Here is a 57,671-nt window from a genome sequence, read left to right as displayed (position 1 = left end):
CCCATGGTGAGTCCTGAGGGTAGGAATCTTGGGGGTCTGCGGGGCAGCGGGTACGGAATCGACGTGGCTCATGGTTCCATTCAATCGGACAACTACGCGAATGCGCCCATGGCTTCGCCCAACGCGGACAACATCATGTGGCGCGGGGCCGCGTCTGGGCTCCCAACGCAGCAAGGCGGCCCTCCGGAGTATTTCGGAGAGACCGCCGTGCTGAGCTGGGGTGTGCGGGTAATACCTGGGAGGGGAGCTTAGCGCTGCGGGGTCAGCGTCTTGGTGTACTGCTCGGCTCCATTGGCGTTGATCAGCTTCACGGTGAACTCCGATCCATCCCCGGCAACATCAACATGACCAAAGTACTGGTGATCACCGGAGCGCGGGGAACCCAGCGGGGGACCTGCCTGCTGGAACTCGACCCTGGGGCCGAATGTGCCATCCAGCGTATTAGGGCCGAAGGAACCTGCATTGATGGGACCTGCAACAAATTCCCAGAACGGATTGAAGTCCGTGAAGGCTGCCCGCTCCGGGGAGTAGTGATGGGCAGCGCAGTAGTGCACGTCTCCGGTCAGGAAGACCACGTTCTTGATCCCGTACTTCTTGATCGCAGCGAGCAATCGAGCCAGTTCCAGCTCCCTACCCAGCGGGGCACCGTTCTCCGCGTTGGAGATCGACTCTTGTGCCTGCCCATCGGGGACAATCAGCCCTAGTGGCAGGTCATTACCGATGACCTTCCACGTGGCATCCGAGGTGCGCAGCGAGGAAATGAGCCAGTCCAACTGTTCCTCACCGAGCAGCGCCGTCTCCGTGGCCTCCAATCCTGCGGTGTTCTTCCCCTTGTATGAGCGCATGTCCAAGGCAAAAACGTCCAGATGCGGGCCGCGCTTGATCTGACGGTAGATGCGTGCGGCTTCAAAGCCCGTGCCCGGGCGCAGGGCACGCGCATCGGCAATGGGCATATATTCCTGCCAGGCCTGCCGACCGCGGGCAGCAAGCGTATCCACCTCACGCACTGTATAACGGGGGTCCTCAATAATTTCCCCGGGGTACCAGTTATTCACCGTCTCGTGGTCATCCCATTGCGCAATGACCGGTACCTGCGCATACATGGCACGCAAATTAACATCCATCATGTTGTAGCGATGGCGCCCACGGTATTCGTTGAGCGTTTCTGCCACCTTGGAGACTTCCTCGGTCATCACGTTGTGCCAGATATTGCCATCGGGCTCGCGCATTTCCGCCGACATGGGCCCATCGGCGTAGATGGTGTCACCCGAATGGATGAAGAAGTCGGGCTTGGTGGCTGCCATAGCGGCGGTAACCGCGCATCCCACCGATTTCCTCATTAATACCGTACCCCTGGCCCGCGGTATCGGCGGTCCAGACAAAACTCTGTGCCGCTGACTCTTGTTTCCGTCCCTTGCCCTGCGCTGGGGCGGTGATGAAGGAACCCAGGCCACTTTCCCCACGACGACCGGATTCGTCCTCAAAGAACAGCTCCATCTCAAAGCGAGTTCCCGCAGGCAAACCGCGCGCGTTGATCTTGGCGGTGAAGTCGGTTCCTGCGTGTGCTTGGGAACCCGAGAGCTTCACCGTGCGGGCAAATCGGCCTTTGAGCGGATTGCCCTGTTGATCGGCTGCACGCAGGATGGCGTGCAGGCGGCCCTGACCAGAGGCCCGAGACCACAGCACGGCGGAGTTAGTGGAAACATCCCCGGTGGAGATGCCCGAGGGCAACGTCAGGCGCCGGGAAATCAGTGAGCCGGCGCCCGATTGCGGAGCGGCGAATGCTGCGGGCACCGAGAATGAGGTGGCGGCGAGGGCAGAGAAAGCTGCAGCACCCTTGAGCAGGGTCCGGCGTGAGGTGGGAGTATCCATAATCCGAGCAAACCCCATCTCGGCGACCAGAAATCAACGGCCCGGTGAACACCAGCCCCCGCGATCCTTGCCCCAGCACCAATTGATCTCCGCGCCTAGGCGATGCTGCCCACCGATTAGTTCACCGCGCTCGAGCTACCCCTCCATGACTGGGCAGCCGGGATAGGCACGGGATAACCACGGCTCGCGCTCGCCGGATGTGCAGACACGCTACCGGTGAATAGGGCAAACGCCGGTGAGGATCCAAGGTCTTTGAAGTGCCGCGGTCCGCGCTCCGGCAACCCCGAGATCTTCGGTCGGTTGGTGTTGTGTGGGGCAGCCATTAGGGGGCTTCTCAGCCCCTGTTGGGGTCATGGATCGGGTGTACCAAGCGCTGTGAGCTATCAGGAGGTTGGAGGTGGATTCAGCCCTGCGATAAGGTCTCTAAGCGATAGCGCATGATCTGCCATGTCAGATGCTATCGCCGCCACGCCTGAGCCTCTAGGCTATGAAGCGTTGTAACACCGCCACAGGACGTGGGCGGATCCCACACTAAGGAGATGAACGACCCTTGACAGAGTCCAGAAAGACACGGGCCCCAAGGGCCTTGCTTCGGGCGGTGATTGCCGGGCTGGCTGGTGTGTTTGTGCTGCTCGGCGGCGCGGGCGCCGCAATGGCCCAGCCCTCAGACAGTAACGTCGAAGGCAAAAACTTCGTCATCGGCACAGATACCACCTTCGCTCCCTTCGAGTTCAGGGCTAACGGCGAGCTCGTTGGTATTGATATGGATCTGCTGCAGGCCATCGCCAAGGACCAAGGCTTCAGCGTTGATATCAAGTCTCTGGGGTTCAGCGCGGCACTGGCTGCCCTGAGCTCTAATCAGGTTGACGGTGTCATCGCTGGCATGTCGATCACCGATGATCGCAAAGCCATCTACGATTTCTCCGAACCGTACTTTGAGTCGGGTGTCCAGATGGCCATCGCCAAGACGGATGACTCCATCAAGGGTTATGAGGACCTAGCGGGCAAGACCGTGGTTGCCAAGACCGGCTCGGAAGGTGAAACCTACGCCAAATCGATTGCCGCCAAATACGGCTTCACGGTCAAGTCCCTTGACCAGTCGGCCACCATGGCCGAATCTGTGAAGTCGGGTTCCGCCGTAGCGGTATTCGATGACTACCCGGTGCTCGCCTACGGAGTTTCGCAAAACAACGGGCTGACCACGGTGACCGAGAAGGTTCCGGGCGGTTCATATGGATTCGCCGTGAACAAGGGCCAGAATCCTGCCCTGCTGGCGGCGTTTAATGACGGTCTGGCCAAGCTGAAGGCCAACGGCGAATACGACAAGATTTTAGATAAGTACCTTGCCGATCCGGCTTCTGCTGTCCCGAGCAACTTCTGGGAACGACTGGGCAATTCGATCCCCGCGTTGATGAACGGTCTGGGACACACGATCCTGGTGACGGCAATTTCCTTCGCTGTGGCGATGGTTCTGGGTCTGCTGGCAGGGTTCATGAAACTCTCCAATAACATCGTGGTGCGCGGAATTTCCACCACGTTTGTGAACATCTTCCGTGGCACACCGCTGCTGCTCTGGGCCTTCCTGTTCTACTTCGGTGTTCCGCAGTTGACGGGTCTGCCGATGAGCATCTGGGTAGCTGGCGTGTTGACGCTGTCGCTGAACTCCGGTGCCTATGTAGCGGAGATCGTTCGTGGAGCGATTCAGTCGGTGGATCCCGGACAGCTGGAAGCCTCGCGCTCCCTGGGCCTGGGTTACGGCAAATCCATGCAGAAGGTTGTTGTCCCGCAGGCCTTTAAGATGATGACTCCTTCGCTGATCAACCAGCTGATCATCATGCTCAAGGATTCCTCCTTGCTGCTGGCTATCGGATTCACTGAGCTGCTTTACCAGGGCCAGCAGATCTACGCCGCAAACTTCCGTATCACCGAGACCCTGCTCATCGTGGGCGTCATTTACTTCGTTGCCATCATGGCCTTGACCAAGCTGGCAAACTACGTCGACAGGAGGTTCAACAAGTGAGCGCATCACCAGTTGAAACGAAAAAGCCAGCAAAGATCACCGTCAAGGGGCTGCGCAAGTCCTTCGGAACCAACGAGGTTCTCAAGGGCATTGACGTTGAGATCAGTGAAGGCGAAGTTGTCTGTGTGATCGGTCCCTCGGGTTCCGGCAAGTCCACGCTGCTACGCTGCCTGAACAAGCTCGAGGAAATCTCCGCTGGCCACGTGGTCGTCGACGGCTTTGACGTGACCGATCCGAAGGTTGACATCAACGAAGTTCGTCGCCACGTGGGTATGGTCTTCCAGCACTTCAACCTCTTCCCGCACATGTCGGTGGCGGAGAACATCATGCTGGCTCCCGTCGAGCTGAAGAAGGCTACCAAGGCCGAGGCCCGGGAACAGGCGCTGACGCTCCTTGAGCGCGTCGGTTTGAAGGAGAAGGCCGACGCCCGTCCGGCGTCGCTCTCCGGCGGTCAGAAGCAGCGTGTGGCTATTGCCCGGGCGCTAGCCATGAACCCGGGCATCATGCTCTTTGACGAGGCCACCAGCGCCCTTGACCCGGAAATGGTTGGCGAGGTGCTTCAGGTTATTCGTGACCTGGCGGCCTCGGGCATGACCATGGTTTTGGTGACGCACGAAATGGGCTTCGCCAAGGAAATCGGTGACCGGGTGATCTTCATGGATGGCGGTGTGGTCTGCGAATCCGGCCCGCCGGCCGAGCTGTTTGGCAACCCGCAGCAGGAGCGCACCCAGGAGTTCCTCTCCAAGGTTCTCTAGCGCCACCAGTTATGGCCGCAGCATTGCCGAAGAGAAGGTTTCTTCGGTGATGTTGTGGCCATTTCTCATTGTGCGTGGTGGAGGTGAGGTGGCCATGAAGACAGCGAAGCTATCAACGCTCTTAGGTGAGGTGGAGTGTGGCGCAGGCACTGGTGGTATTAGTTGCCGCTGCGGCGCAATGTCAGACTGAGCAGATGACCGTTAAGCTCATCCCCATTAGTTCCCAACAATTTCCTGTATGGCTCAAACGAAGCTGCCAGGAGTACGAAGCCGATCTTGTGGCTACTGGCGAAACCCCATTTGAAGCGCACCGCCGTGCGCACGAGAGTCTCGAAGCAGCGTTTCCCGAGGACGCACCGACTATGGATAACGCCGTGTTTGATGTCGTAGACGAGGGAGCTAGCGTCGGTTATCTCTGGGTCGGAACCGACAGCTCCGAAGACCCGCGTTCATGGTGGGTCTGGGACATCGTCATAGATGCGCAGCACCGAGGCAAGGGATGGGGCCGGGCAACCATGGATCTAGCGGAGGCCTATGCGCGTTCCCAAGGTGCGAGCACTCTTGGCCTCAGTGTCTTTGGATTTAATCACGCGGCCAAGGGACTCTATGAATCCATGGGCTATGAGACCGTGACGACAAAGATGAAAAAATCTCTCTGACGCAGCACCGGTGTGCAATAGGTGTTTCCACTGTGCGCCGTCGTACTGATTTGAATTGGTGCTCAATCATCGGAGCTGGAAAAGATCTCATAATACGCACGATTGGCTTGTCCCTTACTGCAACTTTTGCTGCGAGTCGGGGTGCTGGCCGGTTCCGTAAGCGACGCCAGATGTGGGATCGCCAATAAGTTGGCTGACGGTGACGAAGTGATATCCCTGGGCGGCTAGGTCGGCCAGAATCTTCGGCATGGCGTCGACGGTTGACTTGTGGATGTCGTGCATCAAGACGATCGAGCCAGGGGTGATTGATTCTGCGGCCTTGATCGTCTTTTTGGTGTTGCGAGTCTTCCAATCCATGGTGTCGACGCTCCACAGTGCCATCGGAGTCTTGAGCGATTCCTTCAGGCTTTCCGGAATCTCACCATACGGTGGGCGAATCAACGTGGGGTTCTCACCCGTGGCCTCCTTGATTGCCGCATCCGCTTTTTGCAGTTCGGTTTCTGCTCTGGACGTGGAAACTTGGCTCAAGCTTTGGTGAGACCAGGTGTGGTTGCCGATTTCATGTCCCTCGGTCAGTTCTTCCTTAGCTATGTGAGGAAACTTTATGACGCTTTTCCCGATGAGGAAAAAGGTGACTTTGGCGTTGTACCGATCAAGTATCGACAGCAGCGATTCGGTGTAAGTGCCCGGTCCATCATCAAAGGTCAGGGCAACGCATTTGACCTGACTGCAGTCGGGGATGGGGTCTTTCTGCTCCGTCGGCGACGCGATGGCTTGATCTGTTACGTTGTCAGGCGAGGCACCTAATGGGTATCCCTGCCACCTTTCGCTCAAGGGGGCAGCGCATCCCGAAACTAGGACAAGGCAGAAGAGCGCGGCAAAAAGGCGAAGCGGTGTGGAGCGGGAAGACATGTCGACAATAGTGCCTGCTTAACCAGCGAAGTTCCTCCATCGAGGTCCTCTTCGACGAAGATGAGGCCGAGTTCTCATTGCCAAAAGATGGCTCGCATGAAGAGCATCGACGAGCACTAAGGAGCAACATCACTTCCTTCGCTTGAAGTTTCAACAAAATATGTGGCATGGTTATTAGGAACCAGCGGACGGGATGATTCCCCGCCGCCGTGCCAGAGCCATTCCCCGGAATCTGGTTGCGACGACATAGCTCTTAAGGAATTCTCATGGACACTGCAGCAAAAAACGCCTCATTACTCACCGCCGCCCAGACAATCCTGCGCGTAGTCATCGGTTTCCTCTTTGCCGCCCACGGCTGGCAGAAGTACTTCCAGTTCACCCTCGACGGCACCGTGGCCGCCTTCGGCCAGATGGGTGTTCCGGCGGCCTCTCTGGTGGCACCGGTAGTGGCAACACTCGAAATCGTTGGTGGTATCGCCCTAATCCTCGGTGTTCTCACCCGCATCTTTGCCGTCCTGCTCACCGCAAACATGCTTGGCGCGCTCTTCCTGGTCCATGCCTCGGCCGGTGTCTTCGTTGAGGTCGGCGGCTTTGAGCTGGTATTGGCTCTGGCCGCCGGTGCTGCAGTTGTTGCACTGCTCGGTGCCGGTCGCCTCTCTGTGGACCGCTTCATTCCGGGCCGCATCGCCGCCTAGTCGCCACAGCGAAACACACAGAACCCCCGTGGTCGCCGGTTGAATCCGGTGACCACGGGGGTTCTGTTAAGTGCCGCGAAGTCCTACTTGGCGTCGATGGGAATCAGTAAATCCTTGACGGCCGGGTCGGTGCGCAGGAATTCCTGAACCGCCGGATCTTGGAAGGCCTTAACAAGGTTCTTCACATTCTCGGTGTCCTGGAATTCGCTGCCGATGGTCAGCTGGCCGGCAAACTCGTCCGGTGCTGCCGGTGCATAAATCTGCTGTTCCAGCGGAACCTTGGCTGCCACGTAGTACTCGGTGTAGCCAACCGTGGCATCCAAGTCAGGAAGGGAGCGGGACTGGGCAGCGAAGTCGAGCAGCTTGAACTTGATGTTCTTCGGGTTTTCGGCGATATCCTTCTGAGTCGACTTCCACTTATCCACGCCGTCGGCCAGCTTGATCAGACCAGCGCGCTCGAGCAACCACAAACCTTGTGCCTCGTTCGCCGGATCCGAGTACAGCGAAATGGTGGCCCCGTTCGGAATTTCCTCAACGGTCTTGTACTTCTCGCTCCAGATGCCAAAGCCCCAGCGGAAGACGGGAACAGCGGCTGTGAGTTTGAAGTCCGGATTGGCCTCGAGAACCTGAGAGAGCCACAATTTGTGCTGGTAAATGGTTCCTGCGACCTCGCCGGTGGATACGGCGCGGTTCAAGGTGGTCGAGTCGGCCAGACCCTTGAAGGCAACCTTGATGCCATATTTCGGGGCGACTTCCTCGGCGACAAAGTTCACCAAGGCCTGCTCGGCGTGGTTGCCTTCGGCAGTGACCACGGTCAGCGTTGCGCCGGCAACATTGTTCGGCGATTTTGTCCCGGAGCCGGCGTTGATGGCCACCGTAGCGATGATGGCAGCCGTCACGGCAACGGCTCCCACGGCCCATGGCCATTTCTTTTTCTTACTGATGGTGAAGCCGTGGTCATCGGGGCTGGGGGCAGTCTTCGTATCGGTGGTGCTCATGAGGGTATGGACCTTTCGAGTGAACGGGTGCGAGTGTCGGTGGTGCGTGGTGCTGGTGAGGTGCGTGGTGAGATGGTGCTGGGATTATTTGCGGCGGCTGAGATGCGGGGTGGCTGCCCGCACCAAGGCATCTCCGGTGAGCTGAACGATCGTGACCATGAGAATCAGCAGGATGACGGTGGCCAGCATGACGGTGTTGTCAAAGCGCTGGTAACCGTAGGTGACGGCGACGTAGCCGATGCCACCGGCGCCGATGGTTCCAGCGATGGCCGAGTACTCGATCATCGCGATGGTATTGATGGTCAGCCCGCCCAGAATCGCTGGAACTGCCTCACCAAGCTGGGCCGTGCGAATGATTTGCAGGGGCGAACCGCCCGAGGCACGCGCCGCGGCGGTGACCGAGAGCGGGACATCGCGCAAACAGTTCTCCACCAACCGAGCGAAGAAGGGGATGCCAGCCAATGACATGGGAACGACTGCTGCCGCAATGCCAATGTTGGTGCCGGTGATGAAGCGGGTGAACGGGACAATCGCCGCCATCAGAACCAGGAACGGCAGTGAGCGGCCGATGTTCACGATCCAGCTGAGCACCGAATAAGTGCCTTGGCGTTCGAAGAGTCCGCCCGGAGCCATATTGTGCAACGCCACGGCGATCGGGGTTCCCACCACGATGACAATGAGCATCACGATGCCGACCATCGCAAGTGTCTCGCCGAGCGCCGGAACCAGAAGTGACGGCAACTCGGCCAGCGCGGTATCGGACAGCGCGTGAACCTGGACTGCCGAGGAAATGTTTATGCCCATTGGAGATCCTCAGTGGCTCGGGTATCGGACGAGTGATCAAGCGCGGCGTTCGCGATTGCGAGTTCCCCCGGGATCGCCCGCAGCCCATGGCGGGCGAAGGCGGCGGTGGCCAGGTGCGCAGGGGCACGGAGTCCGACCGTGGCGTTGCCGGTGCTGGTCCCGTCAATGCTCTGGATGGTGGCGGCCAGCAGGGCTACCGGTTCTCCCAACTCGGCCGAGACCAGCTGGAGCCAATCGCTGGGTACTTTTCGCGAGTCGTAGGTGACATGCCAGAGGCTTGAGCCTGCTTCGGGTTCGGCCGGCGAGAGGTGAGGTTGCAGGGCGCGTCCCAGAGCCGAGTCGTGGTCGGTAAGCAGGTCCACCAACGATCCTTGTTCGGTGATCCGACCGTTTTCCAAACGCGCGGCGGAGTCGGCAACGTGCAGCACCGTATCCATTTCGTGAGTAATGAACACCACCGCCAGATCCAGATCGTCACGTAGCTGGCGCAGTAGCGAGACGACGGATCGGGTGGTTTCGGGGTCGAGGCCCGATGTGGCTTCATCGGAGAGCAAGACTGCCGGTCGCAGGGCTAGTGCCCGGGCAATGCCCACCCGCTGCAGCTGCCCACCGGAGAGCTCAAAGGGGTAATGGTTTGCGCGGTGCGAGAGCCCCACGCGTTCAAGCAGTTCGCCGACCCGCGCCTTGGTTTCTGCCGGGGTGACGCCCAGATACTGCAGCGGTAGGGCGATGTTCTCGGCGGCTGTGCGGCGGGAGAGCAAACTCGCCGACTGAAACACCGTGCCGATGCGGCGTCGGGCTACACGCAATTTGCGTTCGGGTAACTGCGCTAGGTCCTCACCGTTGACGATCACCTGACCCGAGGTCGGGCGTTCCAAGAGGTTGATGCACTGGGCGAGCGTTGATTTGCCCGCGCCCGAGGGGCCGACGATGGCAAGAATTTCGCCGTTTGCGACGTCGACGTCCAAGTTGTCCAAGACGGTGAGGGACTGTTCTCCATGTCCGTAGACCTTGGTGAGGTTCTTCAGGCTGATCATGCGGTCGGCTCTCATGCTGGCGTGGTGCCGTTTGGCACCTTTCGTGTGGCGGCTCCGTGTGGCTCGGAATTCCGGGGGACTTCAATAGTTTGCGGTCGGGGGATAGGGCGCCGCTACGGTGAAGTCACGCCGTGGCATGTGAGGAAATATGACGACATGTTGACCGGTCAATCCATCGTGATCTATTGCGTTTCATGTCGGTTGGGCTGAGACCATCGACATGTTTCTTCATTCTTGATTCGCGGCAGGACAGCACGTGTTACTGCGATCAGGGGAGGGAGCAGCCAAAACCGGAGAGCGAGTGGTTACCGGCCCGCCGGTTACTGTGCACTATCGGTTACGGGCGCTTCCTCGATTCGCCGTGTCCCGTCACGTTGTCGTTGGCTCAAAAATTTTTCCCGCTCGCAAGTCGTAGCGGGCCAATCTCATAGATGGCCACAGGATTGGGTGTTACATAGATGGGGGAACGCCAACAGCCACTTCTTCTGTGTGCGCACTGCATCCGAGCTGGTCGGATTTACCGCCTTGTTCTCGGGAATGGTGTCTGCCTAGACTGTCGCTGTGAGGCAAATCTTGGATGAAGGACCGTTTTTTCACGGCACAAAAGCCGATCTCCGGGAAGGGGAGCTCCTTGAAGCGGGCTTTCGCTCGAATTATCGTCCGGAGATCGTGATGAACCATATCTATTTCACCGCGCTTCCGAACGGTGCTGGACTCGCCGCAGAACTCGCGCAGGGTGACGGCGCCCCTCGGGTCTACGTGGTTGAGCCGACCGGCACGTTCGAGAATGACCCGAACGTGACCGACAAGAAGTTTCCTGGCAACCCCACCCGCTCTTACCGCAGCAGAACCCCGCTCAGGATTGTTGGCGAGGTTACTGATTGGCCACGACAGACGACCGAGGCGCTGCAGGCCTGGAAAGAGCGCCTGGCGGAGCTCCGCGCCGACGAGCGCGGTGAAATCATCAACTGACGATGATAGTTCTGGCGCCCGGCTCGGCTGGCTGTTCGGTTGGAGCGCACGAGTGACTCCTTATGCGAATCGGGTACAAAGACAATACGTGGGGGGCAACGTCCATCAGTCGGTGACTTGTAGGGTGGGGATATGAGTATTAGTAGAACGTCGCAGGTGGCCTTGATATTGTCCATTGCTCTGGTCGTTTCCGGTGCTCTTGTCGTCACGTTCTCGGATTTGGGGATCCTGGGATGGGTCTTGATTGTGTTGGGCATTGTCGCGGAAATAATCGCCGTTACACGTAAAAGAACAGTGCTTCAGTGACTGGGAAATTTCCGGCGAATATAACATTGTCAGCCTCGGGGAATTCAGTGATCCGCCCTGATGGATCAACTTCATCTGCCCTAGCTGATCGCGAATTGGAAAGCTGGATTGCCGAGGTGCGGGAAAATCCAGGCCCCGCGTGCGCTGAGGTTGGCGTGTATGTCCTTCGTGCTGACTCCGCGGCACGCGCCAAATCGCGCATTTCTGGGCCCGAAGTGCCTATCGTCAAAGACCTTGGTGCTGATACAGGGTTGAGATTGCGTCTGTATCGGGCAAGTCTTGAAGAAACTTCTGTGGTGATCTAACTCCATGGAGGCGGGTTCGTCGTCGGAGAATTGAGCTCTCATTGTGGAATTTTCCGGAGACCGGCACTAATGGCAGACGTAGTAGTTCTGGCCGTGGACTACAGGCGCGCACCTGAGAATTCCAGCGCCGCTGCTGTGGACGACGCGGTAAGCGCTTATACCTGGGCATTGGAACAATTATCCGAGCTAGGTGGCTCGGCACAGAATGGCGTCGCTTTGGCTGATAACAGTGCAGGAGGCGCGATTGCCTTGTTAGCTGCAACAAAGCTCGTTGAAGACTCGATGTCACCTTCGCGCTACTCCTCAGATACCCAATCGCTGATATGACCATCGGGCAACAATGTACCACCGAGAAGGGCAACGGGCGGAGTCTCAACTCAGCCTGCCTTTCAGGGTTTATATAGGTGTCAGAAGTCGGCTGCACTCCCACAGAATCCCGCGGGATTGCAGCCGAGTGTTGTTGACACCGGCATGTCAGAATTGCTGCACGGAAACTGCATTCTTCTCCATCGTCCACTTCACCAGTTGTCAGTTTCCGAAGTCGTCAGCACTTATGTCGGCAGTCCTCGGCACTGCACCGGCCGCAGAGGAAACGTTGAATGCACCATCGGTGAGCGACGATTCATGCTCAAATTATTGGGTGGCAGGGAGAAATGATAGTTCTCGATTGCCCGGCGCGAATGACTACCAAGTACACCCACAGGCAGCATGTCGCCCAGTGGACTCATAAGTCTCAGGCCGGACGTATCCGTTGTGAAGACTCCGTGTCGGGCGACTTGGAAGGTGACTGGCCTTGGCGTCAGGGAAAGGATGAAAAGACTTCTTTCCGAACCAATCCTTGGAATATCTACCCACAGGAATTTGCTGATAGGAACCACTGACCAGTAATGATTGATTCCTGTCATGCCTCTTAAGTCACGGTTGTGAGTCTCAAAAGTGATTTTATTTTACTTGTGTTTGATGCATTTTAGAATCATTCCTTGCACAAAAGAGGCTTCCTTTTCCCACTGAAAGAGATTTAAGGAAGCCCCATTTTTATAATCAATGGTTATTATTTAGTTCTTCGTTGTCTCAGGGTCAGTAATGATCGCGAATCAGAATACGCTGCCTTACCCCGGAGACCACCACGAAAACCACAAGCGAGATCAATGACCACAACCACGTCACAGGAAGAAACTCAAAGGGGTCATCCAGCCCCCGCGATATTAGAGGCTCTGTCGAAGAGCACTCCTATCGGTGCCGAAAGCGCTCAACCGATCATCGTCCCAAGGACAGCAGCGCGGGTCGGCCAACTGATTTGAACGTGCGCAAACAATGGGGCAGAAAGGAAAGCGACTACGAACACGTTGAAGGAGGTGATCGTGAAGAACATCGCATGCACCACGTATCGCGCGAACAGCATTCCGGCGGAAACCAATAGCGTGAAGCCCGTCGAGAGGCCAAGCGTAACCGTGGGCCTGTCCTTGATCGCCTGTGAGCTGGATGCCACCAATTGGTCACCCTTGCTTGTTCTTGTGAGGATCGTTCTAAGCTCCTGATGCAGCGCCGTGTTCTAGTTAGGCGTCGTTGTTTATCCTATCTAGGCGAAAGCTCGAATTTTGGCGGCAAAACCACTCCAGTTGGTATACGCGCCATTTTTGTACACAGATCTTGGAACGCCCCCAGGCTTGTCATTTTTGATGTAAGCATCTACCCACAGGCGGTTCTCTCCGGGATTTCCTGAAAGTATGGCCGTCTCCACGATGGAGAATTTGATAGTAGAGCCGATTCCGTCCACATGTCCCTTGGCGGCAGCGAACTGATATCCCCAATTCCTGCCGCTACGACCATCGCTCCAAAATTCTTTCTGGAAGGTACAGGCAAAGTTCATTCCTGCGACTTTAAGTGGAAGCTTTTGGTTCTTCGTCGGGAAGTTTTTTGGGGCTCCCGATACTGGGAAGATGGCGCTAAACTTTCCTGGCTTCTTCATCAAAGCGCGGACCTTGTAGGGGTTCTTTTTGTAGAGATTGTAGCTGTAGGCGTATTTCCAGGCGGGGTCTGCCACAACGGGGTATGAAGCGTTCTTTGGCACTTCGACGTTCTGAATGATCGCGTTATCCGAGAATTCGAGAGTTGTCGCAAGTGTTCGCCCTTGCCCATCACGCGCCCAAGGTTCTTGGACTGCTATAGATGTTCCGTCAACGAAGCGCACCCCTACTTCGCCGTTGCCGAGATCGGTGGTGTCTTCAATGTTCTTGTCGAATTCCAGTTTGAAGTCTTGGAGTCCGGTCTTGGAGTTTGCCGCGAATATAACCTGGCCTCCGTCATTAGACGCTCTCACCATGGTTGTTGAGTCGTCTTCGTCGTCATGGAAGACGGCAAATCCGTCTTTGCTGCCATCAAAACTACTGCCATTGTCGATGGTGAGACTTGTGGACTGCTCGAGTGCGGGAGTTTCGAGCTGCACCTTGTGCGTTAACTCCGATACCTCTTCCTTGACGTCGACGCTTGAAGCTGGATCGGCATCGACAATGTCGTGCGCTGGGACTTCTGCCAAGACTGAGCTCGGTGTCGTCATCTCCGTGGAATTGTCGGGAATTGCATTTGCCGGTCCGGCGGTACCTAGCATACTGACCGCAAGAGCCAAGGAGATTACCCCAGCCCTAACCTGATTGGATTTCATCGAATTCCTTCTTCTAAGAACGGCGAGATTCGCAAAGTTCAGGGATTACTTCATCAGAATTATGTAAATAAATCAAGGTCTAACTAGTGTTTTTAGGCGAAAACTTGTCAAATTGATGTATTGGATGACTATGTTGTGCCAAGCTGATGGAGATTTTATTCGATTTTGTGTTTCCGCGATACCGTTCGACGGTTCCAGATCAACGAAATCTCCCTAAGTCGATCGTTTTTGACCAGTTAATTAGGAAATGGAAAGCCCCGGCTGTGGTTTTCAACGCTAGATGTGGCATTTTTTCGGAGCTAGATGTCCCAACGCCAAACCCACTGACTCTTGGTTCGCACTATTTCGAATGGGAACCATGATCGGATATTGTCATTTTCTCTAGTGGTATTGGCCGGCTCGGGGCTAGCTGGCAGACTGGGGCTACCCCGGCCGGGTCTGACTCGCTCATTTTCTGACCTGCCAAAGCAATGTCCTACTTCTGACCTGTCCGCCAGATCGGGGCTGCACCTTTCTGGCCCGCTCCGATGGCCTGACAGAAGGTTGTCCGGTCCGCCAATTTGTTTGGGCCGTGACTCGATAGAGAACTGCCTCGGCGTGATTCTTCCCGAATCAACGCTATAAATGCAGGTCCAAAGTGAGTACCTGAGATGACCATCTTGGCCAACAAATGCACCCATGCAGTAGGCGTGGACACCTTTGCCGAAAAACCCACACCTACGCCATCCTTGCCTCGCCAACTGGACAAGTCCTCGACACTGTAACGTTTTCGACAAGCCCGCCGGGCATCAGCCGGGCCACCAACTGGATGAACAAGCGGTCCGGAGCCGGACAGGTCTTGATTTCCGTGGGGGCCGAGTTCCTATGGTGCCGGTTTGACACGGACGCTCCGGGATGCCGGGATCAGGGTTTGTGACGTGCGGCCCCCACGCAGGACGTCCCGTCGGGCAGGGGAAGTCCGACGCAATTGATGTGGTGGCAGCAGTACAGAGTCCGCTCTTGGCATCGAGGCTGCGTCCCTGCTCGAGTCTCGAGCCGACGGTGACCGTAACGCCTTGCGGATCCTGTTGGATGCCCGCAGGATGTTGGATCGCCAACGGTCAGCCATCTGCTTTGCGCTGGCCGCGATTGTCCGAACCGCCGCACTGGGTGCTTATGCCCGTGAGCCCTGAGCGACGCCCAAATCCGCAACATTCCTGCCTAGCGGGCAAGGTCCTAGGACAGTCGGGCTGACCGGGTCGCGCGATGAGGCACGTCGTCTGGCCCGTCCCGTCAGTGCGTTCAACCCCGAAATAGAAGCCAACAGGACCCAGCCGTCCGACGTTGTCGAGGACATGGCGCCCGGGTTGATGGATTTACAAGGTCTGGGCCCGGTGACCTCGGCCGTCGTGCTTGTCATTTATTCCCACCACGGAAGGCTCCGTTCCGAGGCACCCTTTGCGGGCATCGCCGGTGTCAATTCGTCCCCGGCATCTTAGGGCAACACCGTCCGGCATCGGCTCAACCGCAGAGATTACCGGCAACTGAACAAGGCACTGCGCACGATTGCCCGGACGCGGATGCAGTACGACGCCGAAACGAAGCAATATGTGGAGCGGCGGACCGCGAAGGATAAAACCCGGAAGGAGATCCGCCGGTGCCTTGAACGCGTTATCGGCTGGCAACTCTCAAGAAAACTTCAAACGCTTATTGCTTGACTCGAAGCATAGAAGAGTTGGAAGGTGATTGCCCGACTAGCAGTACTCCGGACCGCGATTTCGCGTCCAGAACACCGGAAGCCCATCTTTCCAGCTATTATCGCCCCTCGATCGGCGCACCGTTTCGGACGCCAATCGAAAAATGGGGTAGGCAGGTGTACGCCCGTTAGGATTCATTAGTGGCAAAAATTGTTGTCCAGGCCTTTACGTTCTCGCCGAGTTCGAGATGCACTTCTCTAGCGTTCAGCTCCCTTTGCAGTATGGACACGCTAGCGATTCCGCCTGCGTCAGCTCCGCAGTCACTAGCGCCAATCGTTACTCCACTGCTAAGAACGATGTCCCACGATGATGAATCTTCGCATGAAACCATGAATCCGACTGAATCGAATCCAGTAGGCACGTCACCGATTGGCAACTCAATTGACCCAATACTCTCTACCTCGCCGATTACTTGGCTTGACTTGGCGAGACGCTGGACAGAATCCGAATGCATCTTATAGATATCAGTTGCCGTCGATTCGGCAGAGTCGGGTGAAACCGGGGAACTGCCTGTCATTTCGGCAGGGGCAGTAGCTGCTGGCGTAGAGACGCCAGTACAGGAGACCAAGAGCAGCGAAATTAGTGTTAGTCCTGAAATCGCCCCATAGATACGTTGTGTCATGAGGAAGATTGTCCATTACTAATACATAATCAAGCTTGCGTGTCGCACATATATCACCGATTAATTTTTATCCGGGCGATTTTACTCCAAAATTCAAGTACTTGAACTGTCCTTTTGGAATCTTATGGCGGGAGGGGAAGCTGCCTATTCTCGTTGCAAAAGTAGATTTATTCGAAGAAGTCTGACGGAAAATCGGCTGGCTTAGTACCTTCCTTGCCAGTTGGGGAGTGTCGAAATCGGACCACAGAAGACTTCCGCGATCGAGCTGAAGTGCAGGAATTGATCCTGCACGCCTACTGCCGACGATGCGGCGGCCTTATTGGTTCGACAAATCTGCGAATGACCAGCCCCCGCTGAGGAGGTTCTGGTTGCGGCGCTCGGTCCAAGTGGCATTCAGTGGCCGTGGACGCACAAATGCCTGTCAGCCCTCGCTGTGAAATCTCCATCGCGAAGAAGGTAAGCCAGCGCGTTGCCTCGGGTGAAGTGAATTTGCCGTGCTTGTAATGGAGTAAAACGGCTCGGGCGGCGGGATCTGATTGACGAAAAGGTGATCGTCCGCATATCCTGAACGAACGGTCAGTAAATAATTCTTTGTCACAGTGAGGTGAGCTCTATGGCTACGCAGCAAGAAGGCGGCGGAAGGCTATCCGCAGTACTTTCTCCTGAGGAGCAAGCAGGGCAGGATCGGTTTAATCAGATCATTGCCGAAGATTCGCGCATTGAGCCGCGCGACTGGATGCCCGAGGCTTACCGCAAGACCTTAACGCGGCAGATGTCGCAGCACGCTCACTCCGAGATCATCGGCATGCAGCCCGAAGCCAACTGGATTACCAGGGCACCGTCCCTGAAGCGCAAGGCCATCTTGATGGCCAAGGTCCAGGACGAAGCGGGTCATGGGCTCTACCTCTACTCGGGAACCGAAACGTTGGGCACCCCTCGAGATGAACTAAACGACCAGCTGATGACCGGCAAGGCCAAGTACTCCTCGATCTTCAACTACCCGGCACGATCATGGGCGGACATGGGCGCCATCGGTTGGTTGGTCGACGGTGCAGCCATCGCCAACCAGGTTCCGCTGTGCCGTGCCTCGTACGGACCCTACGGCCGAGCCATGGTGCGCATTTGCAAGGAAGAGTCCTTCCACCAGCGTCAAGGCTTTGAGATCCTTTTGGAACTCTCCAACGGCACCCCGGCGCAGAAGAAGATGGCACAAGATGCGGTTAACCGCTTCTACGCCCCCTCGCTGATGATGTTCGGACCTCCGGATTCCGATTCCCCGAACTCCGGGCAGTCCACGGCCTGGAAGATCAAGCGTTTCTCCAACGATGAATTACGCCAACGCTTTGTGGGCATGATCGTTGAACAGATCAAAATTTTGGGCCTGACTCTGCCCGACCCCGATCTCCGCTTCGATGCGGAGACCGGAACCTGGCTCCACATGGATCTGGACTGGGTTGAGTTCAAGGCAGTGATCGCCGGCAACGGACCGTGCAATGCACAACGCCTGCAGCGCCGACGCGATGCACACAATGAAGGCGCCTGGGTGCGCGAAGCAGCAGCCGCATATGCGGCAAAGATGGCTCGAAAGACTGAGGTTGCATAGGTTATGACGGATACAAACGGTACCTGGCCGCTCTGGGAAGTATTTGTTCGCTCCTCCCGCGGACTCTCTCACGTCCATGCCGGATCGTTGCATGCACCGGATGCGGAAATGGCACTGAAGAACGCGCGCGACCTCTATACCCGACGCAACGAGGGCATCTCGCTGTGGGTTGTGGCCAGCACGGACATCATTGCCTCGGACCCGGATGCCAAGGGCATGTACTTTGAATCGCCGCAGGGCAAGGACTACCGCCACGCCACCTACTACACCAAGAGCGAAGGCGTGAAGCACCTGTGAGCACACACGATATTGACCACTCGCTCGATAGCTTCGGCGACTCCACCGCCTCGGCCACCCGAGTCACCCCGGGCAACGCCCTGCGCCCCGAAGACATTGCCATCGCGCAGGCTAAACCCAGCGAACAGGTGGCCGAATACGCCCTGCGGCTGGGAGACGACGCACTGATTCTGGCCCAGCGGCTCTCGCACTGGATCTCCCGCGGTCCGGAGATTGAGGAAGACATCGCCCTGGGCAACATTGCCCTGGACCAGTTGGGTCACGCCCGTTCCTTCCTTTCCTACGCCGCGAAGGTCTGGGATAAGACCGAGGACGATCTGGCCTACTGGCGCGAGGAGGAGGACTTCCGTTCCCTGCACATCGTCGAGCAGCCCAACGGCGACTTTGGTGTGACCATCGCACGCCAGCTGATCATCTCCATCTACCAGCACCTGCTGTACACGGCATTGCTGGAATCCAGCGATCCGACGATTGCCGCCATTAGCGCCAAAGCCGTCAAGGAGGTCGACTACCACCGCGACCACGCCATCGCCTGGACCCTGCGCCTCGGCTTGGGCACCGAAGAATCGGCTCGCCGCATGCGCCACGCCTTAGATGTGTTGTGGCCCTATGTGGGGGAGATGTTCGAGGACGAGGAATTGCACGCAACCCTGGGTGACGTAGCCGTGGCACCCTCAACCCTGCGCGCGGCCTGGGATCAGGAATTCTCCGCCGTACTGGCCGATGCCGAACTGGCGCTGCCCACCATTCCCTTCGCGATGGCCCGCGGCCGCCGCGGCGAACACTCCGAACACCTGGGCTTCATTCTGGCCGAAATGCAGGTACTGGCGCGTAAGCACCCCGGCGCCAGCTGGTAAGCAAAGGACACGAAAAATGATTGCCACCGTCACCGAGCTGCGCGAGATCGCCGCACGGGTTACCGACCCCGAGATCCCGGTGCTCACCATCGCGGATCTCGGGATCCTGCGCAACGTGGAGCTAGAGGACGACACCGTAGTTGTCACCATCACCCCCACCTATTCAGGATGCCCGGCGATGGACGCGATCACCGAGGACCTTGGCACCGTTTTCAAGGCCTCCGGGTTTGGGAAGGTCCGCGTCAACTTGGTCCTTTCTCCGGCCTGGAGTACCGATTGGATGAGTGATTCGGGCAAGGCCAAGCTCGAGGCCTACGGCATCGCCCCGCCCACCGGAACTGGCCACCGTGGGCCTGTAACTCTGGGACTGGGCGTGAAATGCCCGCAATGCCACTCACTGAATACTAAAGAACTTTCCCGTTTTGGTTCCACCTCCTGCAAGTCCATGTACCAATGCAAGGATTGCCTGGAACCCTTCGACTACTTCAAGGTGCTCTCATGACAGACACGACACCCGCCCTGACCGCGACCGAGACCACAGATCCGCAGCTGCCGGGCCGACGCCGCACCACCTTCCATACCCTGAGCGTCGCCGAGGTTCGCCGGCTCACCGCCGATGCCATCGAGGTCACCTTCGAGGTCCCCGCGGACCTCGCCGGCCAGTATGACTACCTGCCGGGCCAGTACGTGGCTCTGCGCAAGGAACTCGAAGACGCCGACGGAAACCTCGTGGAGCTACGCCGTAGCTACTCCATCTGCGCAGTGCCCACCCCCGGGGCCATTCATGTGGCGATCAAGCGCGACATCGGGGGGATCTTCTCCACCTGGGCCAATGAGTCACTGCGGGCCGGAGACACCATGGATGTCATGAGCCCCACCGGCGGATTCATTTCCAAGCACCAGATGACCGGGATGAATGATCCCGAATCCATCAACGTGGAAACCGAAGATACCTTTGTGGCCGTTGCTGCAGGCTCGGGCATCACCCCGGTCATGGCCATCGCCCGCACCGTGCTGGCCGCCAATGAGAACGTGCATTTCGACCTCATCTACGCGAACAAGGCCTCGATGGACGTCATGTTCCTAGAGGAACTGGCCGATCTGAAGGACAGGTATCCGGCCCGTTTTGCCCTGCACCACGTGCTGAGCCGTGAACAGCGCATCTCCCCACTGCTCTCGGGACGTATCGACGCCGAGAAGCTGAACAAACTGCTCGGTGCCGTCATCCGCACCGACCAGGTGGACGAGTGGTTCCTGTGTGGTCCCTTCGAGCTGGTCCAGTTGGTGCGCGATAACCTGGCCGCCCAGGGCGTGCCGGCGGAAAAAATTCGCTTCGAGCTGTTCACCACCGGGGAACCCAACCGTCCGGAGGGAAACATTGGCCGCCCGGTCATCATTGACGAGGCGGATGAGACCTACCAGATTGAGTTTAAACTCGACGGCTTGCAGGGCGAGGTTAAGAGCCCGGTTAATGCCCGTGAGACCATCCTCAACGCCGCACTGCGGGTCCGTCCGGATGTTCCATTCGCCTGTGCCGGTGGAGTGTGCGGCACCTGCCGTGCCAAGGTCGTCGAGGGCGCCGTGGACATGGACGAGAACTACGCCCTGGAGCCGGACGAAATCGAAAAGGGCTACGTGCTGACCTGCCAGTCGCGCCCCACCACCGAACGCGTCCTGGTCGACTACGACGCCTAGCCGCGCTACACCAGGCCAAGGATCCATCCGCAGCTGCGGGTGGATCCTTGGCATAGGATCACCAACTGGAGTGAACACACCATCATGATTGAACTGAACATCACCGCCGGCGTGGCCGAGATCGTGCTCAACGCCCCGGAAAAGATGAATGCGCTGAACGTGGCCGCGCTTGATGAACTTGCTGCCGCTTACGACGAGGCCGCCGAGGGCGTGGAAACCGGTCAGGTGCGGGCCCTGCTGCTGCGCGGCGAGGGCCGAGGCTTCTGTGCCGGACGCGATATCTCGGGGGTGGTTCCTGCAGACGATGATGTCATGGGTTATCTCGGCGGCAAGGTGCAGCCGCTGCTGGCGAAGATGTCTTCCTTCCCCGCTCCGACCTTCGCCGCGGTGCAAGGGGCCTGCCTCGGTGTCGGGCTGGGTCTGGCGATCGCCACCGACGTGGTTTACGTGGCACAGAACGCCAAGATCGGTTCTCCCTTTGCCAACCTCGGCGCGACCCTGGATTCGGGCGGACACTGGCTGTTCACCGAGCGTCTGGGCACGCACCGCACGCTTGATCTGATCTACACCGCCGAGCTGATCAGCGGTGCCGACGCTGTGGCCTCCGGGCTCTTCTCTCGAGCCATGGCCGGAGAAGAATTATTGGAAAGCACCCGCGGGATCGTGGCCAAGGTAGCCAACGGTGCCACCGAAGCCTTCCGGGTCTCTAAGGAACTGGTCGCCCAGATTCGTGACCAACGGTTGGGCCTGTGGGAATCGATGAAAGAAGAGAATCAGGCACAGGCCGATCTGTGCGCCACCGATGACTACGCCGAGGGATTCTTGGCGTTCCAGGAAAAGCGGAAGCCGATCTTCAAGGGCTAAGCCCTAGTCCTGAAGGCTACGCTCCAGAGTGGATGAACCCTGCACCGAGCGCTTGCCACTGTTCCTGTACCGTCTTTGATTCCCGGCCTAGCCTTTTATGAGGGTGCCGGAGCGCGGCAATGCAAGCAGCGGCAGAGCAGCAAAAGCCGTCAGTGCTACCCAGATCCACATAGCCGGTTGCAGGCCAAGCCCATCACCGGCCAGCCCGCCAATGATCCCCAGCACTGGCACGGGGCCCATGGTGAATACGAGCCGGAACCCTTGCTGGCGTCCCATCATCTCGTCCGGGGCGAATCTGGCCAGCAATCCATAGGCCGTCGCGTTGTAGCTAACCATCAGCGCGTTGTAGAGCACCGAGTGGGCGATGACCAATATGAGGCCGATGCCCACCAAACTACCGGCCAGCGGAATCAAGGCCACAGCCAGGGGCAGAGTCATTACCGATAAGGCGAGGACCCTGACTTCGCCCAGCTTGGACACCAGCGCGGGCACCATCAAGGAGCCGAGCAATCCACCGATGGCAATCGTGGAGATGACCAACCCAATCACCTGCGGGGTGAAACCCAAGATCTTCACGAAGTAGAGCGTCTCTACCGCCGAGCCGAAGGCCAAGCCCATGTTGGTGATTGCCGAGGAGGAAATGAGCGCACGAATGGTTCGGTGTTTCAGGGTGAAATGTAACCCCTCAGCGAAGGATTGTTTGAAGCCGATCCGAGGTGTTGAATCCGGTGCGGGAAGCGCGGCCGCGGTCTTTTTACCGAATCCCCACAGTAGGGTCGCGGCGGCCAGAAGATTAGCCGTTCCGGCCACCAACAAAGTGAACGGTGCCGACATGATGGCCACCAGAACACCTGCCAGCCCCGGGGCGATGATACCCACCGAGGTATCGATGGTTTCCTTCCGGGCATAGGCGGTCGACACCAATTCGCGTCCGACCAGTCCCGGTATGGCAGCGCCCGCACCCATGGACCACAGCATGCCCGCCACTCCGACCAGGAATGAGACGGCGACCAGCTGCGGATAGCTCAAGACACCCAGCATCCAGCTCAGCGGGATAGAAAATATGGCCAGCCCGCCAGCCAACTGGGCCCACATCATGGTCTTGATGCGGTTAACCCGATCGAGCATGATTCCTGCAGGAATCGCCAGAAACAGGAATGCCACCGATTCGGAGGCGTTGAGGATCCCGATCTGGGTCGCGTTGGCACCCAAGGCGTAAATTGCCACCAGATCATTGGCAACGTTTAGGACACCAGACGCGACGGCGCCAAAGGCCACCGACACTAGGAGGGTTCCAAAGCCCGGTCGGCTACGCAGGCGGGCCGGCGCGACGCTCTCCAGCGCCGGGTCCTGTTGCTGGCTCATGGCAACCGATCTTTAGTGGGCTTGAATACGGTCTTCCCGATGCTACCTGATGGATTTTGGTCGTTCGGCTGTCGCTTCGGCTTGTGGCTCGCCGCGCAGCAGGGCTGCCATTCTTCCTCTGGCGTGCCTTCCCTCCGGGATCGGCAGCAGCGGGTAGACATGGACCATATTCAGTGCCTCATGAAATTCTGTGGGCACCCCGGCGGCACGGGCCTTAGCGATCAGAAGCTTGGCGTCCGGGTTGGTGATGTCTCGGGTACCGACGAATACACTGAGGGGGCCAAGCCCCGACAGGTCTCCGCAGAGCGGGCTGACTATTGGGTTCGTCAATGAGAGTCCATCACGCCAAAGATCCACCGCCGTGTGCAGACCGGGCCGGGCCAGCCATGGATCAAGTGGTTCCACAGTGTCAATCTCCGGATTGCTCAGGCTCAGATCCAGCGCGGGAGCGATCAGCACGGTGTGGGCCAGAGCCACCTGCTCATCTCGAAGTAGCAGGGCCGCTGAAAGCGCGATTTGGCCGCCTGCGGAGTCGCCCACCACTGAGACGTTGTTCGCGCCGTGTTTTTCGCAGAGGCTGCGAAGTAGTTCCGCGATCCGGGGGACAACACTCGCTGCTGTTCCTTGGGGTGCCAACGGATAGATGGGGACCAGTATCTGCGAGCTGGTGGCAGTGGACAGCTCGGCGACAAGCTGCCAATGCTGAGGGGCAATTTGGTTGATCCATGCGCCGCCGTGGACATAAACAATGTGTTGTTGTGGAGAGGTTTCGGCAGGATCCACACTGTAAATGGGCCATCCGCGGTCATGGTCCACCGTAATGGACACGCCTTTCAGGGCACGCCGTGGTGGACCGTAGGGTTGCGGACGCAACTGGCGATCGGCAACGAGCTTCGAGGTATTCTGCACGCTGATGTAATGGCGACGGTAGCCGAGAACCGTCAATAGTGGCGGTATTAATCGGCTGGCAAGACTGGACATTAAGTACTCCTTGGCGGGAAGTTGCGAGATCGCCTAATGGCGATTGCCCGCACCATCTCAGTATTGAACGCGGCGCTTACGTGTTATCTCGGACAGACTAGCGGGTATCAACGTCCTCGAAAATCAGGAAGGTTTGCGTGTCGAGCACACCCGGCATGGATTGGAGCTGGTCGAAGATGACGCGACGCAAGTCAACGTTGTCCCGAGCGCGCACCAGCAAAATCACATCGAAGTTCCCGCCGACCAAACCAATGTGGTGCACCTCCGGCATCGCTGAAAGTCGTTCACGCATCTCTCGCCAAGAATGCTGGCGCAACTTTAATGTGACGTAGGCGCTGGCGCGAAGCCCCGCGCGCAGCGGATCAATGACGGCCGTATAGCGAGTGATGACACCCTCATCCTGGAGCCGATTGATGCGTGAATAGGCGTGAGCTCGGGAAACGTGGACCTTTTGCGCGACGGTGGTTACCGACTGTCGACCGTCCTTGGTGAGTTCCTCCATGATCCGACGATCCACCTCGTCGAGTCGAACCGGGGGAGTCTCCATCAAATGCCTCTTTCTGCTTTGTCCAAAAACCATCATGTAGCGACGGTCACATTTTCAATCCGTCTTCAAGAGTAGCGATCCCATGCGCAGATATCCAGAATTTCCGAACAAGCTGGATACATTTGCGCTCCAAAACCCATACTTGAGTCAAGAAATGACATCAACGTACCATGTGGCGTAGGCCACCTCGGGACGTGAATAGCGCAGAAAGGCGTGAACCGTGACGATGACCGAACCACGCGAAGGAATTGAGCAGGTGAGCAGCAAATTCGGCATCACCCCCGAGGACTACATGCTGCCCGCCCGCACCGAAATTCACATGCTCGATATCAATGGCAAGTTGCACCCTGCGGGGGAACAAGGCGTTGAACCGGGCCATGAATACCCGCTACCTAGTCCCAAGGTGCTGGTGGATGCCTATGAACAACTTGTCATCGGCCGTCGCGTAAACGACCAGAACTCCGCTCTCGTGCGCCAGGGGCGCATGGCTGTTTATCCTTCGAGCCACGGACAGGAAGCAGCGCAGGTCGCCGCCGCACTCTGTCTGGGGGAGAACGACTGGATGTTCCCGACTTACCGGGACACCGTGGCCGTGATGGCCAAGGGTGTTGCCCCCATGGAAGTCATGGCCGGGTTCCGTGGTGACTGGCACAGCGGCTATGACCCGAAAAAATACAAGGTTTCGATCCAATCGACGCCGTTGACCACCCAGCTGCTGCACGCGGTCGGAGTTGCTCACGCTGCGAAGCTGCGCGGCGAAGACACCGTGGTGCTGGCCATGTGCGGCGACGGAGCCACGAGTGAAGGCGACTTCCACGAGGCGCTGAACTTTGCTGCGGTGTTCAACGTGCCGGTGATCTTTTTCGTACAGAACAACCAGTACGCGATTTCCGTACCGCTCTCCGCGCAGTCAGTTGCCCCGTCGCTGGCCCACAAGGCCGTCGGCTACGGAATGGCCGGGGAACGGGTAGACGGCAACGACCTCATCGCCTTGTTGGCGGTGCTTCGCCGGGCCGTCCGCCTCGCCAGAGAAGGTAATGGGCCGCTGCTGGTCGAGGCCCATACCTACCGCATGCAGGCACATACCAACGCCGACGATGCCACCCGATACCGCGAGGACGCCGAGGTCCAAGCCTGGATCGCCAAGGACCCGGTCGCCCGAATGCGCAGCTATCTTTTGGACGCCGGGTTGCTTCCCGATGCCACCGAAGCACGGATCACCGCAAGCGCCGAGGCAGTGGCCCAGACGCTACGCGATGGGATGAATTCGGAGAACACCCCGGATCCGACAGATCTCTTTGCGCACGTTTTTTCGACACCCACCACCCAACTCACCGAGCAGGCAGCCATGCTTGCCGACGAACTCGCCCGCGAAGAGGAGACCCGATGAGCGCCACAGCAACGACATCCTCGGCGGCTAACGGCAATGTCAGCGCGGCCACCGCAGCGGCAGCTGCACGCACGGCCACCACCGGAACCCAGCCGGTAACCTTCGCCAAGGCGCTGAACACCGCCCTGGCCGATTCCATGGACTCGACGGATTCAGTCTTGGTCTTCGGCGAGGACGTCGGAATTCTCGGTGGAGTATTTCGGATCACCGACGGCCTGACCAAACGCTTTGGCACCAATCGCTGCTTTGATACCCCGCTGGCCGAATCCGGCATCGTGGGCATGGCCATTGGTATGGCCATGAACGGCATGCGTCCGGTGATCGAAATGCAATTTGATGCCTTCGCCTACCCGGCGTTCGAGCAGATTGCTTCCCACGTCGCCAAGATGCACAACCGCACCAAGGGCAAGATGCCCTTACCCCTGGTCATCCGCATCCCCTATGCCGGCGGCATCGGGGGAGTGGAGCACCACTGCGACTCCTCCGAGTCCTACTACGCCCATACCCCGGGACTTAAGGTGTTCACCCCGGCCACGGTGGCCGACGCCTACCTGATGCTGCGCGAAGCCATCGATTCCCCGGACCCGGTCATCTTCATGGAACCCAAGAAGTTGTACTGGACCAAGGAACAGGTCGACCTGGAGGCGCTGCGTATCTCGCACGAAACCGCTGCTGTGCCTCCCACCGAGGGACGGGCCGCCATCGCACGCACCGGCACCGACGCCACCCTGATCGCCTACGGACCCTCGGTGTCCACCGCCATGGCCGCAGCCGAAGCCGCGGCCCTGGAGGGCCGCAGCCTCGAAGTTATTGATGTGCGCACCATCGTGCCGTTGGATGATGCCACCATCTGCGCGTCGGTGCGCAAGACCGGGCGCGCCGTCGTGATCGCCGAGGCTCCGGGCTTTGCCTCGGTCTCCAGCGAGATTGTCGCGCGCATCCAGGAACGCTGCTTCCACTCCTTGGCCGCCCCGGTACTGCGCGTCACCGGATTCGATACCCCGTACCCGGCACCCAAATTGGAAAAGTACTATTTGCCATCCGTTGACCGCATTCTGGATGCCGTTGATGCACTGCAATGGGAGGAAAAGGCATGAGCGTCAAAACCTTTTTGCTGCCGGACCTAGGCGAGGGCCTCACCGAGGCCGAACTGGTGCGCTGGCTGGTTGCCGAGGGCGACACCATCGAAATCGACCAACCCGTTGCGGAGGTCGAAACGGCCAAATCGATGGTGGAGGTGCCCAGTCCCTATGCCGGGACCATCCACGAGCTTCACGGAGCCGAGGGCCAAATGATGCTGGTAGATGCCCCGTTGTTCTCTGTCCTCGAAGCTGGCTCCAGCGCGCCGAGCCCCGCTGCCGCTCCGGCGGTTCGTGAGGTGGCGCAAAGCTACCGCGAGGAAGAACGTGCCGGCGCCGTCGCTCCTAAAGGCGAGGGTTCGGGCAACGTCTTGATCGGTTATGGAACACCGGAAGGGCTTGCCGCCACACAACGCAAGCGCCGACCGCGATCCAGCATGACCACGTCGGATGGAAACGGTGCTGTGCTTCAGTCCTCCGTCCGCAGCGCCGCCCTGGTCATCTCGCCGTTGGTCAGAAAGCTGGCTCGGGACCGCGGCATAAACATCAATAACGTCTCCGGTAGTGGGGCCGATGGCCTCATTCTGCGCTCGGACATCGAGGCTGCCACGGCCACCGCCGCACCCGCAACAGTTGTAGCTGCATCGTCGCCCGCTCAGCACACGTCGCCAGAGGACGCTACGGCTAAGGATTCTGGGATCGCGTCCGGTGCGTCTCCAGTGAGCGGAATCGATGCGCGCTCGGGGCTGCCTGTTGCCACGCGCACCCCCATCGCCGGGGTACGAAAGGCGATCGCCACTGCCATGAGTCGCTCGCGAAGCGAGATTCCCGAAGCTACGGTGTGGGTTGATGTTGATGCCACCAATCTTCTGCAGATGCGTTCTGCCATGAAAACCAGCGACCCGGAAAACACTCCGGGCCTCTTAGCTTTCATTGCCCGTTTTGTGATTGCTGGGCTCATCAAATACCCGGAGTTGAATACTCGGATCGAGCACAACGCCGCAGGTGACGCCGAAATTATTGGATTCGACGGCATCAACCTGGGTTTCGCAGCGCAAACCGACCGGGGTCTGATGGTTCCGTCCATTCGTAATGCACAGGACCTCAGTGCCCGTGGACTGAATAAGGAACTGTCTCGGCTGACAGAAGTTGCCCGCGCCGGTAAGGCCACCGTCGCCGAACTGACCAGCGGAACCTTCACCCTGAATAACTACGGTGTTTTCGGTGTGGACGGCTCGGCAGCCATCATCAATTATCCGGAGGTTGCCATCCTCGGTGTTGGCCGGATCCTCGATAAGCCATGGGTAGTTGATGGGGCACTGGCGGTCAGGAAGATGACCGAATTGACGCTGGCCTTCGACCACCGAGTCTGTGACGGCGGTACGGCCGCTGGCTTCCTACGCTTTGTCGCCGACGCCATCGAAAATCCTGCTTCGGTGCTGGCTGATCTCTAAAAGCAATAATTCTGCCGGAGTCGATGCCCGTGGTTCAGCGATCGTGAAGATCGCTGAACCATGGGCATTTAGCTTTTGCGGCTGCCCCTTCTATCGGTGGAACTTCGGCTCTATCCTGAACCCATGAACAAGTTACCTGTTGAATACGAGCAGTATCTTGAAGGCAAAGACGAATACCACGTCGACTCCGTCATGCCAGTCTTTCTGGAATCAGTTGCGGAGGGAAAATTTGGCGTTCACATTCGCGGCCTCGGAGGGCATTCCGAGCAAGCCTATGTAGATGAATCAGTTCCCTTCGGAACCGTGAAAATCACCGTGCCTTAAAACCCGAAACGCTGGGCAACGGCATCCCATCCTTGGGCACCACGACGGTGGTTCCCAAGGATGGTTTTTGCTTAGGCGGGTTCTCATGCAGAATGTGTCTAAAGCCGTAACACCGCTTCACTCGGCACAAGAAAGATGGGGACCTCTCATGCCGCAACACCTAATGCCCGTGGTGGAACAAATCTCCGCATCGTGCTGGCGCCTACACAACCGTGGCTTCGACATGAATTCCGGTTTAGTGGTGGGTCAGGAACGGGCCGCGGTGATCGATACCGGCTCCGGGCCGCGGGAAGCGGGCGGACTTTATCAGGCCATCCGCAAGATCACCGATCTGCCGTTAGTGGTAGTCAATACCCATGCTCATGGTGATCATGCCTTCGGCAACAGCTATTTCGCCGCCCATGGGGTTCAAGATTTCTACATCAGCGCCGAGGCGGCCGAGCATCTGCGAGAAAGGGGTGAAGCTGAACGACAGCTGGTGCGCTTCCTAGAACCAGAAATGGCGATGGGTAAGGGAGAATATTCGCGTATTTTGGTTCCCAAAAACATCGTTGACGAATCTGGTGTTACCTTGGACCTCGGCTCTGTGACCTTGGAAATTTTTGGGCGGGGCCAAGGGCACACCGGCGGGGACTTGTTGGTGCGTAGCGGCAATATCCTGTTCACCGGTGATCTGGTGGAGCAAGGTGGCCCGCCCAACTTCGAGGATGCGGATCCCTTTGCCTGGTCCACGCTACTGGGCGCCTTAGAAGCCGAATGTTCCTCTGACACGGTGGTGGTACCGGGGCACGGCCACGTGGTCGACAAGGAATTTGTGGGTTTGCAGCACCGGGAAATGATTGCTGCCATTCGGGAAGGCCAGGAGATCATCGCATCACGGCCGGCCGGACGTTTTGACCCCACCGCTTATCAGTTGCAGATTCTCCCTTACGGTCCTGAACAATCGGCGATCTTCTTACAAAGGTTAGTTGAAATACGGCCCTAACCTGTTGCGTAGGATGAAGGCATGAGCGAACAACCCTTCAGCCTGCGTCGGATCGCTGTGAAGGTGTATTCCCCGTCGCTCCTCTACGGCTTGGGGCTGGGCGCCGTAACGCCGATCATCGCTCTCTCGGCCCTGGAACGCGGTGCCGACTTGGCCACCGCGGCACTTATTGTGACTCTGGTTGGCGTTGGTTCGTTGATTTCCAATGTTCCAGCCGCGATGCTCACGACGAAGATCGGTGAGCGACTGTCGATGGTGGTTGCCTCCGGGTGGGCTGCGCTGGGCATGGGGCTGGGCATTCTGCCCTCAAACTTGGCGGTGTTTTCCGTCGGCGTCACGATGATTGGCATGGCCGGGGCCGTCTTCAACCTAGCTCGACAGTCCTATTTGGCCGAGGCAGTGCCCCTAGAATTTCGGGCGCGGGCGATGTCGACATTGGGCGGAGTGATGCGCATTGGTGTCTTCATCGGACCCTTTGCCGCTACCCTGGCCATGAAATGGTTGGGCATCGCCGGTGCATTTTGGGTGGCCATGGCAGCCATGGCGATCGCCGCGGTGGTCTGCCTGCGAATTCCGGACTTGGAGTCGCGGGCCGCGGTGGAGGTTGGGCAAACACGATCCGGTGGATCGATGGTCTCGATCGCCAAGGATCAATGGCGGATCTTGTTGGGAATCGGTTTGGGCGTTGTGTGCATCTCCGCGGTGCGGGCCACCCGTCAGGTTGTGCTGCCGTTGTGGGGAGAAAATATCGGCTTAGATGCTGCCACCATTTCCCTGATCTACGGTGTCTCTGGTGCCATCGATATGCTCATCTTCTATCCAGCGGGCAAGGTCATGGATAAGCGCGGTCGCGTCTGGGTCGCGGTGCCGTGCATGGCAGTGATGGCTGTGGCACTGTTCTTACTGCCGCTGACACACAGCGTACCGACGATGATGGCCGTGGCGATGTTGTTGGGATTCGGCAATGGCATTGGTTCCGGAATTGTCATGACGCTTGGCGCAGACTATTCGCCGATTTCGGGACGAGCCAAGTTCTTGGGTCTGTGGCGGCTGATGTCTGACACCGGTGCCATGGCAGGGCCGGTGGTACTTGCGGCATTTGTCGCCGTTGCTACCCTGGGCACCGGAGCTGTGGCAGTGGGTGCTGTCTCGCTCACGGGTGCCGGAATCTTTGCCTACTTCATTCCTCGGACCTACCGGAAACGAATGGGTGCGCCGTAACGATTAAATATCCCATGGACCAACATGCCCACCAGCATGGCTGAACCCAGAATCAAGGCAAGACCCACGACAAGGAAAAATAGCAGCTGGACGGATCCAAGCGTCCCGATGGCGGGGTGCGGCATCGATAGTGCGGCACACAAGAACAACAAGACCACGAGGGCGCCAGCCACGCCCGCAAACAACAGCAGGCGACCTGCTGCTGATGGAATGATCCGTTCGGCGTCTCGCGGTGCCTCGGGTTTTCCATGGAGACGATGTAGGAACAGGCCCGCGACCATGCACCACCAAGCCACCACGAGGTAGGCAGCAATCACGTCACTTGGACGATGCCAACCCAAGACCAATGTCGACGCTCCAGCGATTGCCGCATAAATCCAGCCCAGCAACGCCACCCAGGATCGGTGTGCCAGAGGGCTAACAATGAAGATCGCTGCCATCGAGGCGGCGGCAAAGGTGGTGTGCCCCGAGGGGAAGGAATTCACGGAAGCCGCGGAGATGTTCAAATCCGGGCGCTCCAACAACACGTGCTTGAGCAGCTGCGTGGATCCGGTGGCACCAAGCATCATCATGAGGGCCACACCCGGGCGCAAGAAATCCCGGCGGCGGATGAGCGCGATGAGGACGAAGCCTCCCGCGAGCAATGCCGAAACAGCTGGCATATGGTCCAGGAAGGCCAGCGCCGAGGCGCGAGGCTTGTCAGCGGCGAGGAATGCTTGCCCGCCTAGCAATGCTGCTTCATCGATCCATTGCCCGAGTTTGGTGCGGACAAAAAACTCGAAGGTCACCCCAAAGGCAGCAGCAACTAGCACTAATGCGCCACACCACAGGAACAACGCGCGGCCTGCGGAGGCCGTTGGGGGAGGTGAAATGGATGATCTCATTGCCATCAGGGTGTCATATATGCGGCTTCAACGGCATGAAACGTGGCGCTTATCCCACCCGAACGATTGGTGTTTTTCGCCTCTGTACTCCGCAGCCAATAGGGCAGTTCGACGATTCTTAGGACTCTTGACAAATATATTTGTCAGTGGAATTCTGGACTCATGTTCGACCTCGAAGTACTAACGAATCCCAGAGCTGCATCCGCGGCGTTGGACCCTATGCGCCAACGACTGCTGATTGAACTCGCGGACCCCGCCTCGGCAAGCATGCTTGCTGCCCGCTTGGAGATTCCTCGCCAGAAAATCACCTATCATCTGAACCAGATGCTAGAGGTGGGCTTGGTAGAGGTGGTTGAGCTGCGGTCCAAAGGGATCATGACCGAAAGACTCATGCAGGCCACGGCCACGGCCTACGTGATTTCCCCGCAGAGTATCGATGTGCTGAGCCCGTCCGCCCCCGGGCTGAGAAACGAAGCCTCGGCCAGCTGGCTGCTCGCCCTGGCAGCCAGAACGATCCGCGAGGTGGGAACCCTGCTGCTGGGCGCACGCAAGGTGGGAAAGGAGTTTGGCACCTTTGCCATCGACGCCGAGATAGATTTCGCCACCGCCAGAGACCGGGCGGAATTTGCTCGGGAGCTCGGTGCTTCCGTCGCCAGCCTCGCCGCAAAATATCACAACACCACCCAGAACACCGGGCGCGCACACCGTCTGGTCGTTTCCCTCCACCCCACCCTGAAGGAGCACACACCATGAGCAAAGAATTCGAAATTGTTGAGGAACTCTCCATTGACAGCACCCCGGAGCGAATCTGGGAAGCGGTGACAACAGGCACCGCAGCGTGGATGTTCCCCACCGATCAATGGCCATCTGTCAGAACCCTCGAGGAGTACCCCACCCATCTGGTAACGCGAATGGACGGACCGGACGGCTGGTTCAACCAACTCGAGCACGTGCTAACACCCGGAGAAAACGGTACAGCCGTCCGCTATGTGCACTCCGGGATCTTCGTTGATGACTGGGACAACCAGTACGATGGCGCCTCCAAGCACACCGTCTTCTACCTCCACACACTGGGTGAGTACCTGACTCACTTCGACGGCAAGGACGCGGCGTTCAGTGATGTTCAGGGTCCCGAAGCCTCCAAGGCCGCAGGAGCATTGCAGAAATTCCTCGATGCCCTCGGCATCAAGGATTCACCTCTCGGCACCGAATTGGTGCTCGCTCTACCCGGTCGCGACGCGGCACCTGTCACCGTCGATTTTCGCAATCAGAACTTCGTGGGACTTCGCACCGAGAATATGATGGTGCGGATCTTTGGACGCAATGCCTTTGGCGGAGTCGTCGGGCTGACGGTTCACGATTTTGCTAATGGAGCCGACGCCGAGGCCAACACCGAAGCCTGGCAATTGGCCATCAACGCTGCCTACTAATTTGCCGCGGATCGTTGCGCCGGCAGTATCAACAGCATCGCCACATGCGCCGGTAGGCTGGAAAGCATGACTGAGCTGCCCGATCTTGAAGAACTCGTTAACGCCTCTCACGTGGTGTCACTACCCATGCGCGTGCAATTCCGTGGAGTCCGCCACCGTGAGGCGCTGTTGTTCCAGGGGCCGGCTGGCTGGGGAGAGTTCTCGCCCTTCTTGGAGTATGGAAGCAACGAAGCGTCCTCATGGCTGCGGGCAGCTATCGAAGCGGCCTGGGACGGCTACCCCCACCCCGTGCGCGATGAAGTCCCAGTCAACGCAACACTGCCCGCTGTGGGTCAAGATCAGGTGGAGAGTGTTCTGGCCGCCTACGACGCAACTCATACCGTCAAGGTGAAGGTCGCGGAACAAGGTCAGGACCTGGCCCAAGATGTGGCCCGCGTGGCAGAAGTTCGCAGGCTGCTGCCGGATGCTGCAATCCGCATTGATGCCAATGCCGGATGGAATCACCAAGAGGCCATGGCTGCCTTGGAAGCGCTGGCCGGGTTCGGGCTGCAATATGCCGAGCAGCCGGTGGCCAGCATCGAGGGCTTGGCCCGAGTTCGCGAAGAGGTGGCCCGACGCGGGCTGGGTGTGCTGATCGCTGCCGACGAATCGGTGCGTAAGGAATCTGACCCGTTGGCAGTGGCCCGAGCCGGAGCTGCTGATCTGATTATCATCAAGGCTCAACCGTTGGGCGGAGTGCGTCGGGCCCTGCAGATCGTTGCCGATGCAGGTCTACCTGCCGTGGTCTCCTCGGCCTTAGATACCTCGATCGGGCTGCGCCAGGGTGCAGCCCTGGCCGCCGCATTGCCCGAGCTGCCCTACGCTTGTGGGCTGGCCACCGGATCGCTATTTACCTCCGACGTCACCACCGACAGGTTTGTCGCGGTCAACGGAGCCCTGCAATTGCGCCAAATCGTCGCTGACCCCCAGCTTTTGCGTCGCCATGCGGTGAGTTCTGAACGCAGTGCCTGGTGGCGGGCACGACTTGTCGAATGTTATGGGGAATTACTCGGCACAGAACAGTAGTCGAAGAAGGCGAGATATCCGTCACGATCCGGTGATTTTGAACGGCTTAACACCTTTCGTCCACCGTTCGTTTACCTGACGGCGGCCGTTTGATCACCGTGCGCTGAAAGGCTAATGACCGAGGTCATCCACCGAATCATTCGCTAGTTTTGTACGGAGAAAACCATGAGCCCGATACGTACTTTCCTTCCCATGCTTGGCCACACCCGCGGTAACCGCGACGCGGCAACTTGCCATTTCAAGTGTGGAGACGCTTGTGCCAAGGATGTTTGTAACACCAGCTCCAATGGCTACTTCCGTGACATCGCTGATGGAGCTTTGAGCCGTCGTTCCATTCTCGGCCTCGGTGCCGCAGCCTCTGCAGCTTTGGTCGTTGGGGGCCAAAGCATCGGAGCTTCGAATGCCACCGCCGACACCATCGTTGCACCACAGGGTGGCGGGAAGCTCGCCTTCAAGGCCATCGCTCCGGTTCCGCGCACCGTTGATGCTGTGACTGTGCCCGAGGGTTACGACTGGGCACCGATCATCCGCTGGGGCGATCCGCTCTTCAACAACACCGCTGCTTTCGATATCACCAAGCAGAGCGCAAAGCGTCAGGCCGGTCAGTTCGGTTACAACAATGACTACCTGAACATCATCGTGGACAAGTACTCGGGACGCTCCGGTCTCTTGGTGGCCAACCACGAGTACACCAACGAAGATTTGATGTTTGACTCCGTATGGTTCGAGGCCAATAAGACCGAGGCCGCGAAGATCGCTATGGAAGCTCATGGCTTCTCCATTGTTGAGGTCAAGCGGGTCAAGAGCGGCACCCCTTGGGAGTACGTCCGTGGCGCCGAACGCAACCGCCGCATCACCGCCACGACCCCCTTCACCGTGGATGGACCGGCCGCGGGCTCCGAACTGCTCAAGACGGTTGCCGACCCTACCGGTCGCACAGTTCTGGGAACGTTGAATAACTGTGCCGGTGGCACCACCCCGTGGGGCACCGTGCTCTCCGGCGAAGAGAACTTCAACCAGTACTTCCGCGGCCAGGGATCAGCCTCAGATGCTCGCTATGGCATCGCCGATGCTGCTACCGAACGCCGTTGGGAAGACGTTGATCCGCGTTTCTCCGCCCGTAACCCCGGCTACGAGAATGAAATCAACCGCTTTGGTTGGATCGTGGAAATTGACCCGCAGAACCCCAACTCCACACCCGTCAAGCACACCGCGCTGGGACGCTTCAAGCACGAAGGCGCCAACGTTCGGATCGCTGATGATGGACGCGTCGTGGCTTACTCGGGCGATGACGAGCGCTTTGACTACGTGTACAAGTTCATCTCGAAGGATAAGTACCGCCGCGGTGACCGCAGGCACAACATGAGACTGCTCTCCGCCGGTGACCTATACGTGGCAAAGTTCGCTGGTAACTCGCCGGTTGCCGAAATCGATGGGGCGGCTACCGTTCCAGCCGATGGTTCCTTCGACGGAACCGGCACCTGGATCCCGCTGACCCTCGATGGCGAATCCATGGTCCCGGGCATGAGCCTGGAAGAAGTTCTCGTCTACACCCGTTTGGCAGGCGACAAGGTCGGTGCCACCAAGATGGACCGTCCCGAGGACGTTGAGCCCAGCCCCGTTACCGGAAAGCTCTACATTGCGCTGACCAACAACACTCAGCGCAACACCACCGGTAAGGCCACCGTCGACGAAGCCAACCCGCGGACCAAGAACCGCGATGGCCACGTCATTGAACTTACCGAGCGGAATAACAACGCGACAGCTACCAGCTTCAACTGGAACATCCTGTTGGTCGCCGGGGACCCGACCAAAGATGCGAGCACCTACTTCTCCGGCTTCCCGAAGGACAAGGTCTCGCCAATTTCTTGCCCGGATAACCTCGCGTTCGACTCCAAGGGCAACCTGTGGATCTCCACCGATGGCCAGCCCGGCACGATCGGTTACTGCGATGCCCTGCACAAGGTCACGCTCACCGGTTCCCAGCGCGGCAAGGTAGAACAGTTCCTCGCGGTTCCGGCCGGCGCAGAAACTTGCGGTCCGCTGATTCATGATCGTGACGGTTCGGTCTTCGTTTCGGTGCAGCACCCCGGCGAGGGCGGCACCTTCCAGGAACCGACCTCGTTCTTCCCCGACTACGTCATGAACCCGTCCAAGGCCAAGCGTGGCGATGTCTACGGTCCTCGTCCGTCAGTCATCCAGGTCTTCACCAAGGCCAAGGGACACGGTCCTAAGAAGTAGCCCGCACCAGCACCACGCGAGCAAGGGCCTTCGGCCGCAACGGTTTTCAAATCGTTGCCGCCGGGGGCCCTTTTGCATGCCTCGGAAGCTTCTTGGTCTTTCCTTGTCAGGAACTCAGGGTTTCCTGAAGGTCATCGGGCTCGCCACCGATCGATGGGACAGGGAAGAGGTCGCCTTTGGTGTGGAAACAACCGACGAGGGCGGAAGATATCGAACCATGCTGATGTTCAACCCACAGTCCGGGCGACTGACGAACTATGTGGAAGAGTTTTTGGTAGACGATGACCCGGTGACTCAGAGTCATTTCGCGACCAATCTGGTCACCCGCTACATAGTCATCTCCTAATAGTCGGAAAACGGTTCTGGTCGGGGACGGAATTAGGATGGTACTCATGCCCTCGAATTCCGTTCCCGAACTTTCGTCCATGGAAGTTGCCCGCCTCTTCATTGCCGCACTGCAGACCCACGGGGTCCGCGATGTGGTGATCTGCCCCGGATCACGCAGCGCACCGTTGGCCTACGCGCTGGCCGAGGCCGAAGCCACGGGAAGCATCCGGTTGCACGTTCGTATTGATGAGCGGGTGGCAGGCTTTACCGCGCTGGGTCTCTCCGAGGCCAGCAGGTTGCCCGCGGCCATCGTGACAACATCTGGAACAGCGGTGGGGGAGCTGCTGCCTGCCGTGATGGAGGCTAACCACTCGGGTGTTCCGCTGGTGGTGCTGTCCGCTGACCGGCCGGAGGAACTGCACGGGACCGGAGCAAACCAGACCACAAATCAGATTAACCTTTTTGGTCATCACGTGCGTAGTGCCGAAAACATTCATGCGGGGCAAGACCCCGTCGCAAGTATCGGGCGGGCACTGTCCGCGGCACGTGGGACGGCAACTGTGTCGGCGGGCCCGGTTCAGCTCAACGTGGCTTTCCGAGATCCACTGATTCCAGGGGATCACGAATCTCTTCCCCAGTTCGGGGCAAACATCGTGTCTCCGCCCCACCCACGTCCGGTTGCCTCAACGGTGAGTTGGAATACTAGTGGCGCGAGCCTGACGCAACGGACAGTCGTGGTGGCCGGGCATGGGGCCGACGCCGACGCTGCTGACTTTGCTCAGGCGCTGGGTCTTCCGCTATTTGCCGAGCCCAGCTCGAACGCACGATTTGGTTCCCGCGCCATCGGCCCGTACCGCACGCTATTGGCATCCCACGGTGCCCGCATCCAGAAAGTGGTGCTCTTCGGAAGGCCGACACTGACCCGACCGGTGGCCAAGCTACTGGCTGATCCGACGATTAAGACCGCGCTCTGGCATCCGGCCCCGGCTCCTTGGTTTGAAGCGGGCCGCCGACGCGAGGAACTGATCGCTGATGCGGCCGCTTTGGTGGCCTTCGCCGGGCGTCCCCCCGCCGGTTGGCTAGCGGCCTGGCAACAGCTGGGGACGCAGGCAGCTGAGATCGTTGCGGCCTCGATCGACGGCAGCGGAACACTAAACGGTCCGGTGCTGGCCCGCGAAATCTGGGCTACAACAAGGGGCAACCTGGTGGTCGGTTCCTCAAACATCATTCGGGATGCGGATCTCTGCGCAGAACCCGCGGCGTTTCCCACCGCGCGGGTGTTTGCAAATAGGGGACTGGCTGGCATTGATGGAACCGTGTCCACCGCGACGGGCATCGCTCAGGCGAGCGCAAGACAAAAGACCACGGTGGTTCTCGGTGACGTGACTTTCCTGCATGATGTGGGCGGATTGTTGTTGGGTGCGGGGGAGCCGGAACCCGAGATGGACGTGGTGGTCCTTAACGATGGTGGTGGCGCGATCTTCTCGACGCTGGAGCATGGTGCCATTGAAGCTTCCGGTCGCTACGCAAATACTGTCGAGCGCCTCTTTGCCACCCCACATCAGGTCGGTATCCAGCCCCTCGCGGCTGCCTATGGTTGGGACTACTGTGTCGCTCGAACAGTGGAGGAACTGCGCGCAATTTTGCAGGAACGCGGTACCCGGCGCATTATCGAGGTTCCCGTTTCGCGCGATGGATTGCGCCCCATGCATGCGCAGATCAGTGAACAAATCAATGCCCTAGTCTGGCCCGAAGAGGACTAGAAACCGCATGCCTGGACGGGGTATCACTCCTCTGGGCCAGCGAAAATTTGTATTGCTGCTTGCGCCGGCTATTGCGGTGCTAGCGCAGCCGTTCCGGTGCCAAGGTTTGGTACCGAACGGATGCGTGGATTGCTGCCGTGTACACCGTCCAGTTCTAAGATCAGCACGTGGTTAGTTCCAGATCTAACGACGGGTGCCGGAAGAAAGAGTGAGAGCTGCGGTCCAACGTCCCAGAACCGGCCGAGGCAAAAATCATTAACCCAGACGTACCCTTTGCCCCACCCGGTGAGGTCGAGATACCCGTCGGCCGCCACCGAAGCCTCGAAGCTCATGGAGTGAAATGCGCCTTGGCCACCATCGCAGGATTCCGCAGTTGTGACCCGGTCTAGTAGCTCCGGGCTGGGGGGCTCCGGCAAAGCCATAGCAGTCATTTGCCAACCATGGATCTCTTGACGTTCGTGCAGTACCGCTCCAAGAATTCCCTTGCGCTCGCCAACCAAGCGACCGTAGTTCACTCGTCCCATGGATTCGACGATCAGTTCGATGCCCAGCCCCTGGGGCGGGACAGCTAGGTCGAAAGGAACTTGGTTGTTTCGTTCGAAGATGTGAACGCTCTTGCCCTCGATGAGCAGATGTGCACGGTCAGCAAGCCCATCGATCGTTAGTGGGTAGGAACGACGGGGGCCGGGGATGGTGGCCGCATACCGGACCAAGCCATGAGAAAGCCCAAGTTCTTCGAAACTTAGCGGATGACCAGACTCGATGGTGGTGGGGTTTCCTGCGGCAAGGGCGTCGAAATAGGCAGGCAAACCTACTGGTTCACTGTTGGGAACCAGCTCAGTGTCGGGCAGCAGCGGCTCAGTGAATTCCTCTAATTCCGGAAGGGTCCGGTACTTGGAAATAACGTCGCGGTAGGCGTGGAACTTGGGGGTGGGTGCACCACGTTCATCTAGCGGAGCATCATAATCGTAGGACGTGACAGTCGGTTGGTAGCTGCCGCCGCTGCGTGCTTGTGGTGGGTCATAGTTTGCGCCAGCTCCGGTGCCAAAGTTGGTTCCACCGTGAGCCATGTAGAAGTTGACCGAGGCACCCATGTCCAGCATTTCATCTAATGCGTTTGCCGCGTCCTTGACGTCTCGGGCATGGTGTTCCTCACCCCAGTGATCAAACCAACCGTTCCAGAATTCCATGCAGAATAAGGGATCACCGGAGCGGTGTCGCCTGAAATCCCCAAAAGCCATGGTTGCCGCGGAACCGAAATTTGCTGTGGCGTTGACGCCAGGGATCATACCGCCGGTCAGCATATGGTCCTCGGGTCCATCGGAGGTGAACAGCTCAACATCGACGCCACGTTCAACTAGGGACTTTCGGATCTGCTCGAGATAAACCTGGTCGGAGCCGAACGAGCCATATTCGTTTTCCACTTGAACCATCGAAATCGGCCCTCCGTGGGATTCCAATAGCGGAACGACTCTGGGCAAAAGTTCATTGAAGAATGATTCAACAGCCGCAACATAGCGTTGATCGCGAGTGCGCACGTGGATACCTGGTTGAGCCGTCAACCAAGAGGGCAGTCCACCGTTGTCCCACTCGGCACAAATATAGGGGCCAGGCCGGAGGATGACCTTGAGGCCTTCCTCCCTTGCCAAGCCGACGAACCGCTCTAGGTCGGCACCGCCACTGAAATTAAATTCGCCTTCACGTGGCTCATGGACGTTCCAGGCCACGTATGTTTCCACTGCGTCTACGCCCATCAGCCTCAGCCAATGAAGGCGGGTGCGCCACTGCTCGGGGTGGGTCCGAAAATAGTGCAGGGCTCCGCTAATGATCACGTTCTGGTTCCTCGGTTCTGGATCGAAGCTTGTCCCAACAGTCAAAATGCAGGGCATTGCATACCATCGAAAGACGGAAGCAAGTGTGCTTCTACCTCACTTGCATGTCTTTCGATTGTTATCGATAACAACTATAAATGCAATGACCTCGAGCGATAATATCTGTTTAGCGTGCCGCAGTACTCGAGCGAACGATGAGCTCCGGCACGATGAAGGTGGTTTTAGCTTGGGGCTCGAGAGCCTCTTCGTCGCCTAAGAGCACGTCGAGGTGACGTACCGCATGTCGGCCCATTTCCTCGAGCGGCTGACGGACGGTGGTGAGTGGGGGTGCGCAGTAGGCGGCGAGTTCGATGTCATCGATACTAACAACGGAGATGTCCTCCGGAACGCACCGTCCGAGTTCTTTGACCGCTTTTATGAGGCCGAATGCCATCTCATCGCTGGCGACGAACGCGGCGGTGGCATCGGGCATCCGTCCGAGGATCAGCCCCGCACGATAGCCAGACTCGGCACTCCAATCTCCGTAGATCTCTGGTGGAACGGGTAGCTGATGTTCCTCGAGTGCCCGCCTCCAGCCGGCAATCCTGGCTTCTGACTCAATCCAGTCCTTGGGTCCGGCGACATGCCAGATATTGGTATGGCCACACTCGATGAGATGCTCAACCGCGAGTCGGGCTGCATGCCCCTGATCGAACCCGACGACCTGTTCGCCCGCGGGAAGTGGGGTGTCGATGGCTACCGAGGGTACTTCGCTCAGTAGATTCTCTACCTCCGTGGAAGAATCCTGCAGAGGGATGGCGGTGATAATTCCATCCACGCCCTGCGCCACCAGTCGACCGAGCCCATCCTCAAGGGAGCGTGCTGAAAGATTGGTAATGGAGACGAATGTGACTGAGTATCCGCGGGCGGCGGCTTCCCGTTCGATGCCTACTATCAGTGTCATTCGAGAGTATGAACTGGTGGAAAGTGTGATCACGCCGATCATATTGCTCTTACCCGTCACCAAGGCCCGAGCCGTCGCGTTCCGGCGGTAGCCCAGGCTCTTCGCCGCATCCTTAACTGCTTGGCGAGTCTCCGGCTGGACATTCGGATGGTCACTCAGAGCGCGAGAGACGGTCTGTGCCGATACGCCTGCAAGCTGTGCCACGTCGCGCATGGAAGGCGCGCGGTGTGGTTTCTGTTCCTTCATGTCCCTCGAATCCGATGGTGTTTGTCACTACGAAGTGGTGACTACGGGTGTTACATAACAATGACTCTAGGCGATGCAGACGAATGCTGGCCATGGAATTATGAAATTTGAGAAAACATTCACTGCTCTTGTTATCGATAACAAGCTATGGCATTCTGGATTCTACGCTTGATGTTGCGCGGCTCACACGAGGTCACTCTTGGGAGAACGCGGGCGAGCCAGGTGTCGGGGTCAACCTCGAAGACAAGCCTTTGATTATCCGTACCGGTCAACTATGAAGCCGGTGGTAGCAGTGGAGGAAATATGAATAGCTTCAAGCGTTGGGGGATTGCCACTGCTGGCACCCTCGCGGCAGCTCTCGCCCTGACCGCATGCGGCGGCGGCAGTGGAACCCCTACTCAATCGTCGTCTCCCGCAGCAGCGAGCAGTTCGGCAGCATCCCCAGCCGAACTGACCTTCTGGGGATGGGCCCCGGGATACTCGGACAGCGTGAAGGCCTTCAACGCCTCGCAGTCAGACATCGTCGTCAAGTTTGAAGAAATCCAGCCAGGTTCGCGTGGCGGATATGAAAAGATGCTAAATGCTGTTCAGGCAGGCAACGCTGCGTGTCTGGGACAGGTTGGATACGAGACGCTTACCAGCTTTGCGGCGCAGGGAGCCCTTGAAGACGTTTCACAGTTCGCCAACGCTAACCAGAGCGAATATGTCGACTTCGCATGGAACAGCGTCAAGGTCGGCGATGCTGTCTACGGCGCTCCGGTGGACACCGGCCCCATGGCATTGTTCTACAACAAGGAACTCTTCGAAAAGTACGATGTTGAGGTCCCGACCACGTGGGTTGAATACAAGGCAGCTGCCGAGAAGTTGCAGGCAGCAGACGCGAAGATCAAGATCAGCTCGCCCTACGCAAACTACGATTACGCGGGCTTGTCCTGGCAAGCTGGCGCACCGTGGTTCAACATCGAGGGTGACAGCTGGAAGGTCTCCGTCGATTCTGATGAAAACAAGAAGGTTGCCGATTACTGGCAATCACTGGTTGATGCGGACACCATCGCCTCTGCGCCCATGTACGATCCGGCTTGGTTCAAGGGCTTGGGCGACGGTTCAATTGCCACCTTGGTTGGTGCTGTGTGGCAGGCAGGCGTAATTAAGGGCGACGCGGCAGATGGCAAGGGTAAATGGGCCGTGGCCCCCATGCCTCAGTGGGATGCCGCTAACCCATCGGTGGGTAATGTCGGTGGCTCGGCCACCGCTGTTCTGAAGGGTTGCGAAACTCCGGAGGCTGCTTGGAAATTCGCAAACTACTTGTCCACCGACGCTGACAGCTACGGAAACCTCATCGAAAAGGGTGCCCTGTACCCAGCTGCCAAGGCATTGCTGGAGCTGCCGCAGCTGACCAATGAAGACGCGTACTTCTCGAATCAGAAGATTTTTGATGTCTTCAAGGAAGAAGCTCTCAGGGTGAACCCCGAATGGACCTGGGGGCCGAACATGCCGTTGACGACAACAAAGCTTGACGATGGACTGAATAAGTCTTGGGCTGGCAACGGCAAGATGGCCGATGCGCTCACCGAAGCGAACACGGCAACAGTGGAAAACATGACTAGCCAGGGCATCAACGTCACTGACTAATCCGATTCCCGTGGCGTCTCGTTCGAGCCGCCACGGGTTTCAACGTTTGCAATAAACACCGGAAGGCAGCAGCACCATGAGCGTGGTTTCTCAAATCAGACCCCCACTCCGCAAACCAAGAACCAAGGGTCGTCCCGCACACACAGCAGCAATGCTCGTGGCACCTTTTGCGGTGTTTTTCGTAGCAATGTATCTGGCTCCGCTAGGTTTTGCCATCTACCGTAGCCTTTTTGTGTTGAAGCGCGACGGTCTGGGTTTAAGCGCTCCGACGATGGTTTTTGACCCTTTCACTAACTATCTCAAAGCTTTTAGCGATCCGGTTTTCATCGAGTCTCTGGGCCGTGTGCTGCTTTTTGGCGTTGTCCAAGTGCCGGTCATGTTGGGCCTCGCCACAGCTTTGGCGCTCTTAATCGACTCACGTTCGGCACGAGCCAAGGGATTCTTTCGACTCACAAGTTTCCTGCCCTACGCGGTTCCCGGCGTCATTGCGGCACTGATGTGGTCGTTCCTTTATTCCGGCAGTTCGAGCCCCATCAACGCGTTGTTGGAGCCCCTTGGTGTTGTCATTCCGTTCCTCAGCGAGGACATGGTTCTATGGTCGGTGGCTAACATCGTCACGTGGGGCTGGACCGGGTACAACATGATCATCATCTACTCGGCGCTCCAATCAATTCCGGGGGAAATCCTCGAGGCGGCAAAGATCGATGGGGCTTCGGCCTGGAAAATCGCCTGGAACATCAAGATCCCCATGGTGCGTCCTGCCTTGATTCTTACGACCGTTTTTTCCATCATCGGCACCGCACAGCTATATAACGAACCCAAGGTGTTGCAAAGTGTTTCCGGTGGTTCCATTGACTCGGCATTTACCCCGATCATGGCCGCTCAGGCAGCTACTGCCGCGCAAAACTATCCCTACGCTGCTGCCACCTCGGTGATTTTGGCAGTCTTGGTGGGCATCTTGTCCATCACTTTCTTCAAGATCACGAATCGAGGCTCCGACTCATGAGCACTCAAGCAGAAGTCCTAGCAGTCGCAACAAACGATGCGAACGCTGCCGATGGTCCGACGAAGGCCTCGGGTTCCGGGAGGAACTTCGGGAAACAGAAAATGAGCAAGGCGCTCAACAACCGCGAGACGTCCCTCGCCAGCCGATTGGTTGTCACAATCGTCCTGGGTTGCTTTGCCATCTACTTCCTGGTGCCGATCTGGTGGCTGTTTGTCGCGGCTTCGAAGCCGATGGGCGAGCAATTCTCCGCCCCTGGTTTCTGGTTTAACGGCATGCACCTCGGGAACAACGTTGCCGAGCTATTGACGTCTCGTGATGGCATTTTCATGCGATGGATCCTGAACTCCGTGTTGTACGCAGGCATCGGTGCCATCGTGGGAACCCTGTTGGCTTCGATGGCCGGTTATGCCTTGGCAAAATACAGCTTCCGCGGCCGAGAAGTTGTATTTGGTGTAGTGCTTGCCGCCGTCTTGATCCCCAAGATCCTCTTCACCCTGCCGCTGTATCTGATGTTCTCCGAGGTCGGGCTGATCAACAATCCGTTGGCTGTGATCCTGCCTAGCATCGTCAGCCCGTTCGGCGTTTACCTCTCGCGGGTCTTCGCCGCACAATCGGTGCCAGATGAGGTCATCGAGGCCGCCCGCATCGATGGCGTGAGCGAAGTGGGAATCTTCTTCCGTATAGGAATGCGCATGATGACCCCGGCGCTTGTGACGATCTTCCTGTTCAACTTTGTGGAAATTTGGAACAACTATCTGCTCCCCGCGATGGTTATCAACGATTCCTCGTTGCAGCCGGTGACGGTGGGGCTGGTGTCTTGGTTTGCCTCCAACGGCAAGGTCCCCATGTCCCTGGTGGTGATCGGTGCTCTAGTATCGGTGATCCCGCTCTTGTTGCTCTTCTTATTCCTGCAGCGATTCTGGAAGGCTGGACTGACGGCAGGCGCCATCAAATAGTTCGTGGTTCCGGAAAAACATCAAGGAGCGGCTGACTCAATCCCCTCAGAGGGGATTGAGTCAGCCGCTCCTTTGTCGTGGGCAGATCGCCACCTTACGCACACGGAGAAGGGCCCAAGATGAGTACTAAGGACCCCTAAGCGGCCCGTAGCGCGCGTCAAAACAAAAATGGGGCGCCTACCGCCTGAATAGGTGGTAAACGCCCCAAAAGATCCGCTGCGGGATGCCTAAGTGTCGATCTCTACGTGAGTTGGATCGAGAACGCGCTTCAGGAAATCCTTCGTACGCGGCTGCTGCGGGTTACCGATGACGTCCTGGGCAATGCCCTCTTCGACCACCACGCCGCCATCCATGAAGATCACCCGGTCTGCGACCTCCTTGGCGAAGGACATCTCATGGGTTACCACCAGCATGGTCATTCCGGCTTTGGCCAGCGAGCGCATGATGGCCAGAACTTCGCCGACGGTTTCCGGGTCGAGAGCCGACGTCGGCTCGTCAAAGAGCATGAGGGTCGGATCCATCGATAGCGCCCGGGCGATGGCCACACGCTGCTGCTGGCCGCCGGAGAGCTCGTCGGGGTACCGATCGCCGAAGGCTCCCAGGCCCACCCGGTCCAAATTCTTTTGTGCAACCTCTTTGGCTTGTGCGGCAGGGCGCTTAAGCACCTTGGTCTGTGCCACGGTGCAGTTCTGCGTCACCGTTAGGTGCGGGAACAGGTTGAACTGCTGGAAGACCATGCCGACATTCTGGCGCATTTTGTCGAGGTCAACATCGGGGTCGGTCGTCTCGAAGCCGCCGACGTGGATCTTGCCCTCGTTGGGCTTCTCGAGCAGGTTGACGCAGCGTAGCAACGTTGACTTTCCGGAGCCCGAGGGCCCAATCAGGCAGACAACTTCTCCCGGCTTGACCTCCAGGTCGATGCCCTTGAGGACTTCGTTGGAGCCGTAAGACTTGCGCAGCCCGGTAATGGAGACCCCTGAGGCCTTGAAATTCGCCGGGATGTTTGAAATGTGAGTCATGAGCGTTTTCCCTATCGCTTCGTCCGTGCGGAACGGGATTCGAACTTTCGAGCGATCAGGCTCAATGGAACGGTGATTACCAAGTAGAGCGCGCCCGCCACAATCAACGGCGTGATGCCGGCGCCGAGAGAGGTGATTCCGTCGCGGCCAAACTTGGTCATTTCGTACTGGGCCATACTCGCACCCAGGATGAAGGCCAGTGACGAGTCCTTCGTCAGCAAGATGACTTCATTGGTCATGGGAGGCAAAACGATCTTGAATGCTTGGGGGATCACGATGGTCACCATGGCGCGCCACGCGGGCATGCCGAGTGATCTGGCGGCTTCACTCTGGCCCTTGGGCACGGCCTGAAGACCAGCTCGAAGGGTCTCGGCGATGTATGCAGCGGAAACCAACCCAAGGGAAACCATCACAACCACGGGCTGTGGCCAGTTGGTTCCGGGGAACGCCGTCGGGATTCCATAACCGAACGTGATGAGAACCAAGATGGCAGGAATTCCGCGGAAGAACTCGATGAATCCGGTGGCGAACCAACGGTAAGGTGCGAAGCTGGCCATCTTCATCAAGGCCAGCAGCAGGCCCAGGACGAGGCCGAAGGCAAAGGAAATAGCCGTGTAGTACAGGGTGTTCTTCAACCCGACGGTGATCAGCTCGGGGAAGATCGGGCCGAGCTTGTCGAACGCGAAGAAGGTACTGCCGAGGATCTTCCAGTCGACTTTCAGCAATACAGCCACGATGACGCCGACGAAGATAATGATCTGAACAATTTTGCTTAATCGGGCGCGTTGACGAGTTGTCATGGCCATGGGATTAAAGCCTTCCGTGAAAGGTAGCGAGGCCCACGGCCCGGTGAGGAGCCGTGGGCCTCGCTTGAGAGATTGCGTTGAACGTCGAGGACGTTAGTTGGTTGCGCCGAACCACGTTTCCTGGAACTTGGCCAGCGACCCGTCATCGGTCAGGCGCTTGAGTGTGGAGTTGACCTTCTCCAGCATCACGGTTCCGCCCTTCGGCACGGCAATTCCGAGCTTTTCACCGGTCTTGAAATCTGCCACGCGCTTGAACGTCGGATCATCCTTGATGGCGTAGGCCAGAACCGACTGGTTTCCAAGGGTTGCTACGGTCGTGCCCGCCTTCAGCGAGGCAATCTGCAGGCCGGAATCTTCGTAGCCGATGGCGTCAACCCCGTTGTCTTTAGCGTACTTGGCACCCGTGGTGGCCTGCTGGACGCCGACCTTCTTACCCTTGGCGGACTCGATGTCCGTGACACCGGAACCATCCTTGGCGATCAGGGTGAGGTCATCATCCATGTACGGCGTGGAGAAATCCATGTTGGCCTTGCGCGCATCGGTGATCGACAGCGATGAAATCGCGATGTCGCACTGAGTGCGGAAGAGCCCGGACTCGATGGAATCGAAGCTGGAGTCGATCACATTGAGTTCGAGGCTCAAGTCTTTGGCAATCTCGGCGGCAATGTCCATATCAAAACCGACATTCTTGCCATCCTTGACGAACTCGAACGGTTCGTAGGGAATGTCGGAGCAAACGGTGAGCTTGCCGGCGTTCAAAACGGTGACAGCATTCGGGTCCGAGGACGATGATGCTGCCGGTGTTTCGCTGCTTCCGCAACCGGTGAGTGCAAGTGCGCCCATGGCCCCCACGGCCAAGGTCTTAAGCACTGAAGTTGAAATCCGCATGGAGTGTGATCCTTCTCTAGGTGATCGCTCGCAAGGTTTGCGTTGATGATTATTGTAACCGTCAACACGAGCTCCCGAGATATGTCTCACAGGCTACATTTATTTCACAGGAGTAAACAAGAGGGTTTTGTTACATTTTCGAAACGCCACAGTGACTCGGTCATCACATGGACACTGCGCGAAAGTGCGCCCCTCATGATGTTCGGGCGCCGTTCTCATGGAACAATGCCGTCGCGGCGCCGGGCGCTTGGATCGGAGGATTTCCTTACAAACCAAGGGCTTCGCGCATGGGGCGCATTTTGGCCCATGACTCCGCAAGTTCCTCGGTGGGGTTCGAAGCAGCAACGATTCCACAGCCCGCGTAGAGTCGCACCGAGGTGGGGGACTCGACGACTCCACCGCGCAAAGCAATGCCGAGTTCACCGTTCCCGCGCGTGTCGATCCAGCCCACCGGTCCGGCATACGGGCCGCGGTCCATGCCCTCGAGGTCGCGCAGGATCCGACCCGCTTCCTTGGTGGGGGTACCGCACACCGCGGCAGTGGGATGGAAAATTTCCGCCAGGTCCAAAACTCCGGGAACGGAGCCGTCAGCATGCGCCGAGAGCGTCGCGCGCACATCCGAGGCCAGATGCCAGACATTGGGCAGCTGCAGGACAAACGGCTCATCGGGTGCATCCATGCCCGAGGCCAGCGGGCCCAATTGTTCGGTCAGCGAATCGATCGCCAGACGATGTTCATGTCGCTGCTTCTCATCTTCGAGCAGCATCCGCCGAGCGTAGTCGCCGTCCCCGAGGGGAGCCGTCGCCCGGTCCAGGGTACCGGCCAAGACACGCGCCTCGGCAATGTCTCCGCGCACCCTCACCAACATCTCGGGGGTGGCGCCAATCAGGCCGTCCACCGAGTAAGTCCAGCAATCGATGTAGCGCAGTGCCAGCTGGCGCAGCACCTGGGCCACGGCAATCGGGGAAGCAAGTTCTGCCACGGCATCACGCGCCAAAACGAGTTTGGTGATGGCCCCGGTCTCAATCACGGAGACGCCCTTGCGTACCGAATCCATGTAGTCGGCCTCGGAAATCTGACCGGCAACGAGTCGGTCGGTGCCATGGGTCAGTTCGTGCTCGGGGGAGTACTCCTCCAGCAGCTGGGCCAGCTCGGACTCGGCCGCCTCGATGCTCAGCGGGGCCTCGGCATCGGCAACCGTGTAGGTGATCCAGCTGCATTCCTCGTTGCGGCCCACCACAATTCGTGGGATAACCAGCTTCGAGGCGTAGGTACTGCTGTAGGAAAACGCGAAGGCACCATAGGCAATCAGTCCGGTACCGGGGTGCTCCAACGGGTTATTCACCTGCGCGGATTCGGAGATCGCAGCCCACCAGGCACGAGCCAGCGTAAACCGTTGTGGACCTGTCGCTTCAAAGCGGGCGACCTCGCCAAAGCCGACGGTTCCTTCGCCGCGCCGGGCCCAGACCAGTGAATCGTCACGCGTGATGTAGTCGAGCAATCCATGCTCGCTCATCGCCGGGCGACGAATGGTCAGGGAACGCAGATGCGGGATGGTGTCCGTGGAGTCTGGCCCCACAGCGGCTGAAAGTTGGGAAGTCATGATTGATCAAGCTTACCGCCGCGCGCAGCACCGTATGAGGCGGGCGTGGCGCTGCTCACCGGGGAGGCGCGCCGCAACGTTTTCCCCTTGTGCCCGAACTTTGCGACAATGAGATGGTGAGCCGTGCATCGCTGGAAAAGCGCCCCGAAGAAGTCCAAGCCATGTTTGATGATGTTGCAGCGCGTTACGACGTGATGAATGACATCCTGTCGCTGGGCCAGACCCGCCGATGGCGCAAGGTCATTGTTGACGCTGTCGGCGCCAAACGTGGGCAACGCGTTCTAGATCTTGCCGCCGGAACCGGCACCTCCTCGGAGCCTTACGCCGATGCCGGGATCTCCGTGGTCGCCTGCGACTTCTCCCAGGGCATGCTTAAGGTCGGCAAACGTCGACGTCCCGACATCGACTTTGTTGCCGGGGACGCCACCAACCTGCCCTTCGCCGATAACAGTTTTGACGCCGCCACCATCAGCTTCGGGTTGCGCAATGTGAATGAGCCGAAGAAGGCGCTGGCCGAGATGCTGCGCGTGGTCAAGCCGGGCGGAACGCTGGTCATCGCCGAGTTCTCCCACCCGACCTTTGCACCATTCCGCACGGTCTACACCGAATACCTGATGCGGGCACTGCCGCCGGTGGCCAGGACACTGTCCTCCAACCCCACCGCCTACGTCTACCTGGCCGAATCGATTCGCGCCTGGCCCGCACAGGACGGCTTGGCCGAATGGATCGAATCCGCTGGCTGGGAATCCTGCCGCTACCGTAACCTCACCGGTGGCATCGTGGCGGTGCACCGCGCCACCAAACCCCTAGCCTAGGCTGGGGGAAGCGGGCTTAGGCCTGCACCAACGACCTGCGGTGAACCTGCCAGCTTGGGGGTGAGGGCAGTGTTGGCGATAGAGTGAAGAATGTACTTGAGCAGCTGGTGCCAACTCACCAGCAACCAGAATCGGCCACCGTGCCGCGGCTGGAACCGCCCGTCGAGAGATAGTAAGTCTTAGAACAGTGACCGATTCCCAGACCAACTGGACCGCTGCCGGACATGGCGTGCCTGACTCCCTTGATTTGAACCCGGAAACCAGCGTGCTGGCCGCCGCGGTGAACCTGCCCGGCGGTTTTGGGCGTATCGCCCTGGACCCGGAGTTCGGCCCCGCCATCGCTACCGGCCTGGCCAAGGTCGAGAAGCTGCTCCGCGATGCCATCGCCAACTCCGATCCCTTGATTGACGCCACCAGCCGCCACCTCGTTGAGGCCGGAGGGAAACGCATTCGTCCGCTGCTGGTGATCCTCACCTCGCTGCTGGGCGACGGTGTGACCGAGGACGTCATCAAGGCCGCAGCCATTGTGGAGCTGACCCACCTGGCCACGCTGTACCACGACGATGTCATGGACTCGGCCCCGCTGCGCCGCGGTGCACCGACGGCCCACGAGGTTTGGGGCAACTCGGTAGCGATCCTCACCGGGGACCTGATCTTCGCCCGCGCCTCGGTGCTCGGCTCGGAGCTCGGCCCGGAGGCCGTCTCCATGCAGGCACGCACCTTTGAGCGCCTGTGCCTGGGCCAGCTGCACGAGTCCGTCGGACCGCGCGAGGACGATGACCCGATCGAGCACCACCTGAACGTGATCTCCGATAAGACCGCGTCCCTGCTGGCCACCTCCGGTGCCTACGGCGCGCTCTTTGGCGGGGTGAGCCAGTACGTTGACGTGCTGCGCACCTATGGCGAAAAGGTGGGTGTAGCCTTCCAGGTTGCCGACGATGTCATCGACGTCACCGGGGCACAGATCCGCTCGGGCAAGACTCCCGGCACGGATTTGCGCGAGGGCGTTCCGACGCTACCGATCCTGCTGATGCGCAACGCTGCTGCCGCGGGCGATACCGATGCAGCCGCAGTGCTCGAACTGGTCGATGGTGATCTGACCAAGGACGAGGATCTGGCTCGCGCCGTGACCGCAGTGGCAGGTAACCCGGCCACCACACAGGCCTGGGATGTCGCGCGCAGCTGGGCCGATGACGCCATTACTGCACTGGCTCCGCTGCCGGAAGGAACCGTCAAAGAATCTCTGGTGGCCTTCGCCGACGCAGTGGTGACGCGCGAGCTCTAAGAGCTCCAACGGATCAAAAGAATTTAGTAGCGGAACCGTTCGGGGTTTTCTCCGAAGAGGTTCCCCTCGGCAAGGGCCGCTCGTAACTGGGCGGCCTTTTGTGCACGCTCTTCCACCGAAACGCGGTGGCGCAGGTGTCCATAAAGGTTGTCGCCGGCAAAGCGCGGGAAGACATGCTGGTGATAATGCCACACGTGCTGGTTGCCCGCCGGTTCGTTATGTTGCCGGGTGCTGGTGCCCTCGGGATCCCAGGCCAGCTTCATGGCTAGGGCGATGCGCCTGGTTTCATACATGATGTTGGCCGCGACGGTATCGGGCAGGTCGTAGAGCGCCTCATGATGGTCCACCGGGATGACCATGACATGGCCTCCGTGCGGACCAAAGCCGTCGCAGGCCATGATGACAGCGACCTCGTCGCTGCGGTAAATCAGATCGGTGGGGGCACAGAGATTATCTGCCGAATGAAGACCACCGGCCAGTAATTCGCAAAACGGGCACAGGTAGCCCTGCGGTGCATGTGACTTCCACAGGGTGCCCATGCCGGTCTGCTAGTTATCCAGTTCGGGGGAGAGTTCGTCGAAGACCCAGGAGAACATGTCCAGGACGTATTCGCTGAACGTTCCTTCCTCGCTCTTCCACGCACCCCGTGCGTTCTGCCGGCGGTAAACGATGGGGTCCGGGACCTCAAGCTGGTCCACACGGATGCCCCACACGTACTTTTCCTCTTCGTCCTCCAAGAACAGGAGGTAACCATCTTCGATTTCCAGCTCTTCGGGATCAAAGAAGTAGTGGTATGCCTCCATCAGGTCCTCGCAGCCACCTAGGGCCATGTAGAACTCGAGCAGTACCAAAGGAATGGGGAAGGTGAACTCGGCCAGTGCATCGTCGAGCTCGGCGGTGGTCAGGCCGTCCTCGGCCTGCCACTCGTCCTCGAGGTACAACGGAACCAACGAACGGAACTTCTCAAGGAACATTTCAGCCATGAATCCATCCTATCGGGCAGCGGGCTAGTTCAGATCCAAGGCCGTGAGGGCGAGCCACAATTGAACGCGGTCAGCGGTGGTGGTCGGATCATATCCGGAGAGCTCGCTGATCTGCTGAAGCCGGTAGCGCACGGTATTTCGGTGTAAACCCAGCGCGTCGGCCACGGCGCCCACGCTTCCGTCCAACTCAAGGTAGCTGCGCAATGTGCCCAACAACTCGGCGGAGTGCTTGGTATCAAAGGCCTGCAAGGGGGCCAGCGCCTCCTGGGCCAGCGCCTGCAGGGGGACATCTCGCGCGGCTAACAGCAACGAGGTCAAAGAGAGTTTGGATGGAGTATTAAGTTGCTCCCCATGACGCAACGCCTCGATGGCCTCGAAGAAACTCCAGCGCAGACCATTGGGTTGGGTGTAGCCGCCGCCAAAGCTCACCCGGGCGATGACCCCAGCACCCTGCAGGTACTCGTTGATGCCGTCGGCCAGGGAGGCGCCGTCGGTATTGGCGACCACCAGGGCCAAGCGATCATCAACGGTGGCGGAAATGATGTGTTCAAACTGTGGGGGGATCGGCAGGGTCCGCAGGGCCTTTTCCTGGCCCGCCGGGGCAGCAATGAGAACCACCGAGTGCGGTTGACTTGGCACCACCCCGATGCCCTGCAGCCTCGCGTCGGCCTGATGCCCCGTCAACGTTCCGGCCAAAAGGTCGGCGAAGACCTGCCCGGTGACCTTGCGGGTGGATTCGCGTAACCGGGCCTGGTTGGCCAGTTCCAACCCGATCAGGCCCTGGGCATAATCCACCAATGCCTCGTGTTGGTAGGGTTCGGCCAGATATAACGTGCACCTATCGCGCAGACCGGAGGCGACGGAGACCTCGTGCCATTTGCGGATGCCTAGCTCCGGTCCATGGATCGTGGCGGCGAATTGACGCAGAATCACCTCGGTGCCCAGCATGCGGGCAAGCTCGCGCAGCATGGCACCGAGCCCACCGGCCAGCAGCGTGGAAGCCAGACGCTGATGCCCCTTGAGCAAACGCTCAAGACGCAGCAAATGATCCGCGTTCAGCGCATCGGCAATCAACTTGGTGATGGCCATGAACGGAGTCTCGTAGGGAACCTCGAAGACGGGCAGGCCTAATTCGGTGCACTTACGAATCACAGCCGCGGGAACTCCGCGATGGCTTAACCCCGTACCAAAGCCCAGGGCCAGGGCTCCGGCGCCATGCACGGTCTGGACAAAGTTCTCTTGATTGGCGATCGATGTTTGCCGCAGGCCAGTGGTGAGCACGATTTCCCCGCCACTGAGGAAGGGGGAAGGATCCCGCAATTCGGTGACGGCCGCCCACTCGATGGGAGTTTGCCCGACCGCGGAGAAATCGGTGTGGGCTTTGAGCCTCAGGGTTTGAGACTCAAGAAGATTCACGAGGGTAATGGCCATGTACTCATACTATTGAACATTTTGTGCAGTCGTACGAAGAATGGAGGCGAAACACGAAACGAACCGCGCAAATGGCTATAACGCGGCTCACAAGTGGGTTAACGTGGTGTGCATGATCAACGCATCCTCGAGCGGGGCGCCAACGGCGGCACCCGTGGGCAGGGAGACCTTCTCCTCGCGCAAACTATTTATTCTCTCCGCCATCGGTTCGGCCGTTGGGTTGGGCAACATCTGGCGCTTTCCGTACGTCGCGTACGAAAATGGTGGCGGCGCCTTCCTGATTCCTTATTTGGTGGCCTTGTTGAGCGCCGGTATACCCTTGCTCTTCCTTGACTACGCCATCGGACATAAATTCCGTGGCTCAGCACCCTTGGCCTACCGACGCCTGCACCGTAGTGCGGAAGTTTTGGGTTGGTGGCAGGTGCTTGTCTGCTTCATCATCGCGATCTACTACGCGGTCATCATCGCCTGGTCCGGCATGTACACCTGGTTCTCGGTGACCAAGGCTTGGGGTGGGGACCCGGGAGGTTTCTTCACCGGAGACTTCCTGCAAGTCTCCGAGTCCATCAACGTGGGCTTCAACTTTGTTCCCGGCGTTTTCTGGCCACTGCTAGTCACCTGGGCCGTTGTTATTGGCATCATGGTGGCCGGGGTGAACAAGGGGATTTCGAAGGCCAACGCCATTTTCCTGCCACTGCTGGTGGTTATGTTCATTATTCTGGTGGTCCAGTCGGTATTCCTCCCCGGTGCGGTCGATGGACTGAACGCCTTCTTCACGCCCAACTGGGAAGCACTGGGAGATCCGGGCGTCTGGGCAGCGGCCTATGGGCACATCTTCTTCTCGCTCTCGGTAGCCTTCGGCATCATGGTCACCTATTCCTCCTACCTCAAGCGCAAAACCGACCTGACCGGCTCGGGCATGGTCGTTGGTTTTGCCAACTCCGGATTCGAGATTCTCGCCGGCATCGGCGTTTTCGCGGCTCTCGGCTTTATGGCACATAACGCCGGATCCACGGTGGGAGAGGTGGCGGTGCCGGGCATCGGCTTGGCGTTCATCGCCTTCCCCACGATCGTCTCGGCGGCGCCGCTCGGTGCGCTGATGGGGGTGCTGTTCTTCGGGTCCCTGGTCTTCGCCGGTATCACCTCGCTGATCTCCATCCTTGAGGTCATCGTCGCCGCAGTCCAGGACAAACTCGGTTGGTCGCGCGTGCGGGCTTCGCTGGCGGTGAGCATTCCAGTGGCCTTCATTTCACTGCTGCTCTTCCCCACGGCCACCGGGCTGTACCTGTTGGACACCTTTGATGCTTTCGTGAACAGCTTCGGCATCCTGGCCGGTGCGCTGGTCGCCGTTATCCTGATCGCCTGGTTCCTGCGTAAGCTGCCGATGCTTTCGGACCACCTGAATAAGGTCTCCTCGGTGCGCATGCGTACCACGTGGATCGCCCTGGTATCCGTGGTGGCCCCGCTGGTCCTGGGCTACATCCTGTACAACGAATTCGCCTCCAAGATCGCGGAGACCTATGAGGGTTACCCGGTGTGGTTTATTGGAGTCTTTGGCTGGGGCATGGCCGGTGCACTGGTGGTCGGCGCGCTGCTGTTGACGCTGATTCCGTGGAGCGCCAAATCCAAATTGAACGATCCCGAATACGCGGCCATGGTGGCCGCAGATGAAGCGGAGGAACAACGATGACACCCATCGCAATCGTCATGATGATCATCGCTATGGTGACCGTATGGGGCGGTCTGATCCTCGCCCTGATCAACCTAGTACGGCACCCGGAAGATGAGGGGCACCTGCCCGAGACCATCGCTCGAGAGCTCTAATTCCAGCGGCACCTTGGCGCCGCACTAACCAAAAGATCGGTCCGTTGTTTTGCGGGAGAATGACGCCCGCAAGAACAGCGGGCCGATTTTGGTTGGTCGCCGATTGGCTCCTGTGCATTTGCACTGGAAGAGGGGATCGACACTGTGCCAATTTCACTGGCGGGCGCCCTCGCGCGAGACATAGGCTACTGGGTAGTACAGACCACTTAAAACACCGGCTGCCAAAGTGTGCGCCGTCGCCCCAACCATGATGCGTTGCTGGGTGCCGCATGCCACTCGGTGGCGGGAAAGGATTGAAGATTCATGGACATCACCTACCGCATTGAACAGAAGCGCAACATCACCGGAGCCTTCCCCGGCCCCAAATCGGTGGAACTTGCTGCTCGCCGCGCCAACGCCGTCGCGCTGGGTGTTGCCTCCTCGATGCCCGTCTACGTAGCAGATGCCGATGGCGGCATCATTGTTGACGTTGATGGCAACTCCATCATCGACCTAGGTTCGGGCATCGCGGTGACCTCCGTTGGCGCCTCCAACGAGAAGGTCGCGGCCGCGGTGGCTGCTCAGGCAGCCCGCTTCACCCACACCTGCTTCATGGTCACCCCCTACGAGGGCTACGTTGAGCTGGCCGAAAAGCTCGCCGAGATCACCCCCGGAACCCAGGCGAAGAAGGCAGTCTTCTTCAACTCCGGTTCCGAGGCAGTAGAAAACGCCATCAAGGTGGCGCGCGTGGCTACCGGCCGCACCGCCGTGGTCGCCTTCGACCACGCCTACCACGGTCGCACCAACTTGACCATGGGACTCACGGCCAAGGCTGCTCCGTACAAGCGTGGATTCGGTCCGTTGGCCTCGGAGATTTACCGCATGCCGATGAGCTACCCGTTCCGCGAAGAAAACCCGAACATCTCCGGCAAGGAAGCCGCCGAGCGGGCCATCTTGAACATGGAGAAGCAGATCGGTGGCGACCAGATCGCCGCCATCATCATCGAACCGATCCAGGGTGAGGGTGGATTCATCGTTCCCGCCACCGGGTTCCTGCCCCGTCTGGCCGAATGGGCCAAGGAGCAGGGCATCGTTTTTGTGGCCGACGAAGTGCAGGCAGGCTTCTGCCGCTCCGGTGCCTGGTTCGCCTCGGATATTGAGGGCATCAACCCGGACATCATCACGGTGGCCAAGGGAATCGCCGGTGGCATGCCGCTCTCGGGCATTGTTGGCCGCGCCGAATTGCTTGATGCGGTTCACCCCGGTGGCCTAGGCGGCACCTACGGTGGAAACCCGGTGGCAGTCGCCGCGGCACTGGAAACCATCAAGTTCATGGAGGAGCAGGACCTGGCCTCACGCGCCCGCGAGATCGAAGAGCAGTTCTTCACCCGCATGCGCAAGCTCGCCACCGAGGTCTCGGCCATTGGTGACATCCGTGGCCGCGGCGCCATGGTGGCCATCGAATTGGTGAAGGCCGGCGGCATCGAGCCCGACATGGATCTGACCAAGAAGATTGCCGCGGACTGCTTGGCCGAGGGCGTACTGATCCTCACCTGCGGCACCTACGGAAACGTCATCCGGTTGCTGCCTCCGCTGGTCATCAGCGACGAGTTGCTCACCGAGGCCTTCGACGTTCTTGAGGCAGCGATCCGCAAGAACGCCTAATTGGTAGGCGCATGAAGATGGCGGGCCAGGG

At 58.9% G+C, this 57,671-nt stretch carries 51 protein-coding genes and 2 pseudogenes (1 of these 53 running past the window's edge); 32 read left to right on the top strand and 21 right to left on the bottom strand.

Translation table 11 applies throughout. From position 1 onward, the window contains the following. Both HED64_RS00265 and HED64_RS00260 read right to left on the bottom strand, forming a co-directional pair. On the bottom strand, positions 1-72 hold the 5' portion of the coding sequence (locus tag HED64_RS00265; RefSeq protein WP_168150170.1) for a S9 family peptidase. Its footprint begins 2,091 nt before the window's first position; the window shows 72 of its 2,163 coding nt (coding positions 1-72); the start codon lies at positions 70-72; its stop codon lies off the left edge, out of view. A 176-nt stretch (positions 73-248) separates the two neighbouring features. Then, positions 249-1,872, bottom strand: a pseudogene (locus tag HED64_RS00260) (alkaline phosphatase D family protein). 550 nt (positions 1,873-2,422) lie between these two features. On the opposite strand from HED64_RS00260, the gene HED64_RS00255 reads away from it, so the two are divergent. The 3 genes from HED64_RS00255 to HED64_RS00245 all read left to right on the top strand — a co-directional run bounded on the left by HED64_RS00255 (position 2,423) and on the right by HED64_RS00245 (position 5,306). Further along, positions 2,423-3,892 (top strand): amino acid ABC transporter substrate-binding protein/permease, encoded by a 1,470-nt coding sequence (locus HED64_RS00255; protein WP_425351762.1) that lies wholly within the window; start codon positions 2,423-2,425, stop codon positions 3,890-3,892. After that, positions 3,889-4,647 carry an amino acid ABC transporter ATP-binding protein gene (locus HED64_RS00250; RefSeq protein WP_132358897.1) on the top strand — a complete coding sequence of 253 codons (759 nt, stop codon included), beginning with the start codon at positions 3,889-3,891 and terminating at the stop codon, positions 4,645-4,647. Before HED64_RS00255 ends, HED64_RS00250 begins: the two co-directional genes overlap by 4 nt. Positions 4,648-4,784: 137 nt before the next feature. Next, entirely contained in the window at positions 4,785-5,306 is a 522-nt protein-coding gene (locus HED64_RS00245) for a GNAT family N-acetyltransferase (RefSeq protein WP_342590614.1), read from the top strand. Positions 5,307-5,420: 114 nt separating this feature from the next. Here HED64_RS00245 and HED64_RS00240 read toward each other — a convergent pair whose 3' ends face one another. After that, positions 5,421-6,140 (bottom strand): polysaccharide deacetylase family protein, encoded by a 720-nt coding sequence (locus HED64_RS00240; RefSeq protein WP_245325578.1) that lies wholly within the window; start codon positions 6,138-6,140, stop codon positions 5,421-5,423. A 344-nt stretch (positions 6,141-6,484) separates the two neighbouring features. On the opposite strand from HED64_RS00240, the gene HED64_RS00235 reads away from it, so the two are divergent. Further along, positions 6,485-6,913, top strand: a complete 429-nt coding sequence (locus tag HED64_RS00235; protein ID WP_168150168.1) for a DoxX family protein — start codon at positions 6,485-6,487, stop codon at positions 6,911-6,913. A gap of 83 nt (positions 6,914-6,996) precedes the next feature. Here HED64_RS00235 and HED64_RS00230 read toward each other — a convergent pair whose 3' ends face one another. From HED64_RS00230 to HED64_RS00220, 3 genes are all read right to left on the bottom strand, one after another. After that, positions 6,997-7,911, bottom strand: a complete 915-nt coding sequence (locus HED64_RS00230; RefSeq protein ID WP_168150167.1) for a MetQ/NlpA family ABC transporter substrate-binding protein — start codon at positions 7,909-7,911, stop codon at positions 6,997-6,999. Positions 7,912-7,995: 84 nt separating this feature from the next. Then, the gene (locus HED64_RS00225) at positions 7,996-8,715 is read right to left on the bottom strand and encodes a methionine ABC transporter permease (RefSeq protein ID WP_168150166.1); all 720 of its coding nucleotides are present in this window, start codon (positions 8,713-8,715) and stop codon (positions 7,996-7,998) included. Further along, entirely contained in the window at positions 8,706-9,752 is a 1,047-nt protein-coding gene (locus HED64_RS00220; RefSeq protein ID WP_168150165.1) for a methionine ABC transporter ATP-binding protein, read from the bottom strand. The genes HED64_RS00225 and HED64_RS00220 overlap by 10 nt, the downstream gene beginning before the upstream one ends. Positions 9,753-10,313: 561 nt before the next feature. Between HED64_RS00220 and arr the strand changes: the two genes are divergently transcribed. From arr to HED64_RS20230, 3 genes and pseudogenes are all read left to right on the top strand, one after another. Beyond that, a complete protein-coding gene (arr, locus tag HED64_RS00215) occupies positions 10,314-10,724 on the top strand; it encodes an NAD(+)--rifampin ADP-ribosyltransferase (protein WP_168150164.1) in 411 nt (136 codons plus the stop codon). A gap of 132 nt (positions 10,725-10,856) precedes the next feature. Further along, positions 10,857-11,030 carry a hypothetical protein gene (locus tag HED64_RS00210; protein ID WP_168150163.1) on the top strand — a complete coding sequence of 58 codons (174 nt, stop codon included), beginning with the start codon at positions 10,857-10,859 and terminating at the stop codon, positions 11,028-11,030. 317 nt (positions 11,031-11,347) lie between these two features. Beyond that, a pseudogene (locus tag HED64_RS20230) lies at positions 11,348-11,662 on the top strand (alpha/beta hydrolase fold domain-containing protein); the annotation flags it as partial. A 922-nt stretch (positions 11,663-12,584) separates the two neighbouring features. Here HED64_RS20230 and HED64_RS00200 read toward each other — a convergent pair. Both HED64_RS00200 and HED64_RS00195 read right to left on the bottom strand, forming a co-directional pair. Next, on the bottom strand, positions 12,585-12,827 hold the full coding sequence (locus HED64_RS00200) for a hypothetical protein (protein WP_168150161.1): 243 nt from the start codon (positions 12,825-12,827) through the stop codon (positions 12,585-12,587). A gap of 87 nt (positions 12,828-12,914) precedes the next feature. Next, positions 12,915-13,997 carry a hypothetical protein gene (locus HED64_RS00195; protein ID WP_168150160.1) on the bottom strand — a complete coding sequence of 361 codons (1,083 nt, stop codon included), beginning with the start codon at positions 13,995-13,997 and terminating at the stop codon, positions 12,915-12,917. Between the two features lie 2,971 nt (positions 13,998-16,968). Here HED64_RS00195 and paaA point away from each other — a divergent pair. From paaA to HED64_RS00165, 6 genes are all read left to right on the top strand, one after another. Next, the gene (gene paaA / locus HED64_RS00190; protein WP_168150159.1) at positions 16,969-17,958 is read left to right on the top strand and encodes a 1,2-phenylacetyl-CoA epoxidase subunit PaaA; all 990 of its coding nucleotides are present in this window, start codon (positions 16,969-16,971) and stop codon (positions 17,956-17,958) included. Between the two features lie 3 nt (positions 17,959-17,961). Further along, the gene (paaB, locus tag HED64_RS00185) at positions 17,962-18,255 is read left to right on the top strand and encodes a 1,2-phenylacetyl-CoA epoxidase subunit PaaB (RefSeq protein WP_132358875.1); all 294 of its coding nucleotides are present in this window, start codon (positions 17,962-17,964) and stop codon (positions 18,253-18,255) included. Continuing rightward, a complete protein-coding gene (gene paaC / locus HED64_RS00180; RefSeq protein WP_168150158.1) occupies positions 18,252-19,112 on the top strand; it encodes a 1,2-phenylacetyl-CoA epoxidase subunit PaaC in 861 nt (286 codons plus the stop codon). Before paaB ends, paaC begins: the two co-directional genes overlap by 4 nt. Positions 19,113-19,128: 16 nt before the next feature. Further along, a complete protein-coding gene (paaD, locus tag HED64_RS00175; RefSeq protein ID WP_168150157.1) occupies positions 19,129-19,614 on the top strand; it encodes a 1,2-phenylacetyl-CoA epoxidase subunit PaaD in 486 nt (161 codons plus the stop codon). Next, positions 19,611-20,807, top strand: a complete 1,197-nt coding sequence (gene paaE, locus HED64_RS00170) for a 1,2-phenylacetyl-CoA epoxidase subunit PaaE (protein WP_168150156.1) — start codon at positions 19,611-19,613, stop codon at positions 20,805-20,807. The genes paaD and paaE overlap by 4 nt, the downstream gene beginning before the upstream one ends. 84 nt (positions 20,808-20,891) lie before the next feature. After that, the gene (locus HED64_RS00165) at positions 20,892-21,671 is read left to right on the top strand and encodes an enoyl-CoA hydratase/isomerase family protein (protein ID WP_168150155.1); all 780 of its coding nucleotides are present in this window, start codon (positions 20,892-20,894) and stop codon (positions 21,669-21,671) included. Positions 21,672-21,758: 87 nt separating this feature from the next. Here HED64_RS00165 and HED64_RS00160 read toward each other — a convergent pair whose 3' ends face one another. The 3 genes from HED64_RS00160 to HED64_RS00150 all read right to left on the bottom strand — a co-directional run bounded on the left by HED64_RS00160 (position 21,759) and on the right by HED64_RS00150 (position 24,564). After that, positions 21,759-23,036: an MFS transporter gene (locus HED64_RS00160; RefSeq protein ID WP_168150154.1), complete on the bottom strand. Its 1,278-nt coding sequence runs from the start codon at positions 23,034-23,036 to the stop codon at positions 21,759-21,761. Between the two features lie 42 nt (positions 23,037-23,078). Then, entirely contained in the window at positions 23,079-24,017 is a 939-nt protein-coding gene (locus HED64_RS00155; RefSeq protein ID WP_168150153.1) for an alpha/beta hydrolase fold domain-containing protein, read from the bottom strand. A gap of 97 nt (positions 24,018-24,114) precedes the next feature. Beyond that, complete coding sequence (locus HED64_RS00150; protein ID WP_132358861.1) at positions 24,115-24,564, bottom strand: Lrp/AsnC family transcriptional regulator; 450 nt, start codon at positions 24,562-24,564, stop codon at positions 24,115-24,117. 226 nt (positions 24,565-24,790) lie between these two features. Between HED64_RS00150 and HED64_RS00145 the strand changes: the two genes are divergently transcribed. From HED64_RS00145 to HED64_RS00125, 5 genes are all read left to right on the top strand, one after another. Next, positions 24,791-25,954: a thiamine pyrophosphate-dependent dehydrogenase E1 component subunit alpha gene (locus HED64_RS00145; protein ID WP_168150152.1), complete on the top strand. Its 1,164-nt coding sequence runs from the start codon at positions 24,791-24,793 to the stop codon at positions 25,952-25,954. Continuing rightward, the gene (locus HED64_RS00140) at positions 25,951-27,051 is read left to right on the top strand and encodes an alpha-ketoacid dehydrogenase subunit beta (RefSeq protein WP_168150151.1); all 1,101 of its coding nucleotides are present in this window, start codon (positions 25,951-25,953) and stop codon (positions 27,049-27,051) included. Before HED64_RS00145 ends, HED64_RS00140 begins: the two co-directional genes overlap by 4 nt. Continuing rightward, entirely contained in the window at positions 27,048-28,487 is a 1,440-nt protein-coding gene (locus HED64_RS00135; RefSeq protein ID WP_168150150.1) for a dihydrolipoamide acetyltransferase family protein, read from the top strand. Before HED64_RS00140 ends, HED64_RS00135 begins: the two co-directional genes overlap by 4 nt. 409 nt (positions 28,488-28,896) lie before the next feature. Beyond that, positions 28,897-29,796 (top strand): MBL fold metallo-hydrolase, encoded by a 900-nt coding sequence (locus HED64_RS00130; RefSeq protein ID WP_342590613.1) that lies wholly within the window; start codon positions 28,897-28,899, stop codon positions 29,794-29,796. Positions 29,797-29,817: 21 nt separating this feature from the next. Further along, positions 29,818-31,017 carry an MFS transporter gene (locus HED64_RS00125; protein WP_168150148.1) on the top strand — a complete coding sequence of 400 codons (1,200 nt, stop codon included), beginning with the start codon at positions 29,818-29,820 and terminating at the stop codon, positions 31,015-31,017. On the opposite strand, the gene HED64_RS00120 is transcribed toward HED64_RS00125, so the two are convergent. Beyond that, positions 30,990-31,907, bottom strand: coding sequence for a phosphatase PAP2 family protein (locus HED64_RS00120; protein WP_168150147.1), 918 nt, complete (start codon positions 31,905-31,907; stop codon positions 30,990-30,992). The genes HED64_RS00125 and HED64_RS00120 overlap by 28 nt on opposite strands. A 156-nt stretch (positions 31,908-32,063) precedes the next feature. Here HED64_RS00120 and HED64_RS00115 point away from each other — a divergent pair, with 156 nt between their 5' ends. The 6 genes from HED64_RS00115 (at position 32,064) to menD (ending at position 38,727) form a co-directional block, all read left to right on the top strand. Then, positions 32,064-32,654, top strand: coding sequence for a winged helix-turn-helix domain-containing protein (locus HED64_RS00115; protein ID WP_168150146.1), 591 nt, complete (start codon positions 32,064-32,066; stop codon positions 32,652-32,654). After that, entirely contained in the window at positions 32,651-33,331 is a 681-nt protein-coding gene (locus HED64_RS00110) for an SRPBCC domain-containing protein (protein ID WP_168150145.1), read from the top strand. The genes HED64_RS00115 and HED64_RS00110 overlap by 4 nt, the downstream gene beginning before the upstream one ends. A 66-nt stretch (positions 33,332-33,397) precedes the next feature. Then, positions 33,398-34,396 carry an o-succinylbenzoate synthase gene (locus HED64_RS00105; protein WP_168150144.1) on the top strand — a complete coding sequence of 333 codons (999 nt, stop codon included), beginning with the start codon at positions 33,398-33,400 and terminating at the stop codon, positions 34,394-34,396. Between the two features lie 165 nt (positions 34,397-34,561). Beyond that, a complete protein-coding gene (locus tag HED64_RS00100) occupies positions 34,562-36,637 on the top strand; it encodes a PhoX family protein (protein ID WP_168150143.1) in 2,076 nt (691 codons plus the stop codon). Positions 36,638-36,713: 76 nt separating this feature from the next. Beyond that, positions 36,714-36,983 (top strand): hypothetical protein, encoded by a 270-nt coding sequence (locus HED64_RS00095; RefSeq protein ID WP_168150142.1) that lies wholly within the window; start codon positions 36,714-36,716, stop codon positions 36,981-36,983. 46 nt (positions 36,984-37,029) lie between these two features. Beyond that, a complete protein-coding gene (menD, locus tag HED64_RS00090) occupies positions 37,030-38,727 on the top strand; it encodes a 2-succinyl-5-enolpyruvyl-6-hydroxy-3-cyclohexene-1-carboxylic-acid synthase (protein WP_168150141.1) in 1,698 nt (565 codons plus the stop codon). A gap of 68 nt (positions 38,728-38,795) precedes the next feature. Here menD and HED64_RS00085 read toward each other — a convergent pair whose 3' ends face one another. Further along, positions 38,796-40,559: a glycoside hydrolase family 35 protein gene (locus HED64_RS00085; RefSeq protein ID WP_210149117.1), complete on the bottom strand. Its 1,764-nt coding sequence runs from the start codon at positions 40,557-40,559 to the stop codon at positions 38,796-38,798. 166 nt (positions 40,560-40,725) lie between these two features. Next, a complete protein-coding gene (locus HED64_RS00080) occupies positions 40,726-41,748 on the bottom strand; it encodes a LacI family DNA-binding transcriptional regulator (protein ID WP_210149115.1) in 1,023 nt (340 codons plus the stop codon). Positions 41,749-42,051: 303 nt separating this feature from the next. On the opposite strand from HED64_RS00080, the gene HED64_RS00075 reads away from it, so the two are divergent. The 3 genes from HED64_RS00075 (at position 42,052) to HED64_RS00065 (ending at position 45,342) form a co-directional block, all read left to right on the top strand. Then, positions 42,052-43,380: an extracellular solute-binding protein gene (locus HED64_RS00075; RefSeq protein ID WP_168150139.1), complete on the top strand. Its 1,329-nt coding sequence runs from the start codon at positions 42,052-42,054 to the stop codon at positions 43,378-43,380. Positions 43,381-43,552: 172 nt separating this feature from the next. Beyond that, positions 43,553-44,386: a carbohydrate ABC transporter permease gene (locus HED64_RS00070; RefSeq protein WP_342590612.1), complete on the top strand. Its 834-nt coding sequence runs from the start codon at positions 43,553-43,555 to the stop codon at positions 44,384-44,386. Further along, a complete protein-coding gene (locus tag HED64_RS00065; RefSeq protein WP_245325577.1) occupies positions 44,383-45,342 on the top strand; it encodes a carbohydrate ABC transporter permease in 960 nt (319 codons plus the stop codon). Before HED64_RS00070 ends, HED64_RS00065 begins: the two co-directional genes overlap by 4 nt. Before the next feature lie 227 nt (positions 45,343-45,569). On the opposite strand, the gene HED64_RS00060 is transcribed toward HED64_RS00065, so the two are convergent. The 4 genes from HED64_RS00060 to HED64_RS00045 form a co-directional block, all read right to left on the bottom strand. Beyond that, entirely contained in the window at positions 45,570-46,361 is a 792-nt protein-coding gene (locus HED64_RS00060) for an amino acid ABC transporter ATP-binding protein (RefSeq protein WP_168150137.1), read from the bottom strand. A gap of 11 nt (positions 46,362-46,372) precedes the next feature. Next, on the bottom strand, positions 46,373-47,167 hold the full coding sequence (locus HED64_RS00055) for an amino acid ABC transporter permease (RefSeq protein WP_168150136.1): 795 nt from the start codon (positions 47,165-47,167) through the stop codon (positions 46,373-46,375). 93 nt (positions 47,168-47,260) lie between these two features. Continuing rightward, the gene (locus HED64_RS00050) at positions 47,261-48,055 is read right to left on the bottom strand and encodes an ABC transporter substrate-binding protein (protein WP_168150135.1); all 795 of its coding nucleotides are present in this window, start codon (positions 48,053-48,055) and stop codon (positions 47,261-47,263) included. Between the two features lie 265 nt (positions 48,056-48,320). Next, complete coding sequence (locus HED64_RS00045; protein ID WP_168150134.1) at positions 48,321-49,658, bottom strand: isochorismate synthase; 1,338 nt, start codon at positions 49,656-49,658, stop codon at positions 48,321-48,323. A 116-nt stretch (positions 49,659-49,774) separates the two neighbouring features. On the opposite strand from HED64_RS00045, the gene HED64_RS00040 reads away from it, so the two are divergent. After that, positions 49,775-50,473, top strand: a complete 699-nt coding sequence (locus tag HED64_RS00040) for a demethylmenaquinone methyltransferase (RefSeq protein WP_168150133.1) — start codon at positions 49,775-49,777, stop codon at positions 50,471-50,473. Between the two features lie 187 nt (positions 50,474-50,660). Beyond that, positions 50,661-51,758 (top strand): polyprenyl synthetase family protein, encoded by a 1,098-nt coding sequence (locus tag HED64_RS00035; RefSeq protein ID WP_168150132.1) that lies wholly within the window; start codon positions 50,661-50,663, stop codon positions 51,756-51,758. A gap of 23 nt (positions 51,759-51,781) precedes the next feature. Here the strand turns inward: HED64_RS00035 and HED64_RS00030 are convergent, their stop codons facing one another. From HED64_RS00030 to HED64_RS00020, 3 genes are read right to left on the bottom strand one after another with little or no spacing between them, the layout of a single operon-like run. Next, complete coding sequence (locus HED64_RS00030; RefSeq protein ID WP_168150131.1) at positions 51,782-52,297, bottom strand: HIT family protein; 516 nt, start codon at positions 52,295-52,297, stop codon at positions 51,782-51,784. Between the two features lie 9 nt (positions 52,298-52,306). Further along, the gene (locus HED64_RS00025; RefSeq protein ID WP_132358817.1) at positions 52,307-52,741 is read right to left on the bottom strand and encodes a hypothetical protein; all 435 of its coding nucleotides are present in this window, start codon (positions 52,739-52,741) and stop codon (positions 52,307-52,309) included. A gap of 24 nt (positions 52,742-52,765) precedes the next feature. Continuing rightward, positions 52,766-54,172 carry a PucR family transcriptional regulator gene (locus HED64_RS00020; RefSeq protein ID WP_168150130.1) on the bottom strand — a complete coding sequence of 469 codons (1,407 nt, stop codon included), beginning with the start codon at positions 54,170-54,172 and terminating at the stop codon, positions 52,766-52,768. A 112-nt stretch (positions 54,173-54,284) separates the two neighbouring features. On the opposite strand from HED64_RS00020, the gene HED64_RS00015 reads away from it, so the two are divergent. From HED64_RS00015 to gabT, 3 genes are all read left to right on the top strand, one after another. Then, positions 54,285-55,862, top strand: coding sequence for a sodium-dependent transporter (locus HED64_RS00015; protein WP_168150129.1), 1,578 nt, complete (start codon positions 54,285-54,287; stop codon positions 55,860-55,862). Next, positions 55,859-55,996, top strand: a complete 138-nt coding sequence (locus tag HED64_RS00010; protein ID WP_210149109.1) for a methionine/alanine import family NSS transporter small subunit — start codon at positions 55,859-55,861, stop codon at positions 55,994-55,996. The genes HED64_RS00015 and HED64_RS00010 overlap by 4 nt, the downstream gene beginning before the upstream one ends. A gap of 303 nt (positions 55,997-56,299) precedes the next feature. Further along, a complete protein-coding gene (gabT, locus tag HED64_RS00005; RefSeq protein ID WP_132358809.1) occupies positions 56,300-57,640 on the top strand; it encodes a 4-aminobutyrate--2-oxoglutarate transaminase in 1,341 nt (446 codons plus the stop codon). Positions 57,641-57,671: the final 31 nt, after the last annotated feature.

This window comes from Paeniglutamicibacter terrestris (assembly GCF_012271785.1).
Lineage (GTDB): Bacteria > Actinomycetota > Actinomycetes > Actinomycetales > Micrococcaceae > Paeniglutamicibacter > Paeniglutamicibacter terrestris.
Note: the sequence above shows the minus strand (reverse complement) of the source record. Positions and strands in the feature narration are given on the sequence as shown.

Excerpts from the sequence above, each read along its gene's own strand:
- HED64_RS00120 (WP_168150147.1), bottom strand. The coding sequence starts at position 31,907 with ATGGCAATGAGATCATCCATTTCACCTCCCCCAACGGCCTCCGCAGGC.
- HED64_RS00125 (WP_168150148.1), top strand. The coding sequence starts at position 29,818 with ATGAGCGAACAACCCTTCAGCCTGCGTCGGATCGCTGTGAAGGTGTAT.
- HED64_RS00230 (WP_168150167.1), bottom strand. The coding sequence starts at position 7,911 with ATGAGCACCACCGATACGAAGACTGCCCCCAGCCCCGATGACCACGGC.
- HED64_RS00235 (WP_168150168.1), top strand. The coding sequence starts at position 6,485 with ATGGACACTGCAGCAAAAAACGCCTCATTACTCACCGCCGCCCAGACA.
- HED64_RS00115 (WP_168150146.1), top strand. The coding sequence starts at position 32,064 with ATGTTCGACCTCGAAGTACTAACGAATCCCAGAGCTGCATCCGCGGCG.
- paaB (WP_132358875.1), top strand. The coding sequence starts at position 17,962 with ATGACGGATACAAACGGTACCTGGCCGCTCTGGGAAGTATTTGTTCGC.
- HED64_RS00140 (WP_168150151.1), top strand. The coding sequence starts at position 25,951 with ATGAGCGCCACAGCAACGACATCCTCGGCGGCTAACGGCAATGTCAGC.
- paaD (WP_168150157.1), top strand. The coding sequence starts at position 19,129 with ATGATTGCCACCGTCACCGAGCTGCGCGAGATCGCCGCACGGGTTACC.
- HED64_RS00155 (WP_168150153.1), bottom strand. The coding sequence starts at position 24,017 with ATGTCCAGTCTTGCCAGCCGATTAATACCGCCACTATTGACGGTTCTC.
- HED64_RS00025 (WP_132358817.1), bottom strand. The coding sequence starts at position 52,741 with ATGGCTGAAATGTTCCTTGAGAAGTTCCGTTCGTTGGTTCCGTTGTAC.
- HED64_RS00220 (WP_168150165.1), bottom strand. The coding sequence starts at position 9,752 with ATGATCAGCCTGAAGAACCTCACCAAGGTCTACGGACATGGAGAACAG.
- paaE (WP_168150156.1), top strand. The coding sequence starts at position 19,611 with ATGACAGACACGACACCCGCCCTGACCGCGACCGAGACCACAGATCCG.
- HED64_RS00060 (WP_168150137.1), bottom strand. The coding sequence starts at position 46,361 with ATGACTCACATTTCAAACATCCCGGCGAATTTCAAGGCCTCAGGGGTC.
- HED64_RS00020 (WP_168150130.1), bottom strand. The coding sequence starts at position 54,172 with ATGGCCATTACCCTCGTGAATCTTCTTGAGTCTCAAACCCTGAGGCTC.
- HED64_RS00075 (WP_168150139.1), top strand. The coding sequence starts at position 42,052 with ATGAATAGCTTCAAGCGTTGGGGGATTGCCACTGCTGGCACCCTCGCG.
- menD (WP_168150141.1), top strand. The coding sequence starts at position 37,030 with ATGCCCTCGAATTCCGTTCCCGAACTTTCGTCCATGGAAGTTGCCCGC.
- HED64_RS00030 (WP_168150131.1), bottom strand. The coding sequence starts at position 52,297 with ATGGGCACCCTGTGGAAGTCACATGCACCGCAGGGCTACCTGTGCCCG.
- HED64_RS00100 (WP_168150143.1), top strand. The coding sequence starts at position 34,562 with ATGAGCCCGATACGTACTTTCCTTCCCATGCTTGGCCACACCCGCGGT.
- HED64_RS00050 (WP_168150135.1), bottom strand. The coding sequence starts at position 48,055 with ATGCGGATTTCAACTTCAGTGCTTAAGACCTTGGCCGTGGGGGCCATG.
- gabT (WP_132358809.1), top strand. The coding sequence starts at position 56,300 with ATGGACATCACCTACCGCATTGAACAGAAGCGCAACATCACCGGAGCC.
- HED64_RS00015 (WP_168150129.1), top strand. The coding sequence starts at position 54,285 with ATGATCAACGCATCCTCGAGCGGGGCGCCAACGGCGGCACCCGTGGGC.
- HED64_RS00195 (WP_168150160.1), bottom strand. The coding sequence starts at position 13,997 with ATGAAATCCAATCAGGTTAGGGCTGGGGTAATCTCCTTGGCTCTTGCG.
- HED64_RS00045 (WP_168150134.1), bottom strand. The coding sequence starts at position 49,658 with ATGACTTCCCAACTTTCAGCCGCTGTGGGGCCAGACTCCACGGACACC.
- HED64_RS00055 (WP_168150136.1), bottom strand. The coding sequence starts at position 47,167 with ATGGCCATGACAACTCGTCAACGCGCCCGATTAAGCAAAATTGTTCAG.
- HED64_RS00010 (WP_210149109.1), top strand. The coding sequence starts at position 55,859 with ATGACACCCATCGCAATCGTCATGATGATCATCGCTATGGTGACCGTA.
- HED64_RS00150 (WP_132358861.1), bottom strand. The coding sequence starts at position 24,564 with ATGGAGACTCCCCCGGTTCGACTCGACGAGGTGGATCGTCGGATCATG.
- HED64_RS00210 (WP_168150163.1), top strand. The coding sequence starts at position 10,857 with ATGAGTATTAGTAGAACGTCGCAGGTGGCCTTGATATTGTCCATTGCT.
- HED64_RS00145 (WP_168150152.1), top strand. The coding sequence starts at position 24,791 with ATGACCGAACCACGCGAAGGAATTGAGCAGGTGAGCAGCAAATTCGGC.
- HED64_RS00095 (WP_168150142.1), top strand. The coding sequence starts at position 36,714 with ATGCCTCGGAAGCTTCTTGGTCTTTCCTTGTCAGGAACTCAGGGTTTC.
- HED64_RS00110 (WP_168150145.1), top strand. The coding sequence starts at position 32,651 with ATGAGCAAAGAATTCGAAATTGTTGAGGAACTCTCCATTGACAGCACC.
- HED64_RS00130 (WP_342590613.1), top strand. The coding sequence starts at position 28,897 with ATGCAGAATGTGTCTAAAGCCGTAACACCGCTTCACTCGGCACAAGAA.
- HED64_RS00225 (WP_168150166.1), bottom strand. The coding sequence starts at position 8,715 with ATGGGCATAAACATTTCCTCGGCAGTCCAGGTTCACGCGCTGTCCGAT.
- paaA (WP_168150159.1), top strand. The coding sequence starts at position 16,969 with ATGGCTACGCAGCAAGAAGGCGGCGGAAGGCTATCCGCAGTACTTTCT.
- HED64_RS00160 (WP_168150154.1), bottom strand. The coding sequence starts at position 23,036 with ATGAGCCAGCAACAGGACCCGGCGCTGGAGAGCGTCGCGCCGGCCCGC.
- HED64_RS00165 (WP_168150155.1), top strand. The coding sequence starts at position 20,892 with ATGATTGAACTGAACATCACCGCCGGCGTGGCCGAGATCGTGCTCAAC.
- HED64_RS00065 (WP_245325577.1), top strand. The coding sequence starts at position 44,383 with ATGAGCACTCAAGCAGAAGTCCTAGCAGTCGCAACAAACGATGCGAAC.
- HED64_RS00105 (WP_168150144.1), top strand. The coding sequence starts at position 33,398 with ATGACTGAGCTGCCCGATCTTGAAGAACTCGTTAACGCCTCTCACGTG.
- HED64_RS00135 (WP_168150150.1), top strand. The coding sequence starts at position 27,048 with ATGAGCGTCAAAACCTTTTTGCTGCCGGACCTAGGCGAGGGCCTCACC.
- HED64_RS00080 (WP_210149115.1), bottom strand. The coding sequence starts at position 41,748 with ATGAAGGAACAGAAACCACACCGCGCGCCTTCCATGCGCGACGTGGCA.